Origin of the sequence: Amycolatopsis kentuckyensis, assembly GCF_041679295.1 — a bacterium.
Taxonomy (GTDB): domain Bacteria; phylum Actinomycetota; class Actinomycetes; order Mycobacteriales; family Pseudonocardiaceae; genus Amycolatopsis; species Amycolatopsis kentuckyensis_A.
This window is the reverse complement of record NZ_JBGDMD010000024.1, coordinates 1-41730: the sequence shown is the minus strand read 5'-3', so window position 1 is coordinate 41730 and position 41730 is coordinate 1. Positions and strand designations below refer to the sequence as shown.

Below are 41730 nucleotides of genomic sequence, written 5' to 3'. Positions count from 1 at the left end.
CCGGATTCACCGCCTTATCAGCGGCTTTATCCTCGGCAGTTGTTCCAAGCGATATTCAAAGCTTTTGGTCGAGCATGCCTCAGCCTACGGTGTTAGTCGTAGGGATTCGGCGGCCGCTCGTGGGCCGACGCTGAACATTACCCGGTCCGATCCGCGGTGTCAACCCGCTCGGCCCGGCCGGATCTTCGGGGCTTGCGGCCCCGGGGCGACCCGGTGTTCCTGGCGACGAAGAGAAGATTACATGCCCTGGAACCGGTCCCGAACAGGGGGGTCACTTAACGCCATTGCCGCAGGTCAAAGCGTGTCCGGAGCGCTACGACGGCAGGGTCGACAAGTAACCCGGCGGGACGCGGGCCGGAGCCACCCGGGAGAAGTCCGCCGCGAGCGCGAGCATCCGGGCGTCCGACCACCGGGCGCCCATGAACGAGATACCCACCGGGAGCGGTCCGGCAAACCCCGCCGGCACGGTCACGTCCGGGTAGCCCGCGACCGCGGCCGGGGTCGACGACGGGATCACGTCGTTGTCCCCCACCGCGCAGTCGGTCTTCCACGCCGGCGGGTTGGTCGGCGACGCGATCGCGTCGAGGTGGTACTTCGCCAGGGTCTCGTCGAGCGACCGCCGCGCGAGGTCCGACAGCTCGGCGCGGCCGGCCAGGTAGCCGGGGTCGGTCGGCGGCGGCGCGGCCAGTGCCTGCTCGAACAGCTCCTGGCCGGCGAAGCACGTCCGTTCCAGCGGGTCCGCGCGGTTGTAGGCGATCAGGCCGGCCAGGTTCCGCGGGCCGGCCGGGCGGGTCGCGAGGTAGGCGTCGATGTCGCGGTGGAACTCCGTGAGCAGCGCCGGGAACTCCAGCTCGAGGAGCCGGTCCTGGTACGGCGGAGTCACCTCGACGACCGTCGCACCGGCCTTGACCAGGGAATTCCGAGCGGACGTCAGGATCGCGTCGGTGGCCGGGCCGAGCACCGGCAGCCGCCACAACCCGATCCGCGCGCCGCGCAGCACACCCGGCCGAAGCAGCTTCGCGTAGTCCGTCGGCTGCGAGTTCGGGTACTGGAGCGTGGCCGGGTCCGCCGGGTCCCGCCCCTGCAGGACCGACAGCGTGAGCGCGACGTCGACGACGTTGCGGGCGATCGGCCCGGCGGTGTCCTGCTCGGCGGAGATCGGCACCACGCCGGTGCGGCTGACCAGGCCGAGGCTGGGTTTGTGGCCGACCGTCGCCGTCATGCCGGCCGGGCAGACGATCGAGCCGTCGGTCTCCGAACCGATCGCGACCTGCGCCAGCGACGCGGCGACGCCGGCCGCGGAGCCGGCGGACGACCCGCACGGGTTGCGGTCCAGCACGTACGGGTTGTTCGTCTGCCCGCCGACGCCCGACCAGCCCGACGTCGGCTTCGCGGCGCGGAAGTTCGCCCATTCGGAGAGGTTCGCCTTGCCCAGGATCACCGCGCCGGCGTCACGCAACCGGGTGATCAGCGTGGCGTCCTTGGCCGGGTGGCTGCGGAGGGCGCGCGACCCGGCGGTCGTCCACTGGTCGCGCGTGTCGACGTTGTCCTTGACCAGCACCGGGATGCCGTCGAGCGGTCCGCGCAGCCGGTGCGCGTGACGGCGGGCGTCGCTTTCGGAAGCCTGTCGCAACGCCGAGGGGTTGAGCGCCAGGACCGCGTTGACCTTGCCGTTGAGCCGGTGGATCCGCTCGAGGTACGCGCTGGTCAGGCCCACCGCGGTGAGCCGGCCGGCCGTCATCCGCGCCTGCAGCGCCGGGATGTCGGCGGAGTCGAGGTCGAACTTCGGCGAGGCCACGGCGGGAGCCGCGGGGACGAGCAGGAGTACGGCGGCCAGCAGGACGAGGAGTGCCGGCCGCCGCCCCATCAGAGCACCGGGAGGAGCGTTCGGAGTTCGTACGGGGTGACCGCGCTGCGGTAGTTGTCCCACTCCACGCGCTTGTTCCGGAGGAAGAAGTCGTAGACGTGCTCGCCGAGCGCTTCCGGCAGGAGCTCGGACTTCTCCATCTCGGCCAGCGCCTCCCCCAGGTTCTGCGGCAGCTGGGCGTACCCGGCGGCGCGCCGCTCGGCGTCGCTCAGCTGCCAGATGTTGTCCTCGGCGGGTGGCGGCAGCTCGTAGCCCTTCTCGATCCCCTTGAGCCCGGCGGCCAGGATGACCGAGTACGCCAGGTACGGGTTGCACGCCGAGTCCAGCGTACGGATCTCCACCCGTCGGGAGGACGCCTTTCCGGGTGAATACATCGGGACGCGGACGAGCGCCGAGCGGTTCGCGCGGCCCCACGAGACGGTCGTCGGGGCCTCACTGCCGCTGATCAGGCGTTTGTAGGAGTTCACCCACTGGTTCGTGACCGCGGAGATCTCCTTGGCGTGGTGCAGCACGCCGGCGACGAAGGCCTTGCCGGTCTCCGACAGCTCGTGCGGGTCCTCGGCGTCGTAGAAGGCGTTGCGGTCGCCTTCGAACAGGCTGACGTGGGTGTGCATCCCCGACCCGGGCTGGTCGGTGAACGGCTTGGGCATGAACGTCGCGCGCACGCCCTGGGTCAGCGCGACCTCCTTGACGACGTAGCGGAACGTCATCACGTTGTCGGCCATCGTCAGCGCATCGGCGTAGCGGAGGTCGATCTCCTGCTGGCCCGGTGCCCCTTCGTGGTGGCTGAACTCGACCGAGATGCCCATCGCCTCGAGGGTCTCGATGGCGTGGCGGCGGAAGTGCGTCGCCGTGGCGTGGCTGGCCTGGTCGAAGTAGCCGCCGTTGTCCGCGGGCTCCGGCTCGCTGCCGTCGTCGGGCATGGTCGAGAGCAGGAAGAACTCGATCTCGGGGTGGACGTAGCAGGTGAAGCCGGCTTCGGCCGCCTTCGAGAGCTGGCGGCGCAGGACGTGCCGCGGGTCGGCCCAGGAGGGCGAGCCGTCGGGCATCGCGATGTCGCAGAACATGCGCGCCGAGTACGGGCCGCCCTCCGGGGTTTCCCACGGCAGGACCTGGAACGTGGACGGGTCGGGCTTGGCGACCATGTCCGATTCGTAGACGCGGGCGAAGCCCTCGATGGCCGAGCCGTCGAAGCCGATCCCGTCGTTGAACGCGCCTTCGAGCTCGGCCGGCGCGACCGCGACGGACTTGAGGAACCCCAGCACATCGGTGAACCAGAGTCGGACGAAACGGATGTCGCGCTCCTCGAGCGTGCGGAGCACGAATTCCTGCTGGCGATCCATGGCCGCACCCTAACGACAGCGTGTTAACGGGATGTTTCACGACGCGCCGGGGTTGACCAAGTCACGTCGCGAGCACCGGAACGGGCTTCTTCGCCCGCGAGATGGCCAGTGACGCCACCGACGCGAGCACCGCCAGGACCGCCGCCGCGTACCAGGCCACGTTGTACGTCCCGAGCTGGTCGCGGACCAGGCCGGCCGCTGACGCCGCGAACGCCGCGCCCAGCTGGTGGCTGGCGAAGACCCAGCCGAACACGATCGGGCCCGCGTCGCCGAACGCTCGGACGCAGAGCGCGACCGTCGGGGGGACCGTGGCCACCCAGTCGAGGCCGTAGAACAGGATGAACGCCCACATGCTCGGCTGGACCGAGTCCGTGAACAGCTGCGGCAGCAGCGCCAGCGAAAGGCCGCGAAGCGCGTAGTAGACGCCCAGCAGGATCCTGGGGTCGACGCGGTCGGTGAGCCAGCCCGAGAAGATCGTCCCGACTACGTCGAAGACGCCGACCAGGGCGAGCAGGCCCGCCGCCGTCGTCTGGGGCATGCCGTGGTCGTGTGCGGCCGGGACGAAGTGGGTGCCGACCAGGCCGTTCGTCGTCGCGCCGCAGATCGCGAAGCCGACCGCCAGCAGCCAGAACGTTCGCGTGCGGGCGGCCTGGCCCAGCACCGAAAGCGCGCGGCGGGCCGAGCCGGTCTTCGACGCCGGGCGCGCGACCTCGGCGTCGGCGGGCGCGCCGTACGCCGTCGTGCCGATGTCGGCCGGGTGGTCGCGGATGACCAGCAGGACCACCGGGACGACCGCCAGCGCGGCGATCGCGATCACCAGCGACGCCGTGCGCCAGCCCGAGCTCACCGCGAGGTTCGCGATGACCGGCAGGAAGATCAGCTGGCCGGTCGCGCCCGCCGCGGTCAGCACGCCGGTGACGACACCGCGGCTGCGGACGAACCACCGGGTCGCCACCGTCGCGGCGAAGCTCATCGCCATCGAGCCCGTGCCCGCGCCGATGAACACGCCCCAGAACAGGATCAGCTGCCAGCTCGCGCTCATGAAGACCGTGCCTGCCGCGCCGACGGCGATGACGAACAACGCCGTCGCCGAGACGCGGCGGATGCCGAACCGCTCCATCAGCGCCGCCGCGAAGGGCGCGAAGAGGCCGTAGAGGACGAGGTTGACCGAGACGGCCGAGCTGATCGTGGCCGTGGACCAGCCGAACTCCTCGTGCAGCGGGTCGATGAGGACGCCGGGGGCGGAACGGAAGCCGGCGGAGGCGAGCAGCGCGACGAAGGCGGCACCGGCGATGAGCCAGGCGCGGTGCAGCTTCGGGGCAGGGCGGGTCTCAACAGTCACCTACGCAGTTTCGCCGCGCGCGCGAGACGTCGAAAGTGGCCGGAAGGACAGCATCCGAAAGGATCGGGCCAACAGTAGGCTCGGGGGATGCGCCGCTTCGCCCTTCTCCTCGTGCTCCTGCTGACGGCCGGGTGCACCGGGTCACCGGACACGCGGGGGCCGTTCCCGGCCGGGTCCGAGCTGGTCGGCGAGGCGGCGAAGTCGTTCGCGGCGGTGCGGGGGGTGCACTTCGCGGCGGGCGTCAACGGCGTCCTGCCGGGCTTCCCGCTCCGGCTGATCGAGGGCGACGCGACCCTCGACGACCACGGGTCCGCTGACGGCACGGTCGACATCCAGGACGGGGACGGGCACACGAAGTTCGGCTTCACCGTGAAGGACGCGCACGTGCTGACCGATTCCTGGGCCGGTCCACTGCCCGACGCCTACACCGTGAGCGCGTTCCTGGGCCCGCACGGCGGGCTGAAGCGGCTGCTCGACGGGGTGACCGACGCGAAGACCGAGGGACGCGAGAACGTCGACGGCGCGGCCGCGCTGCGCGTCGGCGGCCGGGTGCCGGCCGCCGTCGCCCACAGCGTGCTCGCGCAGATCGACGCCGACCTGAACGTCAAGGTGTGGGTGTCCGACTCCCTGCCCCGGCGGTTCGTCCGGCTGTGGGTGCAGATCCCACCCCCGGACGAGCACCTCAGCCCCGTGATGATCGAGCTGTCGCTGACCCGCCAGCAGGCGTAGTCACGGCCCCGGGCAGCTCTTGCCGTCCGGCGGGGTCGTTCCGTCGATGAGGTACGCGGTGCCCGCGCGGTCGACGCAGCCGTTGCCCTGCAGGAACACCGTGTGCTGGACGCCTTCGTAGGTGAGCAGGACGCCGCCGAGGTCCTTCGCCAGGTCGACGCCCTGCCGGTGGGGTGTCGCCGGGTCGTGCGTGGTCGAGACGACCAGTGGCTTCCGCAATCCCGAAGGACGCGGCGCGTGCTCGGCGGACGTCGGCGGGACCGGCCAGGTCGAGCAGATGTCCAGCTCGCTCGTGTCGGGCGTGCCGCCGGTCAGGAAGGGCGCGCCGGCCAGCATCTTTTCGTGGGCTCGGTCGATGGTGCCCCGGTCGGTGACGCGGGTGTGGTCGACGCAGCGGACGGCGAAGTACGCGTCGATCGCGCCGCTGTAGTGGCCGTCGCGGTCGCGTTGGTAGTAGTCGTCGGCGAAGGCCAGCAGCGTCCGGCCGTTCCCGGCGGCGAGCTGGGCGAGGGCGGCGTTCAGTGCGGTCCAGTCACCGCGCGAGTACAAGCCGCCGAAGGTGCCGGTGACGGCGTCTTCGAAGGAGAGGTGGCGGTCGCCGGCCGGGGCGGGCTTCGCGATCAGCGGGCGCGCGAGCTTCTGCAACGCCTCGGTCGTGCGGGCCGGGTCGCGGCCGAGGGCGCAGTCGCGGCGGGCCGTGCACCACCTGCCGAACTCGGTCAGCGCGTCCTGGAAGCCCGCGGCCTGCGTGACCAGGGAGTCCACCAGGCCCTGAGCCGGGTCGACCGCGCCGTCGAGCAGCAGCGCGCGGACGTTGCGCGGGTACGCCTCGGCGTAGGCCGCGCCGATCTGCGTCCCGTACGAATAGCCGAGGTAGGTCAGTTTCTCGTCGCCGAGCGCGGTGCGAAGGACGTCGAGGTCGCGTACGACGTCTCGCGTGCCTACGTTCGCGAGGAACTCCTTCCCGTACTTCGTCCCTTCGGCGCACTTCGCGCCGTACGCGGTCGTCTCGGCGAGCTGTTTCTTCACACCTTCGGGCGACAAATCGCTCTCGACGTCGGACGCGCGGTCCGCGTCGACCTCGGCGTCCGTGCGGCAGGTGAGCCGCGGCTCGCTGGTGCCGACGCCGCGCGGGTCGAAACCGACCAGGTCGAAGCGCTCGAGCAGCGGCGCCGCAGCGGGGGTCTTGGCCAGCGCCGCGGCTGCCGAAGTGCCCTGGCCGCCGGGTCCGCCGGGGTTCACGACCAGGGAGCCGATCCGCTGCTTCGTGGCCTTGTGCCGCAGCAGGCCGACGGTGATCGCGGTCCCGTCCGGGGCCGCGTAGTCCAGCGGCACGCTCAGGTGCGCGCAGTCCAGCCCGGCGCCGCACGGCGTCCACGCGAGCTTCTGCGTGGTGAACTTCCCCAGGTCAGGCGCGGGCGGGGCGGCCGGCGGCGCGCTCGTGCACGCCGCCAGCAGCACCGCCAACGCGGCCAGGCCTACTGCGCGGTGCACCGGGTCCCGTCCGGCGGCACCGTGCCGTCGACGAGGTAGTCCGCGCCCGCCTCGTCGACGCACTTCACGCCCTGAAGGAACACCGTGTGCTGGGTGCCCTCGAAGGTCAGCAGCGCGCCCTTCAGGCCCTTCGCGAGGTTGACGCCGGCCTGGTACGGCGTCGCCGGGTCGTTGGTCGTCGAGATGACCAGCGTCTTCGCCAGGCCTTCGACGTTCGGCACGTGCGGTTCGGACGTGTTGGGCACCGGCCAGAACGCGCACGCGTCACGGGCCGCCGAAGCCGGGCGGCCGTCGTCGAGGAACGGCGCCACCTTCACGTACTCCTCCTGCGCCTTGAGGATGACGGCCGGGTCGGTGACGCGCGGGTCGTCGACGCAACGGATCGCGGTGAAGGCGTCCTGGGTGGTGCCGTACTTGCCGGTGGAGTCGCGCTCGTTGTAGATGTCCGCGAGCTTCTCCAGCGTCGCGCCGCGCTGCCGGCGCAGCTCGTTGAGGCCCGAGTTCAGCGTGTCCCAGAGGGTCTCCTGGTAGAGCGCCTGGATGACACCCGTCGTCGCGTCCTCGTAGGAGAGCTTGCGGCCGTCGCCGACCGGCACCGGGAACTCGATCAGCGGCCGGACGAGGTCCTGGAACGCCTTGACCGCGCCGGTCGCGTCCTGGCCGAGCGCGCAGTCCTGCTGGGCCGCGCACCACTTCGCGAACTCCGTGAACGCCGTCCCGAAGCCCTGGCCCTGCGCGACCAGCGACTCGACCGCGTCCTGCTCGGGGTCGACCGCGCCGTCGAGGATCATCGCGCGGACGTTCTTCGGGAACGCCTCGGCGTAGGCCGACCCGATCCGGGTGCCGTAGGAGTAGCCCAGATAGGTGAGCTTTTCGTCGCCGAGGACCGAGCGCAGGACGTCGAGGTCCTTCACGACGTCCCGGGTGCCGACGTTGGCCAGCATGCCGGTGCCGTCGTCGGTGCGCTGGGCGCACTTCGCGGCGAAGTCCTTCTCCTGCGCTTCCTGCTTGAGGACGCCGGCCGGCGAGCCGTCGGTCTCGCTGTCGTCGGCGCGGTCGGCGTCGCGCTCCTGGTCGGTCAGGCAGTGGATGGCCGGCTGGCTCGCCCCGATCCCCCGCGGGTCGAAGCCGACCAGGTCGAAGCGCTTGGCCAGGCCGGTGCTCGTGGCCGGCTTGACCAGCCCGGCCGCCGCGACCATGCCCGACGCGCCCGGGCCGCCGGGGTTGACCACCAGCGAGCCGATCCGGTCGCCGGTCGCCTTGTGGCGGAGCAGGCCCAGCGTGATCGTGTCCCCCGCCGGCTTCGCGTAGTCCAGCGGCACGGTCAGCCGCGCGCACTGGACGTCCTTCGCCTGGAACGCCGACCGCGAGTCTTCCGACGTCGCGTAAGGTGCGCAGTCGGCCCAGCTCAGGCTCTGGCCGTAGAACCGCTCCAGCCCGGCGGGCACCGGCCCGGACGGGGGGTGCGACTCGGTCGTCGGCGCCGGTGGCGCCGGCTTGCCGGTGGACGTGCAGGCGGCCAGCGAGGCCGCGATCAGCACGGATGTCGCAATTGCGGTGATCCGGCGGCGTCGGATACGTCCGGACCTGGCGCTGGGATGAGGGAACACGGTTGGATCGTCCCATCCGGCCGCGGAACTCGAACGCACCACCGCCACGTTGGGTGGGGCAGGCCGGTCGAGCGAAGAGAGAACGGGAGACCAGGGGTGGCAGCACTGATCAGCCGGGTGGGCAAGAAGCTCCGCCGGATCATCCAGCGGCCGGGCAGCGTCGAGCTGACCCGCTACGAAGCACTGCTGCCCGCGGTCGAGAAGCTCGAACCCGAGCTCGAGAAGCTCTCCGACGCGGAGCTGACCGAGCGGGCGGGCGAGCTCCGCGAGAAGCTGAAGGACACCGCCTTCGGCGACGACCAGCTGGTCGAGGTGTGCGCGCTGGGCCGCGAGGCCGCCCGCCGCGCGCTGGGCGAGCGCGCGTTCGACGTCCAGGTGCTGGGCACGATGGGCCTGCTCACCAAGCACGTCGTCCAGATGGAGACCGGCGAGGGCAAGACGCTCGCCGGCGCGCTGGCCGCCGCCGGGTACGCGATCCGCGGAAAGCGCGTGCACGTCGTCACGGTCAACGACTACCTCGCCCGGCGCGACGCCGAATGGATGGGCCCGGTCTACGCCCTGCTCGGCGTGTCGGTCGGCTGGGTCGAGCCCGCGCACTCCCGCGAAGAGCGTCGCGAGGCGTACGCCAAGGACGTCACGTACGGCGCCGTCGCCGAGATCGGCTTCGACGTCCTGCGCGACCGGCTGGTCACGAACGTCGACGACCTCGTCCAGCCGGCCCCCGAGGTCGCGATCGTCGACGAGGCGGACTCCGTGCTGGTCGACGAGGCCCGCGTCCCGCTGGTGATGGCCGGCTCGATCGACCACACCGACGCCGACGAGGAGGTCGCGAAGGTCGTCCGGCGGCTGCGCCTCAACCTGCACTACGAAACCGACAGCGAGGGCCGCAACGCCTGGCTGACCGACGCCGGCGCGTCCGTCGTCGCGAAGTCGCTCGGCCTGGAGGTCGACGACCTCTACGGCGAGACGGCGTCCGACCGGCTCCCCGCCGTGAACGTCGCCCTGCACGCCCACGCCCTGCTCACCCGCGACGTCGACTACCTGGTCCGCGACGGCAAGGTCCAGCTCATCAACGCCGCCCGCGGCCGCGTCGCCGAGCTGCAGCGCTGGCCGGACGGCCTCCAGGCCGCCGTCGAAGCGAAGGAGCAGGTCACCGCGACCGACCGCGGCGAGATCCTGGACTCGATCACCGTGCAGGCGCTGCTCGCGCGCTACCCCGAGGTCGCCGGCATGACCGGTACCGCGGTCGCCGTCGCCGAGCAGCTGCGCGAGTTCTACGAGCTCGAGGTCGCGGTCATCCCGCCGAACACCCCGAACATCCGCGAGGACCTCGAGGACCGCGTCTTCGCGTCGCCGTCGCAGAAGCTGCGGGCGATCGAGGAGGAGATCCGCACGGTCCACGAGACCGGGCGGCCGATCCTCGTCGGCACCCAGGACGTCGCCGAGTCCGAAGAGCTGGCCGAGAAGCTCGCGAAGGTCGACCTCGAGTGCGTCGTGCTCAACGCGCGCAACGACGCCGAAGAGGCCGCGATCATCGCCGAGGCCGGCAAGAAGGGCGCGGTCACCGTGTCCACGCAGATGGCCGGCCGCGGTACCGACATCCGGCTGGGCGGCACCGACGGCGCCACCCGCGACGAGGTCGTCGAGCTGGGCGGGCTGCACGTCATCGGCACCGCGCGGTACCCGTCGAGCCGCCTCGACGGCCAGTTGCGCGGCCGCTCCGGCCGGCAGGGCGACCCGGGCAGCGCGATCTTCTTCGCGAGCCTGAACGACGAGCTCGTGCTGTCGAACGCGCCGGACGTGCCCGAGGGCATCGTCGACGACGAGGAGACCGGCGAGATCACCGACCCGGCGGCGCTGCGGCAGCTCAACCACGCCCAGCGCGTCGCCGAGGGCGTCGACCTGGAGATCCACCGCAACACGTGGCGCTACACGCGGCTGATCGAGCGGCAGCGGCGTGACCTGCTGGTGCACCGCGACAAGGTCCTTCGCACCGCGTACGCGGCGGAGCAGCTGGAGAAGGCGCACCCGGAGAAGTTCGCCGAGCTGAAGGAGAAGCTCGACGACCAGGACAAGCTGGAGCAGATGTGCCGCGAGGTGCTGCTGTTCCACGTCGACCAGCTGTGGTCGGACCACCTGGCCTACCTGACCGACGTCCGCGAGAGCATCCACCTGCGGGCGCTCGCCCGCGAGACGCCGCTGGACGAGTTCCACCGCGCGGCGATCCCCGAGTTCCACAAGATCATCGCCGAGGCGGACTCCCGGGCGGCGAAGACGCTCGAAGAGGCCGAGCTGACCGACGAGGGCATCGACCTCGGCGAGGCGGGCGTCCGGCGGGCCAACACGACGTGGACCTACCTGGTGCACGACAACCCGTTCGACTCCGACTTCGAGCAGACCATCAAGAAGGTCCGGAGCATGATCAAGCGGAAGTAGCGAGCTTCGGCGGAAACCCCCGTCCGGTTAGTCCGGGCGGGGGTTTTCTCGTTCGCCCCGGCCGGAAGAATCGGGGCATGCGCAAGATCCCCACGCTGTTTCGGCGTGACCCCGAAGACCTTCGGCGCGTCACGCGCGAAGTGCACCCCGACTGCCAGTGGGTGCTCGACGGCCAAGGCGTGGCCACCCGCAAGTACGACGGCACCTGCGTCCGGCTCGACGAGTCCGGCACCTGGTGGGCGCGGCGCGAGGTGAAGGCGGGCAAGGACGCGCCGGACGGGTTCGAAGCCGTACAGACCGACCCGGAGACGGGCAAGACGGTCGGCTGGGAGCCGGTCGGGCAGTCGTCGTTCGCAGCGTTCTTCGACGAAGCCCTCGACGGGCTTTTCGGTGCGGCGCCCGGCACCTACGAACTGTGCGGGCCGAAGGTCAACGGCGATCCCGAGCAGCTCGGCGTGCACCGGCTGGTCCCGCACGCGACCGCGCAGGAGTTCGCCGGCGTCCCGCGCGACTTCGACGGGCTGATGGCGTGGCTGCTCGCGCACCCGGAGTTCGAGGGCATCGTCTGGCACCACCGGGACGGGCGGATGGCGAAGCTCAAGCACCGGGACGCGGTGGCGTCGACCTAGCGTGGCATTTCGCCCACATTCGCTCGGCCTCCCGGGTGACGGTGGGACAGAATGGCGGCATGCCGCAACTGCGCATCGCGCTCGCCCAGGTCAACCCCACCGTCGGCGACCTCGACGGCAACGCCGACCTGCACGTCTCCTGGACCCGCCGGGCCGCCGAGGCCGGCGCCCACGTGGTCGTCTTCCCCGAGATGTCGCTGACCGGCTACCCCGTCGAGGACCTTTCGCTGCGCAAGACCTTCGCCGCCGCCTCGCAGCAGGGCCTCGAGTCGCTGGCGCGCCGCCTCGACGACGCCGGCTGCGGTGAGGTGCTCACCTACGTCGGCTACCTCGACCTCGACGAGGCCGGCCCGCGCGACGCGGCCGCCGCCCTCTACCGCGGCGAGGTCGTCGCGCGGCAGTTCAAGCACCACCTCCCGAACTACGGCGTCTTCGACGAGCACCGTTGGTTCAAGCCGGGCACCACGCTCGACGTCGTCCGGTTCCACGGGCTCGACATCGGCATGGTCGTCTGCGAGGACATCTGGCAGGACGGCGGGCCGATCTCGGCGCTGGGCCGCGCCGGTGTCGACCTGGTCGTCGCGCCGAACGCGTCGCCCTACGAGCGGTCCAAGGACGAGCAGCGCCTGCCGCTCATCGCGCGCCGCGCCGCCGAAGCCGGCGCGCCGCTGGTCTACACCAACCAGATCGGCGGGCAGGACGACCTCGTCTTCGACGGCGACTCGCTCGTCGTCGGTGCGGACGGCACGCTGCTGGCGCGGGCGCCGCAGTTCATCGAGCACCTGTCCGTGCTCGACATGGACCTGACCGCGGGCGGCCACGCGGGCGACGGCGAACTCGAAGGACTGCACGTCCGGCGTCGCGTCCTGAGCGAGGAACCGTTGCCCGCGTACGAGCCGACGGCCGTGCCGGTGATCAGCGAGCCGCTGTCGGACGAGGCCGAGGTGTGGCACGCGCTGGTCGTCGGGCTGCGCGACTACGTGCACAAGAACGGCTTCTCGTCGGTGACGTTCGGGTTCTCCGGCGGCATCGACTCGGCGGTCTGCGCGGCGCTGGCCGCGGACGCGCTCGGCGGCGACAACGTCTACGGCGTCTCGATGCCGTCGCAGTACTCGTCGGGCCACTCGAAGGACGACGCCGCCGACCTCGCGCGGCGGATCGGGGCGCACTACCGCGTCGAACCGGTCGAGGACATGGTCCGCGTGTACGTCGAGCAGCTTTCCCTGACGGGCCTGGCCGAGGAGAACATCCAGGCGCGGACCCGGGGCATGCTCCTGATGGCACTGTCCAACTTGGACGGTCACCTCGTGCTGGCCACCGGCAACAAGACCGAGCTGGCGGTCGGGTACTCCACGATCTACGGCGACGCGGTCGGCGCGTTCGCCCCGATCAAGGACGTCTTCAAGACGCACGTCTGGCAGCTCGCGCGCTGGCGCAACGCCGAAGCGGTGAAGAACGGCGAGACCCCGCCGATCCCGGAGAACTCGATCTCGAAGCCGCCGTCGGCCGAGCTGCGCCCGGGTCAGATGGACTCCGACTCGCTGCCGGACTACGCGCTGCTCGACGACATCCTCGACGACTACGTCGAGGGCGACCGCGGGTACGCGGACCTGGTTTCCGCGGGGTTCGACCCGGAGACCATCGACCGCGTGGTGCGGATGGTCGACAAGGCCGAGTACAAGCGGCGCCAGTACCCGCCGGGCACGAAGATCACGTTCAAGGCCTTCGGCCGCGACCGGCGGCTGCCGATCACGAACGCGTGGCGCGAGGGCAAGGCCTAGCCGCTCCTGGATTCAGCTGAGCGCGACCTGGCGGCCTTCCGGCGTGCGCAGCGCCGCCGTCAGGGTCGCCTTTTCCGTGCGGCGGACCAGGAACTCCAAGCCGAGCGCGTTGGTCGCCGTGTGGACCCAGGACGGGTCCGGGTGGGTGGCCGTCACCATCAGCAGCGGGAGCGACGGCAGGCCGCGGGTCGTCGGGTGCGGGGTCGTGCCCCAGTCGATGAGGAACGGGCGGAGCGTGCCGGGGGCGGGCGGCGGGGTCAGGCGCCAGCGCAGTGTCTCGCCGTCGGCCGTCGCGCGGGACATCTCCAACGCGTCGCCCGGGTCGAAGCCGTGGGCACGGGCCCGCGCGATCGTCGCGTCGAGGTCGGTCGTGCGGACCGCCCACGCGACCAGCGCGGGCTCGGTCAACTCGTCGATGCCGAACGGCCGGGGCACGGCCGGGTCCGGTTGCGCCGGGTCCGGGCCGATCACCTCCAGGTACATGCCCGCGCCGAGGTCGGCGAGGTGGTTGGCGGTGCCGAGGCCGGGGTGGCTGCCGCCGGGTGCCGGGGTGACCCCGGTCAGCTCGGCGACACGGGTGACGGCGTCGGCCAGGTCGGGACCGGCGTAGACGAGGTGATCGAGCACGCCGCCATCATCCCGCGCCGACCGCGCTCGCCGCATCGACCACCCCGTGGCCGTAGTACGTCGTGCCGTCCTTCGTCGGCGTGCAGGTCGCGTCGGGACACGGCAGCGGCGTCGCGGACGCGTAGAGCGCGCGCTTGATCCGCTCGGCGCCCCACCACGGGTGCTCACTCGCGATGAGGGCGGCGACGCCGCTCGCGTGCGGCGCGGCCATCGAAGTCCCGCTCGCGGAGCGGTATTCGCCGTTCGGCCACGTCGACCACACGCGCGCGCCGGGTGCCGCGACGCTGATCCGGGACGCCGAGTAGTTCGAGAAGCTCGCCTTGACCAGCTTTTCGTCCAGGGCGCCGGTGCCGACGACGCCGGGGAGCTCGTGCGGCAGCCGGGTGCACGTCGGGTCGATCCGGCGTTCCACCGGGGTGCTGTCGGCGGGGCTTTCGCGGTCGACCGAGCGCGTGTCGAGGTCGATGCCGGCGTTGCCGGCCGAGGCGACGACGAGGACGTTCCGGCGCTGGGCGTAGGCGACCGCGCGGCCGACGGCCAGTTTCGCCGCGGCCTGGTCGGGCTGGTCGTCGCAGTTGTAGCGCCACGGGATCGAGCGGTAGCTGTTGTTGGTGACAGCGAAGCCGTGTTCGGCGGCCCAGACGAACCCGCAGACCATGCTCTCGGCGGTCTCGGTGTCGTCCAGTTCGGCCAGCTTCACCGCGGCGATGCGGACGCCGGGCGCGACGCCGACGACGCCGGATCCGTTGCGGGCCGCGGCGATCGTGCCGGCGACGTGCGTGCCGTGGCCGTCCAGCGTCGGCCGCCAGGCGCCGGGGCTCCGGTCGGCCCAGCCGGACAGGCACGACACGGAGTCGCGCGCGTCGAAGGCGGGCGCGAGGTCGGGGTGGGTGTCGTCGACGCCGACGTCGAGCACGCCGACGACGGTGCGCCGGCTGCCGTCGGTGACCTCGTGCGCTTCGGGCAGGCGCAGCGCCGGGACGTCCCACGCGGTGCCCTCGGGCGGGACCAGGCCGGAGTTCGGCGAGTTCGGCCCGGTGTAGCGGAGATCCTTGCGGGGCGCGAAGAACTCCTTCGGGATCTTCGCGGTGCGCGTCGCGCCGACGGCGTCGATGCCCGGCGTTTTCCGGAGCTTCGCGGCGAAGTCGTCCTTCGCCGTGTACGCGACGACGACGCCGATCTGCGGGTACGCGGCGACGACCGTGCCACCGGCTTTCTGCACGGCCAGCGCGGCCCACCACGTGTTGTGCGCGACGACGACGTGCGGCATGACGAGGGGATCCGCCGCGGCCGGGGTGGCGAGCAGGCCGAGCAGAAGCGCTGTCACCAAGATCAGTCGCCGCACACGTCCTCCTCCGGATTCGCCCGAACCGAACATAGCGATCAATTGCCGCGGCGGTACCCCTCTTCAGTCGTAGGCTGACCGCATGACGGGCTTCACGGTGTTCGACACGGCGATCGGGGTCTGCGGGCTCGCGTGGCGCGACGACGTCGTGGTCGGCACGTCCCTGCCCGAGGGCAGTCAGGCGCGCACCCGCGCCCGGCTGCTCAAGCGCTTCCCGGACGCGGTCGAAGGAACGCCGCCGGCCGCGGTTCAGGCGGCGGTGGCCGGGATCGTGGCCCTGCTGGGCGGCGCGCGGCCGGACCTGGCGTCGATCCCGCTGGACTTCTCGGCGGTGCCGGAGTTCAACCGCCGGGCGTACGAGGTCGCGCGCGCGATCCCGCCGGGCAAGACGCTGACCTACGGCGACATCGCGCACCGGCTCGGGCGGCCCGGGTCGGCGCAGGCCGTCGGGCAGGCGATGGGGCACAACCCGTTCCCGATCATCGTGCCGTGCCACCGGGTCCTGGCCGCGGGCGGCAAGGACGGCGGCTTCTCGGCCCGCGGCGGCGTCGAAACGAAACGCCGGATGCTGGTCATCGAAGGCGCCCTGGCCGACGAGCCCACCCTGTTCTGAACGTTCTCAAGCAGGCTGCCACGGCTTGATGAACGGGGACTCCGGCCAGCCCTCGGCCGCCGCCATCAACGGCATCGCCGTACCGCCGTCGATGTGCTCGCGGATGATGTCGGCGTGGCCGGCGTGCCGGGCCGTCTCCTGGATCAGGTGCAGCAGGACCCAGCGGACCGACCACGCGTCGACGTCCTGCGGGAACCACGGGACGCCCTTCGGCACCGGGACCGCCTGCCCCAGGTCCTCGATCCCGCCGATGACCTCCACCGTCCGCGCCGCGACCTCGTCGTAGCGGGCCAGCACGCCCGCCAGGGTCTCGTCCGGGAGCAGGCGGTGCCCCGACTCGTAGTCGGCCACACCCTCCGCGAACGGCTTCTGCGGCACCTGCAGGACCGTGTCCATCCAGCCGTACTCGGTCGCCGCGACGTGCTTGATCAGCCCGCCGACCGAGAGCGAGCTCTTCGTCGACGCGGCTCTCGCCTGCTCGTCCGTCAGTCCGTGTGCCGCCAGCTTCAGCACGTACCGCTGCTGCTCCAGGAAGCTCAGCAGCCCGTCCCGCTCGTCGGCCACCGGACGCACGTTTCCCGCCATGTCGATCCACTCCTTCGTTCGTTGGGTGGATCGTGCCACCTGGCACCGACATTTCCGGGGGACCGCCGCTCAGCCGCCGCGAGGGGCGTGCCGGGGAGCGGGCTTGATGAACGCGTACGCCCCGCCGACGCCGTACAACACCGCCCGCACCACCTGCTCGACGCGGCTGACCACGCCCTCGCCCGTGTCCAGCTGCCGCGCGAGCACGAGGGCGGCCCAGGTGAGGAGCACGACCACGAGCCCGGCGACGGCGAGCGCGCGCCAGCCCGGCGGCCACCACAGGATCAGGCTGATCACGCCGACCACCAGCACGACGGTCGCCAGGGACGAGAGCGCGCCGCTGTGCTCCGGGTAGGCGGCCTGCAGCAGCGCGACCACGCCGAAGGCGCTCACCGAGATCGAGCTGAACCGCGCCGACCACTGGACCGGGCCGAGCCGGTGCAGCGGGGGCCCGGCGAGCAGGAACGCGACCCCCGAGACGGCCAGCAGCACGCGGAACACCGGCGGGCCGGTCAGCAGCGCCTCGACCGGGTCGTGCACCGGCGAGACGCCCGTCGGCACGAAGAACTCCAGGAGCCACCCCGAATACGCCAGCACGGCCAGTCCCATGAGGAGGGCCGAGGCGAATCGAGCCGTGCGCACGAGGCACACATTAAGCGACCCCGCCGGATCCGGCGGTACCAGCGTGATCAGATCGACCGAGTCGTTACGCCTGCGGACGGACGAAGGGGAACAGGACCGTCTGGCGGATGGAAGCCCCCGTGAGCATCATGAGCAGCCGGTCGACGCCCAGTCCGAGCCCGCCGGTCGGCGGCATCCCGTGCTCCAACGCGAGCAGGAAGTCCTCGTCCAGCTCCATCGCCTCGACGTCGCCGCTGGCCGCGCGCAGGGACTGCGCCTCCAGCCGCCGCCGCTGCTCGACCGGGTCGGTCAGCTCGGTGTAGGCCGTGCCGACCTCGGAACCGAACGCGATGAGGTCCCAGCGCTCGGCCAGCCGCGGGTCCTCGCGGTGCTGGCGGGTGAGCGGCGAGACGTCGGTCGGGTAGTCCGTGTAGAAGGTCGGCAGCACGGTCGCGCCCTCGACGAGGTGCTCGAACGCCTTGAGCACGAGGTCGCCGTGGCTCGGGTCCTCCCCCACCGGCACGCCCGCCGCCATGCACAGGCGGCGCAGCTCGGCCACCGGCGTCCCCGAGTCGACCTGCTCGCCGAACGCCGCCGAAACGGCGTCGTGCACCGTGATCACCGGCCAGTCGCCGGAGATGTCGTGCTCGGCGAGCTTGCCGTCGGCATCGGGCCGGCGGACGATCTGGGCGCCGTACGCCGCTTCGGCCGCGTGCTGGACCAGCTCGCGCGTCAGCGTCCGCATGGTGTCGTAGTCGGCGTACGCCTGGTACGCCTCGAGCATCGTGAACTCGGGGTTGTGCGTGGCGTCGACGCCTTCGTTGCGGAAGTTGCGGTTCAGCTCGAAGACGCGCTCGACGCCGGCGACGCACAGCCGCTTGAGGTACAGCTCGGGCGCGATCCGCAGGTACATCCGCATGTCGTAGGCGTTGATGTGCGTGACGAACGGGCGGGCGTTCGCGCCGCCGTGGACCGTCTGCAGCATCGGCGTCTCGACTTCGAGGTAGTCGGCGTGGTGCAGCCGGTCGCGCACCGCGCGGACCACCGTCGACCGCAGCCGCAGCATGTTCGTCGAGTCCGGGTTGACCGCGAGGTCGAGGTAGCGCTGCCGCACCCGCGTCTCCGGGTCGGTGAGGCCCTTCCGCTTGTCCGGCAACGGGTGCAGGCACTTGGCGGTGACCGTCCACTCGTCGACGAGCACCGAAAGTTCGCCGCGCTTGGACGTGACGACCTGGCCGCTGACCCCGACGTGGTCGCCGAGGTCGACGCCGGTCCGCCAGCCCTTGAGGTCGAGCTCGCCGGTCTCCAGCATCAGCTGGATCTCGCCGCTGAAGTCCTTGACGCGCGCGAAACAGAGGCCGCCGAGGGTGCGCATCGCCAGTACCCGCCCGGCGATCCGGACGCGATGGCCGGTGGCGTTGTCCGGCTGCAGGTCGCTGAACTTCCGGACGACGTCGCCGATCTGGTCGTCGCGGCGGAAGCCGACCGGGTACGGGTCGATCCCGGCCTCGCGCAGCTTGGCCAGCTTCGCCATCCGGACGCGGACCTGCTCCGGCCGCCGCACCGGCTTCGCCGCCGGCACCGCCGCGGACTCCTCGATCTCCCGGACGCGCGCGACGAAGTCGTCGCCGACCGTCTCGAGCCGCAGCGACCGCGACCGCCCGGTCGGGACGAACCCTTCGAGCGCCCCCGCGACGATGCCGACGCGCGGGAGCCGCCGCGCCGAGGAGTAGCAGAGGAACCGCGGCTCCCAGTCCGGCCCGTACTTGGCGTTGGACCGGTACAGCGACTCCAGCTGGAAGAACCGCGAAGCGACGCTCAGGATCCCCTTCCAGGCCCGCAGCACCGGGCCCGCGCCGATCCGCTCGCCCTCGGAGAAGACCGCGCGGAACATGGCGAAGTTGAGCGAGATCCGCTGCGCGCCCAGGTGCTGCCCGGCCGCGACGACCTCGGCGATCATGTACTCGTTGAGGCCGTTCTCGGCGTCGCGGTCGCGGCGCATGAGGTCGAGGGAGAGCCCGCGCCGGCCCCACGGCACGAACGACAGCAGGCCGCGCAGGTCGCCGCGGGCGTCGTAGGCCTCGACCATCACGCTGCGGCCGTCGCTCGCGTCGCCGAGGCGGCCAAGGGCCATCGAGAAGCCGCGTTCGGTCTCGGCACCGCGCCAGGCCTGGGCGCGGGCGAGCAGCTCGGCCATCTCCTCGTCGGGGATCTCGCCGTGCCGGCGGACGCGGGAGGTGTAGCCGGCGCGCTCGATGCGTTTCACGGCCTGGCGGACCGAACGCCGCTCCGGCCCGGCGAGGCTGAACTCGCGGACGTCGAGCACCGCTTCGTCGCCGATCTCCAGGGCGCGCAGGCCGGCGTCGGTGTACGCCTTCGCGCCGCGCTCGCTCGCCCCGAGCACGCCGGGCGTCCAGCCGTAGGTGCGCGTCTCGTCGAGCCACGCGCGCACGGCGTCCGGCCACGCCTCGGGGTCGCCAATGGGGTCGGCGCTGGCGACGCTGGTGCCGCCGAGCACGCGGTAGGTCACCGCCGCGCGGCCGTTCGGCGAGAAGACGACGCTCTTGTCGCGCCGGGTCGCGAAGTAGCCGAGGGAGTCGTCCTCGCCGTGTTCCGCGAGCAGCTTGCGCACGCGAAGCTCTTCTTCGTCGGTACGCAGGCGCCGGCTGCGTACACCGCGGAAGAGCTGGTACAGCGCCGCGGTCGCGACGGCGGTGGCGCCGAGGTCGAGGAAGACGTCGAGCCAGGCCGGCCCCTCGCCGACCCCGATCCGGCGCAGCTGCAGGTTCTCGCCGGTGGCGTGGTTGACGACCCAGGCGAACCGCTCCCACGAGTCACCGAGGTGGCCGGGAAACGCTTCGGCGAGGGCCCAGCCGACCAGGATGACCGCGGTGAACCCGCCGAACAGCATGGTCAGGCCGTCGCGCCAGGCGCTCGGCGCGAGCCGGGCCGGGAACGCCGGGCGCAGGGCGAGCAGGAAGAAGATCAGGACGACCGACAGGACGTCGGCGACCGTGAGGGCCCACAGCTGGACCGGGATGTGCCGGACCTGCCGCGACCCGAGCGAGAGCAGCTCGGGCGACCACAGCAGCGTCGCCTGCAGGGCCAGCGTGAGCACCAGCCCGACGCCCTGGAACAGCACCAGCGTGTACAGCGCGGCCTTCTTGCGGCGGCGCAGCGCACCGCCGAGGACGACCAGCAGCAGCACCATCACCAGGCTCGCGCTCGTCGGCACGCTCAGGCTGGAGAAGGCCATGTCGATGCCGTTGAGCAGGCGCCCGTGCGCGCCGTTCGTGAACAGGAGGAGCACCGAGAACACCGCGGCCAGCTGGACCACGGTCGCGACGATGCCGCCCGCCTTCGCCTTCCAGGCCGGCAGGCGCGGGCGCGTGCTCGCGAGGGTTCCCATCGTTGCTTTCGTCGCCTTTCGCGGCCGATCGGTGGTCATGCCTGCTTATTGACGTAAGTGAACACAGGTTGGTTGTCCCCGGGCATCAACCTGAAGGCTGACGACCCCTGCTACCCGGGGGTGTGAAGCTGGTCGCACGGGGTTGGGGCCGCTCCGGGGGCGTGTCACGCTTTGAGACGCCTCTGTTCCACGACCCGGGGACCTCGCCGAGGCCTCGAGGGAAGGACGGTCGACGACGATGTCTGCCAGCGCCGAAGAACCCGCCCCGTACGGCACCGGACCGGCCGCACCCGCGGCCAAGGCCCCGGGCCGGAAGGTCCGCGTCCACCACCTGCGTGAGCTCAAGGAACGCGGCGAACCGTGGCCCATGCTCACCGCCTACGACATGTACACCGCCGCGCTGTTCGACGAGGCCGGGATCCCCGTGCTGCTCGTCGGCGACTCCGCGGCCAACAACGTCTTCGGCTACGACACCTCGCTGCCGGTGACGGTCGACGAGCTGCTGCCGCTGGTGCGGGCGGTCACCCGGTCGGTCAAGCGGGCCCTCGTGGTCGCCGACCTGCCGTTCGGCTCCTACCAGCTCTCGCCGCAGCAGGCGCTGGAAACCTCGGTGCGCTTCATGAAAGAGGGCCGCGCGCACGCCGTCAAGCTCGAAGGCGGGCGGCGGTTCGCCGCGCACGTCGAGGCGCTGACGTCGGCGGGTGTGCCGGTGATGGGGCACATCGGGTTCACCCCGCAGAGTGAACACAACCTCGGCGGCTACCGGGTGCAGGGGCGCGGCGAAGCGGCGGACGTGCTGCTCGCCGACGCGCTGGCGCTGCAGGAGGCCGGGGCGTTCGCGGTGGTGATGGAGATGGTGCCCGCGGAAGCCGCCAAGCGCGTCACGGCGGAGCTGAAGATCCCGACGGTCGGCATCGGTGCCGGCCCGGACTGCGACGCGCAGGTGCTCGTCTGGCAGGACATGGCCGGGCTGCGGCGCGGCAAGGCCCCGCGGTTCGTCAAGCGGTACGCCGACGTCGCGACGGTGCTGCAGAACGCGGCGACGGCGTTCGCCGAGGACGTCCGCCGCGGCGAGTTCCCGGCGCCGGAACACGCTTTCCACGACTAACCCCGGTTCCGGAACCGCTCGGCGAGCGCCGGGTCGTTCTCCCACCACAACCCGGTCGCGGGAGCTTCGTCCAGCTGGACGTCGATCTGCTTCGCGCGCCGTTCGTCGTCGCGGGCCCACCGCACGAACAACGCGACGACGAACGGCAGGCCGGCGACGTCACCGCCGATCCACAGCACCCCCGCGCCGATGATCTGGTCGGTGCGGGGGTCCGGGCCGTGGCCCGGGTGCGCGGCGGCGTAGTGCGCCGGCGCGAGCAGGGGGCCCAGCCACAGGACCAGGCCGAGCGCGCCGTCGAAGATCACCTCGGTGAACGCGATCCACACCGACACCAGGTGCGGGTCCGACCGCGGCGTCGGGTCGAGGCCCAGGCGCGTCCAGAAGTAGACGAACCCGGCCAGCACGAGCGCCAGCCGGACCAGGCCGTCGACGAGCGACGACCGCAGCACGAGGTCGTAGAGCGGGGTCAGGTAGAGGACCAGCAGCGGCACGACCAGCGCCAGGGTCACCACGGGCGGGAACGTCAGCGCGCGGGCGAGCGGGCCGCGGCCGTGCCGCCGCAGCCACGGCGCCGGGACCGCGTCGAGCAGGAGCCGGATCGGCGAGCCCAGCGCGAGCAGCAACGGCGTGATCATCAGCAGGGTGATGGTCTGGACCGCGCGGACCCAGAAGAACGTCCGGTCGTAGACGGCCAGTGGCGAGCAGGTGACGGCCACGATCGTCGCCAGCCCGGCGAGGAACGCGGCCGTGCGGCCCGGCGGCCACGCGCGGCCGCGGGCGGCGCGGACGTAGAGCGTGCCGAGGACCAGGACGGCGAGCAGCGCCGGGACGTCGAGCACGTCAGACCGCGAAGAAGAGCAGGCTGCCGATTCCGGCGACCACGCAGTAAATGGCGAACGGGGTCAGAGTGCGCGTTTCGAAGTATCCGGTGAGGAAACGGACGGAAATGTACGAAGCGACCCCGGCGACGAGGCTGCCGGCGAGCGCCGGACCGAGCGAGGCGTGGTTTTCCGGGGCGAACAGCGTCGGCATCTTGAGCACGCCCGCCGCGAGAATGACCGGGGTGGCGAGGAGGAACGCGAAGCGCGCGGCGTCCTCATGCCCGAGCCCGCGGCGCAGGCCGGCGACCATCGTGATGCCGGAGCGGCTGATGCCCGGCAGCAGCGCGAGGATCTGCGCCGCGCCGATCAGGACCGCCTCGCCGACGCGCAGCTTCGCCAGCCGGACGTCGGTCCGCTCCTCGACGGTGACGGCCCGCATGACGAGCGTCTCCTCGGTCGAGAAGTCCACTGTGTCCGCTTCTTCGGCGGGTTTCGCGCGCGAGAACTTCTCGGCGGCGTAGAGGACTCCGCCGTTGAGCGCGAGGAAGATGGCCGACGGCACCGGCTTGCCGAGGAAGTCGCGCAGCAGCCCTTCGAGCAGCAGACCGGCCAGCCCGACCGGGATGGTGGCGAGCACGAGCAGCCAGGCGAGCCGTTGGTCGGGTGTGCGGACTTCGCGGTGCCGGATAGACGTCCACAGGCCGCGGACGATCCGCACCCAGTCCTTTCGGAAGAACAACACGAGCGCCAGCGCGGTGGCGACGTGCATGGCGACGAGCACCGCCAGGTACGGCGAATCCTTGCCGATGCTCAGGTCGCGCTGCCACGAGCCGCCGAGCCAGGCGGGCAGCAGGATGCTGTGGCCGAGACTGGACACCGGAAACAATTCCGACACCCCCTGCAAGGCGCCGACGACAATCGCCTCGAGATAGGTCACCGCGGACATTCCGTGCCTTTCCGTACGGCTTTTGGAAACCCCGACACCGGAACGTACCGGCCCATTCGTTAACCAAGGGCAAGGGGCACCGCCGCGCTCAGCGTCCTCTCAGCAGGTGTTCACATATATGAACTCTAATCATGTTCTTGACTGACGTTCGGGGTGTGGCTTAGCGTTTAGCCCGTCGCCGCCACGACGAAGATTCGGACCCTCGACGAGGAGGACGGGAATGTTGCGTGTGCGGATCGCCGGCGGCCCCCTCTCGTCGGACCCGGCCGCTTCGAGCGGCTGACCCCCTGGACGGGAGCCCGCTCAGCCCGGCGGCGGGGGCGGGCTCCCACCTTTCTTGGTCGTCGTCCCGGCTCTCGGCGGCGGGGCGTCGGGGCGACGGCCAGGACCCTCCGGCAGAGTGTCGGGCATGGACGAGCTGTACCCGCCGATTCCCCCGCGTGCCGAAGGGTTCCTGGACGTCGGCGACGGTCACCGGATCCGGTGCCAGGAGGCGGGCAACCCGGCCGGCAAGCCGGTGGTGGTGCTCCACGGCGGGCCCGGCAGCGGGATCGCGCCGATGGCGCGGCGGCACTTCGACCCGGCGGCCTACCGGATCGTCCTGTTCGACCAGCGCGGATCCGGCCAGTCGACGCCGGGCGCGGACGACCTGGGCGCGAACACGTTGTGGCACTTGGTTTCCGACATGGAGAAGCTGCGTGAGCGGCTCGGCATCGAGCGCTGGCAGCTCTTCGGCGGTTCGTGGGGCGCGACGCTCGCGCTCGCCTACGCCGAGACGCATCCTTCGCGCGTCAGCGAAATCGTCCTGCGGGGCGTCTTCACCGTGCGGCAAAGCGAGCTGGACTGGATCTACCGCGGCGGGGCCGCGAACCTCTTCCCGCGCGAGTGGGAGGCCTTCCTGGCGCCGATCCCGGCCGCTCTCCGGGACGACCCGTTGGCCGCGTACGCCTCACTGCTCGAGGACCCCGAAGTCCGCCATCGGGCGGCGGTCGCGTGGAGCACCTGGGAGGGCGCGACCGTTTCCGTGCAGCCGCAGGAGTCGTTCGTCCGCCAGTACGCGGACCCGGCGTTCGCGCTGACGTTCGCGCGGCTCGCGGTCCACTACTTCCGCCACGGCGCCTGGCTCGAGGAGGGACAGCTGATCCGCGACGCGGGGAAGCTCGCGGGCATCCCGGGCGTCCTCGTGCAGGGGCGGTACGACACGGTGTGCCCGCCGACCACGGCGTACGAGCTGCACCGGGCGTGGCCGGGTTCGGAATTGAAGCTCCTGGAGGGCGCCGGGCACGCGGTGACGGATCCAGGGGTGCTGGCGGCGTTGCGCGCGGCTACGGACTCATTCCGCGAGTAGCACCGCGAACACCCGCTCGAGCTTGGTCTTGAGCACTGCCTCGTCGGCTTCCGCGAGCGCGGTGCTGCCGATGAGCGTCCGCATCAGCCAGAACCCGGCGATCACGGACAGGACCAGTGCCGGACCGGCGTCCTTTCGCCCCGGGAGCCGGTCAGCCAGGTGTTTCTCGACGTGGCGCTCGATGCCGGCCCGCAGGATCTCCGCGGCCCGCGGGTTGGGCGCCGAGCGCAGCATCAGCAGGAACGGGTCGAGCCGCGCCGCGTCCGGCGCGGTCCGGCGCACGAGCGAAGCCGCGAGGTCCGCGGCGAGGGTCGCCGGGTCGTCGGTGAGCACGGTCCGCTCGGCCATCGCCGCTTCGACAACCTCCGCGAAGAGGCCTTCCTTCGAGCCGAAGTAGCGGTTGACGAGCATGGCCGTGACGCCGGCGGACTCGGCGATCTCGCGCACGCCGACGCCGTCGAAGCCGGCGCGGGTGAACGCTTCGAGCGCCGACGCCAGGATCGCTTCCCGGGTCGCGGCGGCGTTGCGGGGTCTCATGTATACGAGTGTAGACTTAAGCTAAGTCTACAGGTGTATACCTCTTGGGAAGGGTCTTCATGGATCTCGAAATCGCTGGTAAGCGGACTTTGGTGACCGGTTCGAGCGCGGGCCTCGGTTCCGCGATCGCTCGGCTCTTGGCCGCCGAGGGCGCTTCGGTGGTGGTGCACGGCCGGGACGTCTCGCGCGCTTCGCGGGTCGCTTCGGAGATCGGCGCGGCGGGCGTGGCGATCGGCGACTTGTCGACCGACGCGGGAGCGGACGCCGTCGCCGCCGCGGCCGGCGACGTCGACATCCTGGTCAACAACGCCGGCTCGTACGACCACCTGTCCTGGACCGACGCGACGACCGCGGACTGGACGGCGATGTACGAGGCGAACGTCGTCTCGGCGGTCCGGATGATCCACCGGTGCGTGCCGGGCATGCGCGAGCGCGGCTGGGGCCGGGTGATCCAGATCGGCGGCGGGCTGGCGATCCAGCCGATGGCGATGCAACCCCACTACACGGCGACGCTGGCCGCGCGGCACAACTTGGCGGTGTCGCTGGCGCGCGAGCTGGCGGGCACGGGCGTGACGTCGAACGTGGTGTCCCCGGGCGCGATCCTGGTGGACTCGGTGCGCGACCTGCTGACGTCGATCGCCCCGTCCCACGGCTGGGGCACGTCGTGGGAGGAGATCGAGAGCGCGGCGGCCCGCGAGCTGGTGCCGAACGACCTCGGGAGGCTGGGCCGCCCCGAGGAGATCGCGGCGGCGGTGGGCTACCTGGCGAGCCCGGCGGCGGCGTACGTGAGCGGCGCGACGATCCGCGTGGACGGCGGCACGATCCGGTCAGTGCACTAGAGCCGCCCGCCGGACGCCGTGTCGCCGGACAGCCGCTGGGCCAAGTACACCGGGACCGTCGACACCACGATCAGCACCGCCGCGACGACGTTCACGATCGGCGCCTGGTTGGGCCGGAACAGGTTGTCGTAGATCCAGATCGGCAGCGTCTCCATGCCCGTGCCCAAGGTGAACGTCGTCACGATGATCTCGTCGAACGACAGCGCGAACGCCAGCAGGCCGCCCGCCAGCAGCGCCGAGCGCAGCATCGGGAACGTCACCAGCCGGAACGTCGTGAAGCCCGTCGCGCCGAGGTCCATCGACGCCTCCTCGAGGTTGCCGCCCATCCTCCTCAGGCGCGCGACGACGTTGTTGAACACCACCACGATGCAGAACGTCGCGTGCGCGATGATCGCCGTCAGCAGACCCAGGTCGATGCCCAAGATCGTGCGGAACGCGTTGTTCAGCGCGATGCCCGTCACGATCCCCGGCAGCGCGATCGGCAGGATGATCAGCAGCGACACCGGGTTGCGCCCGAAGAACCGGTAGCGCTGCAACGCGAACGCCGCCATCGTGCCCAGCACCAGCGCGATCGCCGTTGCCGCGAGGCCGGCCTGGACGCTCGTCCACAGCGCGTGCAGCGCCCCTTCGTTGGACGTCGCGCGGCTCCACCACTCCAGCGTGAAGCTCGACGGCGGCCAGCCGAACGTCGTGTCCGCGTTGAACGAGTTGAGCAGCACCACGACCAGCGGGAAGTAGATCACCGCCAGCCCCAGCCCCAGCGCCGTCCACAACAGCGTTCGCATGAGCGCTCCTAGAGGTTGTCGAGCGCGCCGGTGCGGCGCACCGCGGCCAGGTACGCGAGCATGATCACGACCGGCACCGTCGCCACCGTCGCCGCGAACGGCAGGTTGTTCGCCGCGCCGATGTTGTCGTAGACGACGTTGCCGAGCATCTGGGACGTGCCGCCGACGATCTTCACCGCGATGTAGTCGCCCAGGGACAGCGAGAACGTGAAGATCGAGCCGGCCACGATCGCCGGGAACGTCAGCGGCAGGATCACCGAACGGAACGTCCGGAACGAGCGGGCGCCGAGGTCGCCGGAAGCGTCCACAAGGGAATCCGGAAGGCGGTCGAGGCCCGCGTAGATCGGCAGGATCATGTACGGCAGCCACAGGTACGACAGCGTGATGATCGTGGCCGTGACGCCGTAACCGGGCGAAATGGAGCTCAGCGCGCCGTTGCCGGACAGCATCGACCGCCACGCGTACGCCTTCACCAAGTAGCTCGCCCACAGCGGGGTCATCACCGCGATCACGAGGATGCGTTGCGCCCGCGGCGAAGCGAGCTTGGCCATCGCGTACGCCATCGGGAACGCGACTACCGCGTCGATCACCGTGACCAGCGCCGCGATCCCGACCGTGCGGAAGGTGATCGTGCGGTACACGGCGTCGGTGAACAGCGTCTTGAAGTTGTCCAGCGACCACTCGATGACGACCTGGCCGGTGAAGCTGTCGGTGTGCCAGAACGCCGTGACGAACAGCGCGGCGAGCGCGCCCAGGTAGGCCAGGCCGAGCCAGAGCAGCGGGGCCGAGAGCAGGAAGCCCAAGCGCAGCTTGGGCTTCCTGTAGAAGAACGCGGTCATCTCAGCCCTTGATCTCGGTCCAGGCCTTCGTCCACTCGCCGTAGTCCTTGCACTTGACGTCCGTGCGGCCGTCGAGGCACTGCTGGATCGGCGTGGTCCAGTACGCGATCTTCGCCGCGTACCCGGCGTCGTTGGCGTGGTAGGTGTCGCAGAGCGTCTTGTCGGTCATCTCCGCGCACGCCTTCGGGTTGGCGGGCGCCTCGCCGAAGTACTCGGCGACCTGGGCGTTGACCTTCGGGCTGATGATGTAGTCGAGCCACTTGTACGCGCACGTCTTGTGCGCCGACTTCGCCGCGACCATCCAGGTGTCCGACCACCCGGTCGCGCCCTCGCTCGGCACGGCGGCTTCGAGCGGCGCACCCTCGCCCTTGGTCAGGTTGACCGTGACCTGCCAGGCGGTCCCGACGACGGCGTCGGCGTTCTTCAGTGCCTGCGACTCCTTGAGGTAGTCCGACCAGTACTCGCTCACCAGCGGCCGCTGCTGCTTGAGCAGGTTGACCGCGGCGGTGAACTGCTTGTCGTCCAAGGCGTACGGGTTCTTGATACCCAGGTCGGGCTGGTGCGCCTGCAGGTACAGCGCGGCGTCGGCGATGTAGATCGGCGAGTCGTACGCGATCACCTTGCCCTTGTAGGGCGAGTTCGCGTCGAACATCACCGACCACGACGTCGGCGCGGGCGTCACCTTGTCGGTGCGCCAGGTCAGCAGGTTCGCGCCCCAGCCGTGCGGGATGCCGTAGGAGACGCCGCCGACGCTGTTCCAGGACTTGTCCTTGAGGAACGGCTGGACGTCGGCGTAGTTCGGCACGAGCGCGGTGTTCACCGGCTCGGCGTCACCGGACGCCACCAGCCGCAGCGACGCGTCACCCGAGGCGGACACGACGTCGTACTGGCCGGTCTTCATCAACGTCACGGCTTCGTCGGACGTGCCGAACGGCTTGACGTTCACCTTGCAGCCGGTCTGCTGCTCGAACGGCGTGACCCAGTTGACCTTCGGGTCGTTCGAGCCGTTCTCCGCGTACCCCGGCCAGGCCAGCACGTTCAGCTGGCCTTCCGGCTGCCCGAGCGCCTTGAGCGCCTCCAGCTTCGGCGGGGTGAAGCCCTGCGCGCCGGGCGGCGCGGACGAACTCGTGCCCGACGTGCCACATGCAGCCAACAGCAGGCTAGCGCCGAGGAGGCCGGCAAGCCGCGTCTTCCTGTTCTTCATGGCAACCCTTTCGAGGTACTACTGGACCTGGAAGCTGTGTTCGTTCCGCCAGCTCAACCGGACGCGGCCGTCGGCGAAAGCCGCGTCGTCGACGTTCTGCCGGACGACCGAAAGCCGTCCCCCGGCGTCGAGGGCGACGGCGTACCGCACGGTCGCCCCGGCGTAGACGACGTCGGTGACCGTGCCGGTCGCGCTGGTGTGCCCGGCCGCGGCGGGCTCGGACAGCTCGCCGTCGATGCGGATCTTCTCCGGCCGGATGCTGAACAGCCCCGGCCGCCCGATCACGGACTCGGCGCCGCGGCCGCCCAGCAGGTTGGACGTGCCGACGAACCCGGCGACGAACGCGCTGGCGGGGCGTTCGTAGACCTCTTCTGGTGTCCCGACCTGCTCGATCTTCCCGTCGTTGAACACCGCGATGCGGTCGCTCATGGTCAGGGCTTCGTCCTGGTCGTGCGTGACGAAGACGAACGTGATGCCGACGTCCCGCTGGATCTGCTTGAGCTCCAGCTGCATGGCCTGGCGCAGCTTGAGGTCGAGCGCGCCGAGCGGCTCGTCGAGCAGCAGCACCTTGGGCCGGTTGACCAGCGCGCGGGCGAGCGCGACGCGCTGGCGCTGGCCGCCGGACAGCTGCGCGGGCTTGCGCGAGCCGTAGTCCTCCAGCCGCACCGTCTTCAGCGCTTCGAGCGCGCGTTCCCGGCGCTGCTGCTTCGGGACGCGCTTGACGCGCAGGCCGTACTCGACGTTCTGCTGCACGGTCATGTGCGGGAACAGCGCGTAGTCCTGGAACACGGTGTTGACGTCGCGTTCGAACGGCGCGAGGCGGCTCACGTCCCGGCCATCGAGTTCGATCGTGCCCTCGGTGGGCAGCTCGAAGCCGGCGATCATGCGCAGCACCGTCGTCTTGCCGGAGCCGGACGGGCCGAGCATGGAGAAGAACTCGCCGGGCGGGATGTCGAGGTCGACGCCGTCGACCGCGTGGACGTCGCCGAAGTGCTTCCGCAGCCCGGAAAGCCGGATCGCCGGGCGCGTGCTTTCCGGTGCCGCGGGCTCTTCCCGCGTCTCGGACGGTGCTTGGTTGGGCGATTGGTTCGGCACGGCGACCCTCACAGTGCGCTCATCACGTGCTTGACGCGCGTGTAGTCCTCGAGGCCGTACAGCGAGAGATCCTTGCCGTAGCCGGACTTCTTGAACCCGCCGTGCGGCATCTCGGCCACCAGGGGGATGTGGGTGTTGATCCAGACGCAGCCGAAGTCGAGCTTCGCGGCCAGGCGCATCGCACGCTGGTGGTCGCGGGTCCAGACCGAGGACGCGAGGCCGTACTGGACGGCGTTCGCCGACTTGAGCGCCTCGGTCTCGTCGGCGAAACGCTGGACGGTGATGACCGGGCCGAAGATCTCGTTCTGGCTCATCTCGTCGTCCTGCTTCAGACCGGAGACGACGGTCGCCTCGTAGAAGTAGCCCTCGTCGCCGGTGCGGTGTCCTCCACAGTGGACGGTCGCGTGGCCCGGCAGCCGGTCGATGAACCCGGACACCTTCGCCAGCTGGGCCGCGTTGTTGAGCGGGCCGTAGGCGACGTCTTCGTCGTCGGGCTTGCCGGTCTTCGTGTTCTCGGCCTGCCGGGCGAGCGCCGCGACGAACGTGTCGTGGACTTCGTCGGCGACGAGCACGCGGGTGGCGGCGGTGCAGTCCTGGCCGGCGTTGAAGTACCCGGCGACGGCGATGGCCTCGGCGGCGGCTTCGAGGTCGGCGTCGGCGAAGACGATGACCGGCGCCTTGCCGCCCAGCTCCAGGTGGACACGCTTGACGTCGTTGGCGGCCGAGCGCGCGACTTCGATGCCGGCCCGGACCGAGCCGGTGATCGACACCATCGCCGGGATGTCGTGCTCGACCAGCGCGCGGCCGGTGTCGCGGTCGCCGCAGACGACGTTGAACACGCCCGGCGGCAGGAACTCGCCGGCGATCTCGGCGAGCAGCAGCGTCGACGCCGGGGTCGTGTCGGACGGCTTGAGCACGACCGTGTTGCCGGCGGCGAGCGCGGGCGCGATCTTCCAGATGGCCATCAGCAGCGGGTAGTTCCACGGCGTGACCTGGGCGCACACGCCGACGGGCTCGCGGCGGACGTAGGAGGTGTGGCCTTCCATGTACTCGCCCGCCGACCGGCCTTCGAGCACACGCGCGGCCCCCGCGAAGAACCGGACCTGGTCCAGGATCATCGGGATCTCTTCGGCCATGGTCAGCGCGATCGGCTTGCCGGTGTTCGCGGACTCGGTTTTGACGAGGTCTTCGGCGCGGGCTTCCAAGGCGTCGGCGATCTTGAGCAGGGCGAGCTGGCGCTGGGCCGGCGTCGTCGCGCGCCAGGTCTCGAACGCGGTCGCGGCGACCTGCAGCGCGTTGTCGACGTCCTCGGGCCCGGCGATCGGCGCGGTGCAGTAGGGGCGCCCGGTGACCGGGTCGATGATCTCCGCCGTCCGGCCCGACTTCGAGTCGACGTACGCGCCGCCGACGTAGTGCTTCAGCTCCTGCACGGTGGACTCCTCCAGCGATCGGGACTAAAACATATAAGTCCATATGTAATAGGACAAGGGGATCAGGCAAGATTGGTGCGAACGGGTTGCCGGCGAGGCGAAGGGTCACGATGCGCAAGGGCATGTCGCACAGCGCGCGGTCCGCCATGTTCGCGCCGCTCGGCCAGGTCGGCCGGGCGGAAGCGGTGGCGGCGCGGCTGGCCGACGCCATCACGCTCGGGCTGCTCGCCGACCAGGAGCAGCTGCCCAGCGAAGCCGACCTCAGCGCGCAGTTCGGCGTCTCGACCGTGACTGTCCGGGAAGCGCTGGTGGCCTTGCGCCAACAGGGGCTGGTCGAGACGCGGCGGGGGCGCAGCGGCGGCAGCTTCGTCCGTGCGCCGGCCAACCCACCGCCGGACGCGTGGCGCGAACGGCTGCGCGAGGTGTCGCTGTCCGACCTGCGCGACGTCGGTGACCACTACCTCGCGATCGCCGGGGCTGCCGCCAAGCTCGCGGCGGAACGCAGCTCGCCCGAAGACATCGCGCGGCTGCGGCTGGCGGCCGACGACCTCCGCACGGCGCACGGCATCGACTTCACCCGGGCTGAGCGGCAGTTCCACCTGGAGGTCGCGGCGGCCGCGCAGTCGCCGCGGCTGACGCACGAAGAACTCCAGCTGCAGACCGAGCGCGGCGGGCTGCTGTGGCTCCCGCTCGACCCGGGATCGCACGCCCACGAGGAGCACGCGGCGATCACGACGGCGATCGCGGCCGCGGACGGCGAGCTGGCCCGCAAGCTCACCGAGGAACACATCCTCGGCGCGCTGGACCGGCTCGCGGACGTGCACCTGGACTTGCTCACGCCCTAAACTCCGCTTTACTCCGCGCATCGAGGTGAGCACCGTGAACGACACCCGCACGCTGGCCGGCGACGAGGTCGTCGAGCAGGTTTCGGCGCTGGTGGAAGGGGTCTTCGAACGGCTGAAGCCCCTGCTGGCGGCGGCCGAGTCGGTGCTGGCCGACGCCCCGTCCGCAGCGGCGTTGCACCGGATCCGCCCGCAGGTCATCGAGGCGCTCGGCGGCCTGGTCATCGGCGCGGGCTTCGTCAGCGCCCCGCGCGTGCTGGCCGATTCCGAGTTCGGCTTCGAGTGGTGGACGTGCTCCGCGGGTGAGCCGCCGTCCCAGCTGTTCATCAGCCTGGACCCGGCGAGCGAGAACTTCCTGGACTACACGCGCCAGTCGTGGTTCACGGTCCCCCGCGACACCGGGCGGCGGCACATCAACGGCCCGTACGTCGATTACCTGTGCACCGACGAATACACGCTCACGTTCACGATCCCGGTGCTCCTCGGCGGCGCCTTCGCGGGAGTCGTGGGCGCGGACGTGTACGTGCGCGAATTCGAGCGCGCGGTGCGTCCCCGGCTGCGGTCGCTGGGCCGCGGGGCGGCGTTGCTGAACGCACAGGGGCGGGTGATCGTGTCCAACAGCGTGCGGCAGCCGACGGGGTCGCTGGTGCGCGAGGCGGACGTCCCGGCTTGGTGGTCCGCGGGCGCGGAACCGGGACCGGCCCTGCGGCGGTGCGGGGACTCGCCGATCGTCCTCGTGACCGGCTAGGGGCCACCCATCAACGCGTAGCCGACGAAGCAGTTCCCGTCCGCTCGCACGAGAAGCCGGATGGGGACGCCGTCGGTCACGGACTCGGCGGTGTAGACGGCGTGCGACGGCCCGAACCACGTGCCGACCTCGTCGACCTGGGTCAACGCCGTCTCGTCGCCGCCGAACGGCACGCAGTACGGCGAACCGGCGCACCAGCCGGCCCCGGCGCAGGCGGGGCCGCGGTAGTCGCGGCCGGCGTGGTGGATGCGGTACGGCAGCCCGTGCTCAGTGGGCAGCGCGTAGCCGAAGTGGTTGGCCGTCCACGGGAGGAAGGCGACCCCGCCCGCGGCGAGGACCAGTCCCCCGGCCACCGCGGCCGCGGCGAGTCGACAGCCCACGAAAAGGGGACGTCCGGCGCGGTGCCGACGTTGCTCACGTCTGCAGCGCCACCCAAAGTTCCGCGCGCACGCCCGGTGAATCGAGGTCGCGGCCCAGCAGTTCCCCCGCTTTCCGGATCCGGTTCCGCAGCGTGTGCCGGTGGACGCCCAGCCGCGCGGCCGCCACGTCCCAGTGGCCGTGGTGCTCCAGCCAGCAGCGCACCGACTCGACCAGGTCTCCGCGGCCGGCCTCGTCGTGCCGGCGCAGCGGGGCGAGCAGGTTCTCGCCGTAGATGCGGGCCACCACGGGATCGATGAGCGACAGCAGGCCCCGGGCCGAGTGTTCCGCGTAGGTGACGAGGGGTTTGCCGTCCGCCTCGGCCGCGCGGGCGGCCAGGTCCGCCTGTTCCGCCGCCACCGCGAAGTTCTCCAACGGCACCGGATCCACCAGGCCCGCGTGCATCGGGCCGGCGCTCGCCGCCGCGGTCAGCGCCCGGTCGAGCACGTCGCCGCCGGACCGGCCGATGACGAGCACCGCCGAGCCCGACTCCGCGAAGAACAGCGAGCTGTCCCCTTCCAGCGCGTCGCCGAGCCGGCGACGCTGCGCCGGCCCGCCGACCAGCGCCACCACCGCCCACGGCGGGTCCGGCGGGTCGCCCCACGCCGTGCTCAGCACGCCGAGCGCGAGTTCGTGCTGTCCCGCCGCCAGCAGGTCCACCACGCCGGTCCGCAAGGACCGCCAGGCGTGCGTGAGCTTCAGATCCTGTTCCAGCGCCAGGGAAAGCAGCGCGACCGCCGTGTTGACCACGTGCCGTCCGGCGGTGTCGAGGGGCTCGGCCGTGCCGACCGCGAGCGCCCGCCGTACCCGCGTGGGAAGGGTCTGCAGCACGACTTCGTGCCCGTCGAGTTCGAAGACCCGCGTACCCGAGCGAAGCTGCTTCAGCTCTTCGCGCACTTCGTCGGCGTAGGACAGCGCGTCGCCAGCTCCCTCGGCGCCCGCGGAGTCGAGGAGCAGCACCCAGCCGTCGACGAGCTTCGCCAGCTTGCGCAGCACCCCGGCCGGCCCGCCCTTGCCGACCGCCGTGCGGGTCAGCTCCTGCTGGGCGCGGCCGATCCGGACCGTCGTCGCGTACTCGTCGGCCGCCACCGCCCGGGAGACCGCGCGAGTGATCGCGATGAACGGCGTCTCGCGCGGCACCTCCAGCACCGGCAAACCCACCTCCGCCGCCGTCGCCACCAGCGAGCGCGGCACCGACTCGTGGCTCAGCCCGACGCCGAAGCCGAGTCCCGCGACGCCGGCGTCGACCAGCCGGCGCACGTAGGACGGTGACGTCTCCTCGTCCAGGGCCAGCCCGGTCGTGAGCAGCAGCTCACCGCCTTCGAGGAACGCCTGCGGGTCGGTCAGCTCCGTCGGGTGCACCCACCCGATCGGCCGATCGAGGACGTCTTCGCCGGTCAGCACCCGCAGCCCGAGCGGGCGGTCGGCAGCCAGTCCGGCCAGCGTGAGTGCCATAACGGCCAATCATACGCGCCGAAATAGCCAGAACGTCCAGCTGACGACCGTCCGGTAACCGCTCATCCTGAGGACGTCCACCGACTTCCCCGAGGAGCACGCCGTGACCGCAAGCACCACCGCCGAGCCGCAGGCCCCGGCGCCCCGGCAGCGCAGGCTGCGCACCGAGATCCCCGGCCCCGCCTCGCGCGAGCTGCAGGAGCGCCGCGCGAACGCCGTCGCGGCCGGAGTCAGCTCGGTGCTGCCCGTCTACGTCACCTCGGCCAGCGGCGGCCTGCTCACCGACGCCGACGGCAACGTCCTGATCGACTTCGGCTCCGGCATCGCGGTGACCAACGTCGGGCACTCCGCGCCGGCGGTCGTCGACCGCGTCCGCAAGCAGGCCTGCTGGTTCACCCACACCTGTTTCATGGTCACGCCGTACGAGGGGTACGTCGAGGTCTGCGAGGCGCTGGCCGAGCTGACGCCGGGCGACCACGCGAAGAAGTCGGTGCTGTTCAACTCCGGCGCCGAAGCCGTCGAGAACGCCGTGAAGATCGCGCGCACGGCGACCGGGCGCCAGGCCGTCGTCGTGTTCGACCACGCCTACCACGGCCGCACCAACCTGACGATGGGCATGACCGCGAAGTCGGTGCCCTACAAGCACGGCTTCGGGCCGTTCGCGCCCGAGGTCTACCGCGTGCCTGGCTCGTACCCGTACCGCGACGGCCTGTCCGGCCCCGAAGCGGCCGCGCTGGCGATCGACCGGATCGAGAAGCAGATCGGCGGCGACCAGGTGGCCGCGGTCGTCCTGGAACCGATCCAGGGCGAGGGCGGTTTCATCGAGCCCGCACGCGGCTTCCTACCGGCGATTTCGGCGTGGTGCCGCGAAAACGGCGTCGTCTTCGTCGCCGACGAGGTCCAGACGGGCTTCTGCCGCACCGGTTCGTGGTTCGCGTCCACCGACGAGGACGTCGTCCCGGACCTCATCGCGACGGCGAAGGGCATCGCGGGCGGCCTGCCGCTGTCCGCCGTCACCGGCCGCGCGGAGCTCCTGGATGTGGTGGCGCCCGGCGGATTGGGTGGCACGTACGGCGGCAACCCGGTCGCGTGCGCGGCGGCGCTCGGCTCGATCGAGACCATGAAGACCGAAGACCTGGCGGCGTCGGCGAAGCGCATCGAATGCGTCGTCCTGCCGCGGTTGCGGGCGCTGGCCTCGGAAACCGGCGTGATCGGTGACGTCCGCGGCCGCGGCGCGATGCTGGCGGCGGAGTTCGTCAAGCCCGGGACGTCGGAGCCGGACGCCGACCTCACCAAGCGCGTCGCGGCGGCCTGCCACCGGGCCGGCGTGGTGGTGCTGACCTGCGGCACGTACGGCAACGTCGTCCGGCTGCTGCCGCCGCTGTCCCTGTCCAACGACCTGCTCGACGAGGGCCTCTCGGTCCTCGAGCACGCTGTCCGCACGGAGGCTCGCGCATGACTTCCCCCTTCTGGGTCGCCGGAAAGCCGGTGACCGGCGGTGCCACCGCTTCGGTCCGCCACTCCTTCGACGGCTCGGAGGCCGGGTCGCACTTCGTGCCCTCGGCTGACGACCTCGAGGCCGCGGTGCAGGCGGCGCACGACGTCGCCGACGAGTTCGCGACGCTGCCCGCGCACGTCCGCGCCGGCGCGCTGGACCACGTGTCCCGTTCGCTGGGTGAGCGGTCCGAAGAAATCGCGGCGTTGATCACCGCCGAGTCCGGCAAGCCGCTCAAGTGGGCCCGCGGCGAGGTCGGCCGCGCGGTGTCGACGTTCCGCTGGGCCGCCGAGGAGGCCCGCCGCTTCTCGGGCGAGCTGCAACGCCTCGACACCGACCCGGGCGGCACCGGCCGGCTGGCGCTGGTCCGGCGCGTCCCGAAGGGGCCGGTGCTGGGCATCACGCCGTTCAACTTCCCGCTGAACCTGGTGGCGCACAAGGTGGCCCCGGCGATCGCGGTGGGCGCGCCCATCGTGCTCAAGCCGGCGCCGGCAACGCCGCTGACGGCGTTGCTGCTGGGTGAGATCCTGGCTGAGACGGACCTCCCGGCGGGCTCGTGGTCCATCTTGCCGGTGGACAACGAGACGTCGTCGCGGCTGGTCGAGGACCCGAGGCTGCCGGTGGTGTCGTTCACCGGGTCGGTCCCGGTCGGCTGGGCGATCCGTGACCGCGTCCCGCGCAAGCACGTGGCTTTGGAGCTGGGCGGCAACGGCGCGGTCCTCGTCTGCCCGGATTGGCCGGACCTCGACTTCGCGGCGCAGCGGATCGCGACGTTCGCGATGTACCAGGCCGGGCAGTCGTGCATTTCGGTGCAGCGGGTGTACGTCCACGATGCTGTTTACGACGCACTGGCCTCGAAGATCCTCGAGCAGGTCGCGTCCCTGCGGACGGGCGATCCGCGCGCGGACGGCGTCGATGTCGGGCCGCTGATCAACGAAGCCGCCGCCTCCCGGGTGGAATCGTGGGTTTCCGAAGCGGTCTCCGCCGGCGCGAAGCTGCTGACCGGCGGCGGGCGTTCGGGAGCGACGGTGGAGCCGACGGTGCTGGCGGACGTCCCGGAAGACGCGTCGGTGATGGTCGAGGAGGTGTTCGGCCCGGTGGTCTCGCTGGTCCGGGTGTCCTCGGTGGCCGAGGGCGTCGAGCGGATCAACGCGTCCCGTTTCGGGCTGCAGGCGGGCGTGTTCACCCGCGACCTGCCGACGGCGTTCGAGGTGTCAGCTGCGTTGAAGGTGGGTGGCGTGCTGGTGGGCGACGTGCCGAGCTTCCGAGCCGATCAGATGCCGTACGGCGGGGTGAAGGACTCCGGGGTGGGCCGCGAGGGCCCGGCGTCGGCGATGGCGGACTTCACCGAGGAGCGGGTCACGGTTCTGACGGGATTGACGCTGTAAGAGCTTCGTGGGCCTCGACGAGTGACGGCCCGTACCACGTGAGGTGGCGGCCCGAGACCAGGACGTACCGCGCGTCCGGGAAGTGGTCCGGGCCGTCCTCCTCCGTGAACACGTAAGGCTCGTCCGGCAGCACCAGCAAATCCGCGTCGGCCGCGAAGTGCGCCCGCAGCTCCTCGACGTCCGGCCGCGGATACCGCTCCTCCGAGGTCGCGTACACGTTCGCCACGCCCACCCGGCGCAGGACGTCGCCGCCGAAGGTGTCGCGGCCCAGGACGATCCACGGCTTGCGCCACACCGGGACCACCGCGTGGAAGCGGACCGGCCGGGTCTCGCGCCAGAGCTCCTCCGCCGTTACGAGCCACTCCGGCTCGTCCAGCTCGTACGCCTGCGTCAGGATCCGCCGCAGCGAGCCCAGCGCCGCCGGCACCGACGCCGCCGCGGCCATCACCCACACCAGGATCCCGTTGGCACGCAGGCGTTCCACGTCCTCCTGACGGTTCTCTTCGGAGTTGGCCAGCACGAGGTCGGGCGCGAGGTCCAGCACCCGGTCGAGCTTCGGGTACTTCGACCCGCCCACCCGCGGCACGTCCAAAGTGGACGGATGCGTGCAGTAGTCCGTCGCGCCGGCCAGGCGGCCGGGCGCGCTCAGCTCGACCGCTTCGGTCAGCGACGGCACCAGCGAAACCACGCGCGAAGCCGGGCCGCCCAGCGGCACCGGCTCCCCGAGATCGTCGACGAGGGTCATGCGCGTTCGAACGACACCTTCCGCTTCTCGACGTCCACCGCGGTCAGCCGGACGCCGATCCGCTCCCCCGCGGTCAGCTTCTCGCCCGCGCACTTCGCCATCACCGTCGGGTCCTCGACGAGGATCTCCGCCTTGTTCTCGTCCGCGCGCAGCACCACCGCGCTGAACTCGCCGCCGATGTGCTCGGCCAGCACCCACGCCTCGACCTGGTCGATGCACGCGCGCTCGACCTTCGCGGCGAGCGTGTCCGACGCCATCATGCGGTCCGGGACGTCCGCGAGCGCCGCCCGCACCCACTCCGGCACCTCGCGCCCGGCCGAGACGGCAAGGCAGATCTCCGTCGCGAACCGGTCGACGAGCCGCCGGATCGGCGCCGTCACGTGCGCGTACGCGCCGCCGATGCCCGCGTGCGTCGTCAACGCGGGCAGCTCGCCGTCGAACGCCGTGTAGCCCGCGCCGCGCAGCAGCCGCGTCGTGTCGGCGTAGAGCGCCATCGACGCCGGCTGCCCCGGGTCCAGCCGGGACAGGAACTCCGAAACGGTCGCATCCGGCGCCCACGCGATACCCAGCGCGTCGGCGGACCGGCGCAGCCAGTCGACGGCCTCGGGTTCCGGGTCGGGCAGCGTGCGCAGGACGCCGACCCGCGCGTCGATCATGATCCGCGCCGCGGCCATCCCGGTGAGCAGCGAGATTTCGGCGTTCCACGCGTCGACGACGGTCCGCGGCCGGCGCGCGAGGACCCAGCCGCCGTCCGGGTTGCCGCTGATCTCCTGCTCCGGCAGCTGCAGCTCGACGGCGCCACGCCGGACGGCCAGTTCGCGTCGCCGCCGGCCCAGCTCGGGCAGCGCGGCCACCGACGGGTGCGGGTTGCCGGCGTCGAGCGCGGCCTGGACCGTCTCGTAGTCGAACTGCTCGGTGGACCGGACCAGCGCGCGGCGGACCCGGGTGGCCGTCGGCTCGCCCGCTTCGTCGGTCTCGATGGTCCAGAGCACCGCGGGCCGGATCTCGCCGGGCAGCAGGCTCGCGGCGCCTTCGGACAGGACCGGCGGGTGCAGCGGGACGTTCCCGTCCGGCAGGTAGAGCGTCTGGCCGCGCAGGCGCGACTCGCGGTCGAGCGCGCCGCCGGGCGGGACGAACGACGCCAGGTCGGCGATCGCGTAGTGCACGCGGAAGCCGTGCGCGGTCCGCTCGACGACCATCGCCTGGTCGAGGTCCTTGGCGCCGGGCGGGTCGATGGTGACGAAGGGCAGGTCCGTCGCGTCTTCGCGGCGTTCGGCCAGCGGGTCGAGGACCGCCGCCTCCGCCTCGGCCAGCACGTCGGGCCCGAACGACTCCGGCAGCGAGAACTCGGCGCGCAGCGGACCGAAGTCCCCGCCCGCCGAGTGTGTCCTGATCACCAGGGGAGGCACCCCCCAACCCTAACCCCGGAAGGGGCCGATGATCGCCCGATCGGGCGCGGGCCGGTCGGGTGTACGTTGACGGGCAATAATGAAAACCGTCTTCATTCTCAGGAAGGGTCTCCCGTGAAGATCGCGTTCGTCGGCAAGGGCGGCAGCGGCAAGACCACGCTGTCGTCGCTGTTCGTCGCGTACCTGGCCGACGCCGGCCTGCCGGTGCTCGCCATCGACGCCGACATCAACCAGCACCTCGCGGTGGCGCTCGGCGCGACCGAGGAGGAAGCGCTCGCCTGGCCGACGCTCGGCGACAACATGGCGCTGATCAAGGACCACCTGCGCGGCGACAACCCGCGGATCCCCGACGCGGCGTCGATGATCAAGACGACGCCGCCGGGCCGCGGGTCGCGGCTGGTCCGGCCGTTCGAGGACAACCCGGTGTTTTCGGCGTGCTTCCGGCAGCTGGGCGGCGTGCGGCTCGGCGTCACCGGGCAGTTCGACGAGGACGACCTGGGCGTCAAGTGCTACCACTCGAAAGTGGGGGCGGCGGAGCTGCTGCTCAACCACATGGTGGACGTCGAGGGCGAGTACGTCGTGATGGACATGACCGCGGGGGCGGACGCGTTCGCGTCGGGGCTGTTCACGCGGTTCGACGTGACGTTCCTGGTGTGCGAGCCGACGGTCCGCAGCGTGGGCGTGTACCGCCAGTACGCGGACTACGCGCGCGACTACGGCGTGCGGCTGGTGGTGGTCGGCAACAAGGTGACCGACGCCGACGACGTCGAGTTCCTGCAGGACCAGGTGGGGCCGGCGCTGCTGGGCTGGATGTCGGCATCGGGGCACGTGCGCGCGGCGGAGCGCGGCACGGCCCGGCCGATCACCGAGCTCGAGCCGCGCAACCTCTCGACGCTGCGTTCGATGCTCGCGACGGTGGACGCGGAGCAGCGCGACTGGGCGCGTTACCAGCGCCAGGCGGTGGAGTTCCACCTGCGCAACGCGCGCGCCTGGGCGGGCGCGGACTTGGCTGCGCAGGTGGACCCGGAGTTCGTGCTGGGGCCGAGGTTGGCGGCCCAGCCGTCTTAGTCGTCGTTCCAGGAGGCGTCGGCGGCGTCGGCCTGCCGGGTCCGTTCCTTGGCGATGTCGAGCGCCCGCCGGGCGGTGGCCTCGTCGGGGTAGGGGCCGAGCAGGTCGACGCTGCGGCTGCGTTCGAGGTGCTCGACCTGGTGGGTGCGGGTGTTGTAGTACCACCCCTGGTCCGGGTTCGGGTCTTTCGCCATGAACCCAGGTTCGCACCTCGGCGCCGGTTTTTCAGCGCTTGTACCGGTAGGGGATCTCGGTCGGCTGCCCGGTGGGGCCGAAGTCCTGCGGTTCTTCGGGTTCTTTGGGTTCGGAGAACTCGTCGAACCACCCGCGCGGGGTGCCGCGCGGCGGGGTGGCGGGCTCTTGCCGGTCTTTGGAGGGTTGCGGGAGAGGCGTATCCGGACCGGGAAAGACGGGGCGCGCGGTGGGTGGGGCCGGGGGCATGGTGCCGGGGCCCGGGAAGACCGGCCGCGCGGGGGCGGCGTGGCGGGCCGGGAAGGGCTGGGGGGTGGATTCCGGGCCGGGGAAGACGGGTTTGGCGGGCCGCACGGGACCGGTCTTCCAAGGCGGCGCGGCGGGTTGTTGGGGCGGGTTGCTGGCCGGCTGCTGAGCCGCGGCAGGGGGTTGCTGCGAGCCAGACTGCTGCGACCCGGCAGGCGGCTGTTGCGGAGCAGGCGGCTGCGATCCGGCAGGCGACTGTTGCGAGGCAGACTGCTGCAGCCCAGCAGGCGGCTGTTGCGGCCCGGCGGCGGGTTGCTGGGGCGTGGCAGCCGGCTGCTGCGA

36 protein-coding genes are annotated in these 41730 nt (G+C 71.5%); 13 read left to right on the top strand and 23 right to left on the bottom strand.

The window, feature by feature from the left end; all coding sequences use genetic code 11:
- Window positions 1-313: 313 nt before the first annotated feature.
- The 3 genes from ACERZO_RS49205 to ACERZO_RS49195 all read right to left on the bottom strand — a co-directional run bounded on the left by ACERZO_RS49205 (window position 314) and on the right by ACERZO_RS49195 (window position 4552).
- Window positions 314-1867, bottom strand: coding sequence for an amidase (locus ACERZO_RS49205; protein WP_372672953.1), 1554 nt, complete (start codon window positions 1865-1867; stop codon window positions 314-316).
- Entirely contained in the window at window positions 1867-3210 is a 1344-nt protein-coding gene (gene glnA, locus ACERZO_RS49200) for a type I glutamate--ammonia ligase (RefSeq protein WP_372672952.1), read from the bottom strand. Before glnA ends, ACERZO_RS49205 begins: the two co-directional genes overlap by 1 nt.
- Before the next feature lie 61 nt (window positions 3211-3271).
- Window positions 3272-4552: an MFS transporter gene (locus ACERZO_RS49195; protein WP_372672951.1), complete on the bottom strand. Its 1281-nt coding sequence runs from the start codon at window positions 4550-4552 to the stop codon at window positions 3272-3274.
- An 87-nt stretch (window positions 4553-4639) separates the two neighbouring features.
- Here ACERZO_RS49195 and ACERZO_RS49190 point away from each other — a divergent pair, with 87 nt between their 5' ends.
- Window positions 4640-5281, top strand: a complete 642-nt coding sequence (locus ACERZO_RS49190; protein ID WP_372672950.1) for an LppX_LprAFG lipoprotein — start codon at window positions 4640-4642, stop codon at window positions 5279-5281.
- On the opposite strand, the gene ACERZO_RS49185 is transcribed toward ACERZO_RS49190, so the two are convergent.
- Window positions 5282-6775 (bottom strand): alpha/beta hydrolase, encoded by a 1494-nt coding sequence (locus tag ACERZO_RS49185; protein WP_372672949.1) that lies wholly within the window; start codon window positions 6773-6775, stop codon window positions 5282-5284.
- Entirely contained in the window at window positions 6760-8316 is a 1557-nt protein-coding gene (locus ACERZO_RS49180) for an alpha/beta hydrolase (RefSeq protein WP_372672948.1), read from the bottom strand. Before ACERZO_RS49180 ends, ACERZO_RS49185 begins: the two co-directional genes overlap by 16 nt.
- Window positions 8317-8481: 165 nt before the next feature.
- Here ACERZO_RS49180 and secA2 point away from each other — a divergent pair, with 165 nt between their 5' ends.
- The 3 genes from secA2 (at window position 8482) to ACERZO_RS49165 (ending at window position 13231) form a co-directional block, all read left to right on the top strand.
- A complete protein-coding gene (secA2, locus tag ACERZO_RS49175; RefSeq protein WP_372672947.1) occupies window positions 8482-10821 on the top strand; it encodes an accessory Sec system translocase SecA2 in 2340 nt (779 codons plus the stop codon).
- A gap of 77 nt (window positions 10822-10898) precedes the next feature.
- Window positions 10899-11450, top strand: coding sequence for an RNA ligase 1 family protein (locus ACERZO_RS49170; protein WP_372672946.1), 552 nt, complete (start codon window positions 10899-10901; stop codon window positions 11448-11450).
- Window positions 11451-11509: 59 nt separating this feature from the next.
- Window positions 11510-13231 carry an NAD+ synthase gene (locus ACERZO_RS49165; protein WP_372672945.1) on the top strand — a complete coding sequence of 574 codons (1722 nt, stop codon included), beginning with the start codon at window positions 11510-11512 and terminating at the stop codon, window positions 13229-13231.
- A 12-nt stretch (window positions 13232-13243) separates the two neighbouring features.
- Here the strand turns inward: ACERZO_RS49165 and ACERZO_RS49160 are convergent, their stop codons facing one another.
- Together ACERZO_RS49160 and ACERZO_RS49155 are read right to left on the bottom strand one after the other, a co-directional pair.
- A complete protein-coding gene (locus ACERZO_RS49160; RefSeq protein ID WP_372672944.1) occupies window positions 13244-13858 on the bottom strand; it encodes a VOC family protein in 615 nt (204 codons plus the stop codon).
- Between the two features lie 7 nt (window positions 13859-13865).
- Window positions 13866-15203: a S8 family peptidase gene (locus ACERZO_RS49155; RefSeq protein ID WP_372672943.1), complete on the bottom strand. Its 1338-nt coding sequence runs from the start codon at window positions 15201-15203 to the stop codon at window positions 13866-13868.
- A gap of 82 nt (window positions 15204-15285) precedes the next feature.
- Here ACERZO_RS49155 and ACERZO_RS49150 point away from each other — a divergent pair, with 82 nt between their 5' ends.
- On the top strand, window positions 15286-15816 hold the full coding sequence (locus tag ACERZO_RS49150) for a methylated-DNA--[protein]-cysteine S-methyltransferase (protein WP_372672942.1): 531 nt from the start codon (window positions 15286-15288) through the stop codon (window positions 15814-15816).
- Window positions 15817-15822: 6 nt separating this feature from the next.
- On the opposite strand, the gene ACERZO_RS49145 is transcribed toward ACERZO_RS49150, so the two are convergent.
- The 3 genes from ACERZO_RS49145 to lysX all read right to left on the bottom strand — a co-directional run bounded on the left by ACERZO_RS49145 (window position 15823) and on the right by lysX (window position 20431).
- Complete coding sequence (locus ACERZO_RS49145; RefSeq protein ID WP_372672941.1) at window positions 15823-16401, bottom strand: DinB family protein; 579 nt, start codon at window positions 16399-16401, stop codon at window positions 15823-15825.
- 69 nt (window positions 16402-16470) lie between these two features.
- A complete protein-coding gene (locus ACERZO_RS49140) occupies window positions 16471-17043 on the bottom strand; it encodes a hypothetical protein (protein ID WP_372672940.1) in 573 nt (190 codons plus the stop codon).
- Between the two features lie 64 nt (window positions 17044-17107).
- Window positions 17108-20431 (bottom strand): bifunctional lysylphosphatidylglycerol synthetase/lysine--tRNA ligase LysX, encoded by a 3324-nt coding sequence (gene lysX / locus ACERZO_RS49135; protein WP_372672939.1) that lies wholly within the window; start codon window positions 20429-20431, stop codon window positions 17108-17110.
- A 238-nt stretch (window positions 20432-20669) separates the two neighbouring features.
- On the opposite strand from lysX, the gene panB reads away from it, so the two are divergent.
- Complete coding sequence (panB, locus tag ACERZO_RS49130) at window positions 20670-21539, top strand: 3-methyl-2-oxobutanoate hydroxymethyltransferase (protein WP_372672938.1); 870 nt, start codon at window positions 20670-20672, stop codon at window positions 21537-21539.
- On the opposite strand, the gene ACERZO_RS49125 is transcribed toward panB, so the two are convergent.
- Together ACERZO_RS49125 and ACERZO_RS49120 are read right to left on the bottom strand one after the other, a co-directional pair.
- Window positions 21536-22378: a cytochrome c oxidase assembly protein gene (locus tag ACERZO_RS49125; RefSeq protein ID WP_372672937.1), complete on the bottom strand. Its 843-nt coding sequence runs from the start codon at window positions 22376-22378 to the stop codon at window positions 21536-21538. The genes panB and ACERZO_RS49125 overlap by 4 nt on opposite strands.
- Before the next feature lies 1 nt (window position 22379).
- Window positions 22380-23306 carry an undecaprenyl-diphosphate phosphatase gene (locus ACERZO_RS49120; protein WP_372672936.1) on the bottom strand — a complete coding sequence of 309 codons (927 nt, stop codon included), beginning with the start codon at window positions 23304-23306 and terminating at the stop codon, window positions 22380-22382.
- A 409-nt stretch (window positions 23307-23715) separates the two neighbouring features.
- Between ACERZO_RS49120 and pip the strand changes: the two genes are divergently transcribed.
- Entirely contained in the window at window positions 23716-24654 is a 939-nt protein-coding gene (pip, locus tag ACERZO_RS49115) for a prolyl aminopeptidase (RefSeq protein ID WP_372672935.1), read from the top strand.
- Here the strand turns inward: pip and ACERZO_RS49110 are convergent.
- Window positions 24640-25191, bottom strand: a complete 552-nt coding sequence (locus ACERZO_RS49110; protein ID WP_372672934.1) for a TetR/AcrR family transcriptional regulator — start codon at window positions 25189-25191, stop codon at window positions 24640-24642. The two genes, pip and ACERZO_RS49110, sit on opposite strands and share 15 nt — an antisense overlap.
- 59 nt (window positions 25192-25250) lie before the next feature.
- Here ACERZO_RS49110 and ACERZO_RS49105 point away from each other — a divergent pair, with 59 nt between their 5' ends.
- Entirely contained in the window at window positions 25251-26030 is a 780-nt protein-coding gene (locus ACERZO_RS49105; protein ID WP_372672933.1) for an SDR family NAD(P)-dependent oxidoreductase, read from the top strand.
- Here the strand turns inward: ACERZO_RS49105 and ACERZO_RS49100 are convergent.
- From ACERZO_RS49100 to ACERZO_RS49080, 5 genes are read right to left on the bottom strand one after another with little or no spacing between them, the layout of a single operon-like run.
- The gene (locus ACERZO_RS49100) at window positions 26027-26815 is read right to left on the bottom strand and encodes an ABC transporter permease (protein ID WP_372672932.1); all 789 of its coding nucleotides are present in this window, start codon (window positions 26813-26815) and stop codon (window positions 26027-26029) included. The two genes, ACERZO_RS49105 and ACERZO_RS49100, sit on opposite strands and share 4 nt — an antisense overlap.
- 8 nt (window positions 26816-26823) lie before the next feature.
- Window positions 26824-27654, bottom strand: coding sequence for an ABC transporter permease (locus tag ACERZO_RS49095; RefSeq protein WP_372672931.1), 831 nt, complete (start codon window positions 27652-27654; stop codon window positions 26824-26826).
- Window position 27655: 1 nt separating this feature from the next.
- Window positions 27656-28858, bottom strand: coding sequence for an ABC transporter substrate-binding protein (locus tag ACERZO_RS49090; protein WP_372672930.1), 1203 nt, complete (start codon window positions 28856-28858; stop codon window positions 27656-27658).
- Window positions 28859-28876: 18 nt separating this feature from the next.
- The gene (locus ACERZO_RS49085; protein WP_372672929.1) at window positions 28877-29953 is read right to left on the bottom strand and encodes an ABC transporter ATP-binding protein; all 1077 of its coding nucleotides are present in this window, start codon (window positions 29951-29953) and stop codon (window positions 28877-28879) included.
- A gap of 8 nt (window positions 29954-29961) precedes the next feature.
- On the bottom strand, window positions 29962-31383 hold the full coding sequence (locus ACERZO_RS49080; protein WP_372672928.1) for a gamma-aminobutyraldehyde dehydrogenase: 1422 nt from the start codon (window positions 31381-31383) through the stop codon (window positions 29962-29964).
- Window positions 31384-31493: 110 nt separating this feature from the next.
- On the opposite strand from ACERZO_RS49080, the gene ACERZO_RS49075 reads away from it, so the two are divergent.
- On the top strand, window positions 31494-32228 hold the full coding sequence (locus tag ACERZO_RS49075) for a FadR/GntR family transcriptional regulator (protein WP_372672927.1): 735 nt from the start codon (window positions 31494-31496) through the stop codon (window positions 32226-32228).
- Between the two features lie 34 nt (window positions 32229-32262).
- A complete protein-coding gene (locus ACERZO_RS49070; RefSeq protein WP_372672926.1) occupies window positions 32263-32973 on the top strand; it encodes a cache domain-containing protein in 711 nt (236 codons plus the stop codon).
- Here ACERZO_RS49070 and ACERZO_RS49065 read toward each other — a convergent pair.
- Both ACERZO_RS49065 and ACERZO_RS49060 read right to left on the bottom strand, forming a co-directional pair.
- Window positions 32970-33353 (bottom strand): hypothetical protein, encoded by a 384-nt coding sequence (locus ACERZO_RS49065; RefSeq protein WP_372672925.1) that lies wholly within the window; start codon window positions 33351-33353, stop codon window positions 32970-32972. The two genes, ACERZO_RS49070 and ACERZO_RS49065, sit on opposite strands and share 4 nt — an antisense overlap.
- 34 nt (window positions 33354-33387) lie before the next feature.
- Window positions 33388-34845, bottom strand: a complete 1458-nt coding sequence (locus ACERZO_RS49060) for a PucR family transcriptional regulator (RefSeq protein ID WP_372672924.1) — start codon at window positions 34843-34845, stop codon at window positions 33388-33390.
- A gap of 103 nt (window positions 34846-34948) precedes the next feature.
- Here ACERZO_RS49060 and gabT point away from each other — a divergent pair, with 103 nt between their 5' ends.
- Both gabT and ACERZO_RS49050 read left to right on the top strand, forming a co-directional pair.
- Entirely contained in the window at window positions 34949-36304 is a 1356-nt protein-coding gene (gene gabT, locus ACERZO_RS49055; protein ID WP_372672923.1) for a 4-aminobutyrate--2-oxoglutarate transaminase, read from the top strand.
- Window positions 36301-37728: an aldehyde dehydrogenase family protein gene (locus tag ACERZO_RS49050; protein ID WP_372672922.1), complete on the top strand. Its 1428-nt coding sequence runs from the start codon at window positions 36301-36303 to the stop codon at window positions 37726-37728. The genes gabT and ACERZO_RS49050 overlap by 4 nt, the downstream gene beginning before the upstream one ends.
- On the opposite strand, the gene ACERZO_RS49045 is transcribed toward ACERZO_RS49050, so the two are convergent.
- Both ACERZO_RS49045 and ACERZO_RS49040 read right to left on the bottom strand, forming a co-directional pair.
- Complete coding sequence (locus tag ACERZO_RS49045; RefSeq protein WP_372672921.1) at window positions 37700-38473, bottom strand: helical backbone metal receptor; 774 nt, start codon at window positions 38471-38473, stop codon at window positions 37700-37702. The two genes, ACERZO_RS49050 and ACERZO_RS49045, sit on opposite strands and share 29 nt — an antisense overlap.
- Entirely contained in the window at window positions 38470-39870 is a 1401-nt protein-coding gene (locus ACERZO_RS49040) for an RNB domain-containing ribonuclease (RefSeq protein WP_372672920.1), read from the bottom strand. The genes ACERZO_RS49045 and ACERZO_RS49040 overlap by 4 nt, the downstream gene beginning before the upstream one ends.
- A gap of 126 nt (window positions 39871-39996) precedes the next feature.
- Here ACERZO_RS49040 and ACERZO_RS49035 point away from each other — a divergent pair, with 126 nt between their 5' ends.
- Window positions 39997-40950 (top strand): ATP-binding protein, encoded by a 954-nt coding sequence (locus tag ACERZO_RS49035; RefSeq protein WP_372672919.1) that lies wholly within the window; start codon window positions 39997-39999, stop codon window positions 40948-40950.
- Here ACERZO_RS49035 and ACERZO_RS49030 read toward each other — a convergent pair.
- A complete protein-coding gene (locus tag ACERZO_RS49030; protein WP_372672918.1) occupies window positions 40947-41144 on the bottom strand; it encodes a hypothetical protein in 198 nt (65 codons plus the stop codon). The two genes, ACERZO_RS49035 and ACERZO_RS49030, sit on opposite strands and share 4 nt — an antisense overlap.
- Between the last annotated feature and the right edge of the window lie 586 nt (window positions 41145-41730).

Bases quoted from the DNA above. Each gene is read 5' to 3' on its own strand.
- ACERZO_RS49165 (WP_372672945.1), top strand. From the start codon at position 11,510: ATGCCGCAACTGCGCATCGCGCTCGCCCAGGTCAACCCCACCGTCGGC.
- ACERZO_RS49205 (WP_372672953.1), bottom strand. From the start codon at position 1,867: ATGGGGCGGCGGCCGGCACTCCTCGTCCTGCTGGCCGCCGTACTCCTG.
- ACERZO_RS49170 (WP_372672946.1), top strand. From the start codon at position 10,899: ATGCGCAAGATCCCCACGCTGTTTCGGCGTGACCCCGAAGACCTTCGG.
- ACERZO_RS49095 (WP_372672931.1), bottom strand. From the start codon at position 27,654: ATGACCGCGTTCTTCTACAGGAAGCCCAAGCTGCGCTTGGGCTTCCTG.
- ACERZO_RS49045 (WP_372672921.1), bottom strand. From the start codon at position 38,473: ATGACCCTCGTCGACGATCTCGGGGAGCCGGTGCCGCTGGGCGGCCCG.
- ACERZO_RS49050 (WP_372672922.1), top strand. From the start codon at position 36,301: ATGACTTCCCCCTTCTGGGTCGCCGGAAAGCCGGTGACCGGCGGTGCC.
- ACERZO_RS49150 (WP_372672942.1), top strand. From the start codon at position 15,286: ATGACGGGCTTCACGGTGTTCGACACGGCGATCGGGGTCTGCGGGCTC.
- panB (WP_372672938.1), top strand. From the start codon at position 20,670: ATGTCTGCCAGCGCCGAAGAACCCGCCCCGTACGGCACCGGACCGGCC.
- ACERZO_RS49120 (WP_372672936.1), bottom strand. From the start codon at position 23,306: ATGTCCGCGGTGACCTATCTCGAGGCGATTGTCGTCGGCGCCTTGCAG.
- ACERZO_RS49060 (WP_372672924.1), bottom strand. From the start codon at position 34,845: ATGGCACTCACGCTGGCCGGACTGGCTGCCGACCGCCCGCTCGGGCTG.
- ACERZO_RS49090 (WP_372672930.1), bottom strand. From the start codon at position 28,858: ATGAAGAACAGGAAGACGCGGCTTGCCGGCCTCCTCGGCGCTAGCCTG.
- ACERZO_RS49105 (WP_372672933.1), top strand. From the start codon at position 25,251: ATGGATCTCGAAATCGCTGGTAAGCGGACTTTGGTGACCGGTTCGAGC.
- ACERZO_RS49145 (WP_372672941.1), bottom strand. From the start codon at position 16,401: ATGGCGGGAAACGTGCGTCCGGTGGCCGACGAGCGGGACGGGCTGCTG.
- lysX (WP_372672939.1), bottom strand. From the start codon at position 20,431: ATGGGAACCCTCGCGAGCACGCGCCCGCGCCTGCCGGCCTGGAAGGCG.
- ACERZO_RS49190 (WP_372672950.1), top strand. From the start codon at position 4,640: ATGCGCCGCTTCGCCCTTCTCCTCGTGCTCCTGCTGACGGCCGGGTGC.
- ACERZO_RS49030 (WP_372672918.1), bottom strand. From the start codon at position 41,144: ATGGCGAAAGACCCGAACCCGGACCAGGGGTGGTACTACAACACCCGC.
- glnA (WP_372672952.1), bottom strand. From the start codon at position 3,210: ATGGATCGCCAGCAGGAATTCGTGCTCCGCACGCTCGAGGAGCGCGAC.
- ACERZO_RS49075 (WP_372672927.1), top strand. From the start codon at position 31,494: ATGCGCAAGGGCATGTCGCACAGCGCGCGGTCCGCCATGTTCGCGCCG.
- ACERZO_RS49110 (WP_372672934.1), bottom strand. From the start codon at position 25,191: ATGAGACCCCGCAACGCCGCCGCGACCCGGGAAGCGATCCTGGCGTCG.
- pip (WP_372672935.1), top strand. From the start codon at position 23,716: ATGGACGAGCTGTACCCGCCGATTCCCCCGCGTGCCGAAGGGTTCCTG.
- ACERZO_RS49100 (WP_372672932.1), bottom strand. From the start codon at position 26,815: ATGCGAACGCTGTTGTGGACGGCGCTGGGGCTGGGGCTGGCGGTGATC.